At 68.2% G+C, this 57,245-nt stretch carries 51 protein-coding genes (2 of these 51 running past the window's edge); 29 read left to right on the top strand and 22 right to left on the bottom strand.

Translation table 11 applies throughout. The features are described from left to right. On the top strand, positions 1–241 hold the 3' end of the coding sequence (locus ACFWFP_RS13490; protein ID WP_379295026.1) for a xanthine dehydrogenase family protein molybdopterin-binding subunit. 1,826 nt of this gene lie to the left of the window's left edge; 241 of the gene's 2,067 nt are visible here — the last part of the coding sequence; its start codon lies off the left edge, out of view; the stop codon is at positions 239–241. Between the two features lie 57 nt (positions 242–298). Here ACFWFP_RS13490 and ACFWFP_RS13485 read toward each other — a convergent pair whose 3' ends face one another. After that, positions 299–577: a hypothetical protein gene (locus ACFWFP_RS13485; RefSeq protein WP_379295025.1), complete on the bottom strand. Its 279-nt coding sequence runs from the start codon at positions 575–577 to the stop codon at positions 299–301. Between the two features lie 154 nt (positions 578–731). Here ACFWFP_RS13485 and ACFWFP_RS13480 point away from each other — a divergent pair, with 154 nt between their 5' ends. After that, positions 732–1,643 carry a hypothetical protein gene (locus tag ACFWFP_RS13480; protein ID WP_379295024.1) on the top strand — a complete coding sequence of 304 codons (912 nt, stop codon included), beginning with the start codon at positions 732–734 and terminating at the stop codon, positions 1,641–1,643. 7 nt (positions 1,644–1,650) lie between these two features. Here the strand turns inward: ACFWFP_RS13480 and ACFWFP_RS13475 are convergent, their stop codons facing one another. The 3 genes from ACFWFP_RS13475 to ACFWFP_RS13465 form a co-directional block, all read right to left on the bottom strand. After that, positions 1,651–3,321 carry a DUF885 domain-containing protein gene (locus ACFWFP_RS13475; RefSeq protein WP_379295023.1) on the bottom strand — a complete coding sequence of 557 codons (1,671 nt, stop codon included), beginning with the start codon at positions 3,319–3,321 and terminating at the stop codon, positions 1,651–1,653. 209 nt (positions 3,322–3,530) lie between these two features. After that, entirely contained in the window at positions 3,531–4,172 is a 642-nt protein-coding gene (locus tag ACFWFP_RS13470) for a class I SAM-dependent methyltransferase (protein WP_379295022.1), read from the bottom strand. A gap of 249 nt (positions 4,173–4,421) precedes the next feature. Further along, on the bottom strand, positions 4,422–4,955 hold the full coding sequence (locus ACFWFP_RS13465) for a hypothetical protein (RefSeq protein WP_379295021.1): 534 nt from the start codon (positions 4,953–4,955) through the stop codon (positions 4,422–4,424). 373 nt (positions 4,956–5,328) lie between these two features. Here ACFWFP_RS13465 and ACFWFP_RS13460 point away from each other — a divergent pair, with 373 nt between their 5' ends. Together ACFWFP_RS13460 and ACFWFP_RS13455 are read left to right on the top strand one after the other, a co-directional pair. Next, positions 5,329–6,144, top strand: a complete 816-nt coding sequence (locus tag ACFWFP_RS13460; protein WP_379295020.1) for an NAD(P)H-binding protein — start codon at positions 5,329–5,331, stop codon at positions 6,142–6,144. Between the two features lie 823 nt (positions 6,145–6,967). Then, entirely contained in the window at positions 6,968–7,801 is an 834-nt protein-coding gene (locus tag ACFWFP_RS13455; RefSeq protein WP_379295019.1) for a DUF4129 domain-containing protein, read from the top strand. 7 nt (positions 7,802–7,808) lie between these two features. Here the strand turns inward: ACFWFP_RS13455 and ACFWFP_RS13450 are convergent, their stop codons facing one another. Beyond that, positions 7,809–8,456 carry a TetR/AcrR family transcriptional regulator gene (locus ACFWFP_RS13450; RefSeq protein ID WP_379295018.1) on the bottom strand — a complete coding sequence of 216 codons (648 nt, stop codon included), beginning with the start codon at positions 8,454–8,456 and terminating at the stop codon, positions 7,809–7,811. 229 nt (positions 8,457–8,685) lie between these two features. On the opposite strand from ACFWFP_RS13450, the gene ACFWFP_RS13445 reads away from it, so the two are divergent. Further along, positions 8,686–9,894, top strand: a complete 1,209-nt coding sequence (locus ACFWFP_RS13445; RefSeq protein WP_379295017.1) for an esterase/lipase family protein — start codon at positions 8,686–8,688, stop codon at positions 9,892–9,894. Between the two features lie 63 nt (positions 9,895–9,957). Here ACFWFP_RS13445 and ACFWFP_RS13440 read toward each other — a convergent pair whose 3' ends face one another. The 3 genes from ACFWFP_RS13440 to ACFWFP_RS13430 are packed head-to-tail and all read right to left on the bottom strand — an operon-like array spanning position 9,958 to position 14,844. Then, complete coding sequence (locus ACFWFP_RS13440) at positions 9,958–11,037, bottom strand: alpha/beta hydrolase (protein ID WP_379295016.1); 1,080 nt, start codon at positions 11,035–11,037, stop codon at positions 9,958–9,960. A 10-nt stretch (positions 11,038–11,047) separates the two neighbouring features. Beyond that, positions 11,048–12,616 (bottom strand): ArnT family glycosyltransferase, encoded by a 1,569-nt coding sequence (locus ACFWFP_RS13435; protein WP_379295015.1) that lies wholly within the window; start codon positions 12,614–12,616, stop codon positions 11,048–11,050. A 17-nt stretch (positions 12,617–12,633) separates the two neighbouring features. Next, positions 12,634–14,844 carry an MMPL family transporter gene (locus ACFWFP_RS13430; protein WP_379295014.1) on the bottom strand — a complete coding sequence of 737 codons (2,211 nt, stop codon included), beginning with the start codon at positions 14,842–14,844 and terminating at the stop codon, positions 12,634–12,636. 272 nt (positions 14,845–15,116) lie between these two features. Here ACFWFP_RS13430 and ACFWFP_RS13425 point away from each other — a divergent pair, with 272 nt between their 5' ends. The 7 genes from ACFWFP_RS13425 to ligA all read left to right on the top strand — a co-directional run bounded on the left by ACFWFP_RS13425 (position 15,117) and on the right by ligA (position 29,593). Next, positions 15,117–21,542, top strand: coding sequence for a type I polyketide synthase (locus ACFWFP_RS13425; RefSeq protein ID WP_379295013.1), 6,426 nt, complete (start codon positions 15,117–15,119; stop codon positions 21,540–21,542). Next, entirely contained in the window at positions 21,542–22,948 is a 1,407-nt protein-coding gene (locus ACFWFP_RS13420) for a condensation domain-containing protein (protein WP_379295012.1), read from the top strand. The genes ACFWFP_RS13425 and ACFWFP_RS13420 overlap by 1 nt, the downstream gene beginning before the upstream one ends. Beyond that, on the top strand, positions 22,945–23,661 hold the full coding sequence (locus ACFWFP_RS13415; RefSeq protein ID WP_379295011.1) for a hypothetical protein: 717 nt from the start codon (positions 22,945–22,947) through the stop codon (positions 23,659–23,661). Before ACFWFP_RS13420 ends, ACFWFP_RS13415 begins: the two co-directional genes overlap by 4 nt. Then, positions 23,658–25,160 (top strand): MFS transporter, encoded by a 1,503-nt coding sequence (locus tag ACFWFP_RS13410; RefSeq protein WP_379295010.1) that lies wholly within the window; start codon positions 23,658–23,660, stop codon positions 25,158–25,160. Before ACFWFP_RS13415 ends, ACFWFP_RS13410 begins: the two co-directional genes overlap by 4 nt. After that, complete coding sequence (locus tag ACFWFP_RS13405; protein ID WP_379295009.1) at positions 25,157–26,821, top strand: bifunctional 3'-5' exonuclease/DNA polymerase; 1,665 nt, start codon at positions 25,157–25,159, stop codon at positions 26,819–26,821. Before ACFWFP_RS13410 ends, ACFWFP_RS13405 begins: the two co-directional genes overlap by 4 nt. Positions 26,822–26,870: 49 nt before the next feature. Further along, on the top strand, positions 26,871–27,515 hold the full coding sequence (locus ACFWFP_RS13400; RefSeq protein ID WP_379295008.1) for a LysE family translocator: 645 nt from the start codon (positions 26,871–26,873) through the stop codon (positions 27,513–27,515). A gap of 86 nt (positions 27,516–27,601) precedes the next feature. Beyond that, the gene (ligA, locus tag ACFWFP_RS13395) at positions 27,602–29,593 is read left to right on the top strand and encodes an NAD-dependent DNA ligase LigA (protein ID WP_379295007.1); all 1,992 of its coding nucleotides are present in this window, start codon (positions 27,602–27,604) and stop codon (positions 29,591–29,593) included. Between the two features lie 15 nt (positions 29,594–29,608). Here the strand turns inward: ligA and ACFWFP_RS13390 are convergent, their stop codons facing one another. From ACFWFP_RS13390 to ACFWFP_RS13365, 6 genes are read right to left on the bottom strand one after another with little or no spacing between them, the layout of a single operon-like run. Then, positions 29,609–31,219: an acyl-CoA synthetase gene (locus ACFWFP_RS13390; protein WP_379295006.1), complete on the bottom strand. Its 1,611-nt coding sequence runs from the start codon at positions 31,217–31,219 to the stop codon at positions 29,609–29,611. Between the two features lie 24 nt (positions 31,220–31,243). Continuing rightward, positions 31,244–32,482 carry a hypothetical protein gene (locus ACFWFP_RS13385; RefSeq protein ID WP_379295005.1) on the bottom strand — a complete coding sequence of 413 codons (1,239 nt, stop codon included), beginning with the start codon at positions 32,480–32,482 and terminating at the stop codon, positions 31,244–31,246. Between the two features lie 5 nt (positions 32,483–32,487). Continuing rightward, positions 32,488–33,039, bottom strand: coding sequence for a nuclear transport factor 2 family protein (locus ACFWFP_RS13380; RefSeq protein WP_379295004.1), 552 nt, complete (start codon positions 33,037–33,039; stop codon positions 32,488–32,490). Further along, positions 33,039–33,266 carry a ferredoxin gene (locus ACFWFP_RS13375; RefSeq protein ID WP_379295003.1) on the bottom strand — a complete coding sequence of 76 codons (228 nt, stop codon included), beginning with the start codon at positions 33,264–33,266 and terminating at the stop codon, positions 33,039–33,041. The genes ACFWFP_RS13380 and ACFWFP_RS13375 overlap by 1 nt, the downstream gene beginning before the upstream one ends. Then, positions 33,263–34,060 carry an SDR family oxidoreductase gene (locus ACFWFP_RS13370; protein ID WP_379295002.1) on the bottom strand — a complete coding sequence of 266 codons (798 nt, stop codon included), beginning with the start codon at positions 34,058–34,060 and terminating at the stop codon, positions 33,263–33,265. Before ACFWFP_RS13370 ends, ACFWFP_RS13375 begins: the two co-directional genes overlap by 4 nt. Then, positions 34,060–35,265, bottom strand: coding sequence for a cytochrome P450 (locus ACFWFP_RS13365; RefSeq protein ID WP_379295001.1), 1,206 nt, complete (start codon positions 35,263–35,265; stop codon positions 34,060–34,062). Before ACFWFP_RS13365 ends, ACFWFP_RS13370 begins: the two co-directional genes overlap by 1 nt. Before the next feature lie 233 nt (positions 35,266–35,498). Here ACFWFP_RS13365 and ACFWFP_RS13360 point away from each other — a divergent pair, with 233 nt between their 5' ends. The 9 genes from ACFWFP_RS13360 to ACFWFP_RS13320 are packed head-to-tail and all read left to right on the top strand — an operon-like array spanning position 35,499 to position 43,992. Further along, a complete protein-coding gene (locus ACFWFP_RS13360) occupies positions 35,499–36,398 on the top strand; it encodes an MlaE family ABC transporter permease (protein WP_379295000.1) in 900 nt (299 codons plus the stop codon). Further along, positions 36,398–37,264: an ABC transporter permease gene (locus ACFWFP_RS13355; protein WP_379294999.1), complete on the top strand. Its 867-nt coding sequence runs from the start codon at positions 36,398–36,400 to the stop codon at positions 37,262–37,264. The genes ACFWFP_RS13360 and ACFWFP_RS13355 overlap by 1 nt, the downstream gene beginning before the upstream one ends. Before the next feature lie 4 nt (positions 37,265–37,268). After that, a complete protein-coding gene (locus tag ACFWFP_RS13350; protein ID WP_379294998.1) occupies positions 37,269–38,312 on the top strand; it encodes a hypothetical protein in 1,044 nt (347 codons plus the stop codon). Next, a complete protein-coding gene (locus tag ACFWFP_RS13345; protein ID WP_379294997.1) occupies positions 38,312–39,310 on the top strand; it encodes an MlaD family protein in 999 nt (332 codons plus the stop codon). Before ACFWFP_RS13350 ends, ACFWFP_RS13345 begins: the two co-directional genes overlap by 1 nt. A gap of 59 nt (positions 39,311–39,369) precedes the next feature. After that, positions 39,370–40,305, top strand: coding sequence for an MlaD family protein (locus tag ACFWFP_RS13340; RefSeq protein ID WP_379294996.1), 936 nt, complete (start codon positions 39,370–39,372; stop codon positions 40,303–40,305). 32 nt (positions 40,306–40,337) lie between these two features. Then, a complete protein-coding gene (locus ACFWFP_RS13335) occupies positions 40,338–41,408 on the top strand; it encodes an MlaD family protein (protein WP_379294995.1) in 1,071 nt (356 codons plus the stop codon). Then, positions 41,405–42,439 (top strand): MlaD family protein, encoded by a 1,035-nt coding sequence (locus ACFWFP_RS13330; protein ID WP_379294994.1) that lies wholly within the window; start codon positions 41,405–41,407, stop codon positions 42,437–42,439. Before ACFWFP_RS13335 ends, ACFWFP_RS13330 begins: the two co-directional genes overlap by 4 nt. After that, entirely contained in the window at positions 42,436–43,392 is a 957-nt protein-coding gene (locus ACFWFP_RS13325; RefSeq protein WP_379294993.1) for an MlaD family protein, read from the top strand. Before ACFWFP_RS13330 ends, ACFWFP_RS13325 begins: the two co-directional genes overlap by 4 nt. Before the next feature lie 18 nt (positions 43,393–43,410). Further along, positions 43,411–43,992 (top strand): hypothetical protein, encoded by a 582-nt coding sequence (locus ACFWFP_RS13320; protein ID WP_379294992.1) that lies wholly within the window; start codon positions 43,411–43,413, stop codon positions 43,990–43,992. On the opposite strand, the gene ACFWFP_RS13315 is transcribed toward ACFWFP_RS13320, so the two are convergent. Continuing rightward, complete coding sequence (locus ACFWFP_RS13315; protein ID WP_378630312.1) at positions 43,993–44,139, bottom strand: DUF1059 domain-containing protein; 147 nt, start codon at positions 44,137–44,139, stop codon at positions 43,993–43,995. Between the two features lie 88 nt (positions 44,140–44,227). On the opposite strand from ACFWFP_RS13315, the gene ACFWFP_RS13310 reads away from it, so the two are divergent. Next, positions 44,228–44,884, top strand: coding sequence for a class I SAM-dependent methyltransferase (locus ACFWFP_RS13310; RefSeq protein ID WP_379294991.1), 657 nt, complete (start codon positions 44,228–44,230; stop codon positions 44,882–44,884). A 6-nt stretch (positions 44,885–44,890) separates the two neighbouring features. Here ACFWFP_RS13310 and ACFWFP_RS13305 read toward each other — a convergent pair whose 3' ends face one another. The 6 genes from ACFWFP_RS13305 to ACFWFP_RS13280 form a co-directional block, all read right to left on the bottom strand. Continuing rightward, on the bottom strand, positions 44,891–45,913 hold the full coding sequence (locus ACFWFP_RS13305; protein ID WP_379294990.1) for a prenyltransferase: 1,023 nt from the start codon (positions 45,911–45,913) through the stop codon (positions 44,891–44,893). Further along, entirely contained in the window at positions 45,903–46,634 is a 732-nt protein-coding gene (locus tag ACFWFP_RS13300; protein WP_379294989.1) for a class I SAM-dependent methyltransferase, read from the bottom strand. Before ACFWFP_RS13300 ends, ACFWFP_RS13305 begins: the two co-directional genes overlap by 11 nt. 37 nt (positions 46,635–46,671) lie before the next feature. Next, positions 46,672–47,916, bottom strand: coding sequence for a glycosyltransferase family 4 protein (locus ACFWFP_RS13295; RefSeq protein ID WP_379294988.1), 1,245 nt, complete (start codon positions 47,914–47,916; stop codon positions 46,672–46,674). Continuing rightward, positions 47,916–49,175, bottom strand: a complete 1,260-nt coding sequence (locus ACFWFP_RS13290) for a cytochrome P450 (RefSeq protein ID WP_379294987.1) — start codon at positions 49,173–49,175, stop codon at positions 47,916–47,918. The genes ACFWFP_RS13295 and ACFWFP_RS13290 overlap by 1 nt, the downstream gene beginning before the upstream one ends. Positions 49,176–49,193: 18 nt before the next feature. Further along, the gene (locus ACFWFP_RS13285) at positions 49,194–50,546 is read right to left on the bottom strand and encodes a cytochrome P450 (RefSeq protein WP_379294986.1); all 1,353 of its coding nucleotides are present in this window, start codon (positions 50,544–50,546) and stop codon (positions 49,194–49,196) included. Positions 50,547–50,657: 111 nt separating this feature from the next. Beyond that, positions 50,658–51,251 (bottom strand): TetR/AcrR family transcriptional regulator, encoded by a 594-nt coding sequence (locus ACFWFP_RS13280; RefSeq protein ID WP_379294985.1) that lies wholly within the window; start codon positions 51,249–51,251, stop codon positions 50,658–50,660. Positions 51,252–51,370: 119 nt separating this feature from the next. Between ACFWFP_RS13280 and ACFWFP_RS13275 the strand changes: the two genes are divergently transcribed. The 5 genes from ACFWFP_RS13275 to ACFWFP_RS13255 are packed head-to-tail and all read left to right on the top strand — an operon-like array spanning position 51,371 to position 55,416. Next, positions 51,371–52,840: an aldehyde dehydrogenase gene (locus ACFWFP_RS13275; protein ID WP_379294984.1), complete on the top strand. Its 1,470-nt coding sequence runs from the start codon at positions 51,371–51,373 to the stop codon at positions 52,838–52,840. Positions 52,841–52,877: 37 nt separating this feature from the next. Next, entirely contained in the window at positions 52,878–53,627 is a 750-nt protein-coding gene (locus ACFWFP_RS13270; RefSeq protein ID WP_379294983.1) for an SDR family oxidoreductase, read from the top strand. Then, entirely contained in the window at positions 53,624–54,511 is an 888-nt protein-coding gene (locus ACFWFP_RS13265; protein ID WP_379294982.1) for an NAD(P)-dependent oxidoreductase, read from the top strand. The genes ACFWFP_RS13270 and ACFWFP_RS13265 overlap by 4 nt, the downstream gene beginning before the upstream one ends. Beyond that, the gene (locus tag ACFWFP_RS13260; RefSeq protein ID WP_379294981.1) at positions 54,508–54,888 is read left to right on the top strand and encodes a carboxymuconolactone decarboxylase family protein; all 381 of its coding nucleotides are present in this window, start codon (positions 54,508–54,510) and stop codon (positions 54,886–54,888) included. The genes ACFWFP_RS13265 and ACFWFP_RS13260 overlap by 4 nt, the downstream gene beginning before the upstream one ends. A gap of 51 nt (positions 54,889–54,939) precedes the next feature. Continuing rightward, positions 54,940–55,416 carry a nitroreductase family deazaflavin-dependent oxidoreductase gene (locus ACFWFP_RS13255; RefSeq protein WP_379295137.1) on the top strand — a complete coding sequence of 159 codons (477 nt, stop codon included), beginning with the start codon at positions 54,940–54,942 and terminating at the stop codon, positions 55,414–55,416. A gap of 4 nt (positions 55,417–55,420) precedes the next feature. Here the strand turns inward: ACFWFP_RS13255 and ACFWFP_RS13250 are convergent, their stop codons facing one another. Continuing rightward, on the bottom strand, positions 55,421–56,257 hold the full coding sequence (locus ACFWFP_RS13250; protein WP_379294980.1) for an SDR family oxidoreductase: 837 nt from the start codon (positions 56,255–56,257) through the stop codon (positions 55,421–55,423). 105 nt (positions 56,258–56,362) lie between these two features. Here ACFWFP_RS13250 and ACFWFP_RS13245 point away from each other — a divergent pair, with 105 nt between their 5' ends. Then, positions 56,363–56,947 (top strand): TetR/AcrR family transcriptional regulator, encoded by a 585-nt coding sequence (locus ACFWFP_RS13245; RefSeq protein WP_379294979.1) that lies wholly within the window; start codon positions 56,363–56,365, stop codon positions 56,945–56,947. Between the two features lie 210 nt (positions 56,948–57,157). After that, a protein-coding gene (locus ACFWFP_RS13240) for a helix-turn-helix domain-containing protein (protein ID WP_379294978.1) crosses the window boundary here: on the top strand, positions 57,158–57,245 show its 5' end (the start). It continues 320 nt past the right edge of the window; only the first 88 of its 408 coding nucleotides appear in the window; the start codon lies at positions 57,158–57,160; the stop codon falls past the right edge of the window.

Genomic DNA, 57,245 nt, shown 5'->3' with positions numbered 1-57,245 from the left:
CGCCGTGATCAACCACGACCTCGCCGGATACCACATCCCGGTCAACGCCGATATCGGCGACATCGACGTCAGCTGGATCGATGAACACGATCCGCATCTGAACCCGATGGGCAGCAAGGGAATCGGCGAGATCGGCATCGTCGGCTCGGCGGCCGCGGTGGGCAACGCGATCTACCACGCCACCGGCGTCCGCGTCCGCCACGTGCCCATCCACCTCGAAGACCTGCTCGGCGCCCTCTGATCAGCAGCGGGTCGGCGCGGGTTCGCCGCGGTGGCCCGGTCGAGGGTCCGATAAAGCTCACACGCCGGGTAGCTGTTTCGCGTCGGCCGGTACGTTCATGAATGCCGAAATGACGTGATCGCTGAGGTAGAGCCTTAATTCTGAACGCCACTCGGCGGGGATACCCGCCGGGACCATGTCGAGTGCGTCTTCGACCTCCTCCCATATTCGGGGAAAGGGGATTCCGTTGCGCGAGCAGGATTCGACGGCGACCATCAGCTGTTGGGTCAGGCAATCCATGTGTACCGTCGGTGTCACAGTGAATCCCGTTTCGAGTAGCAGCTCGAGATCGTCCATTGTTTTCCCCTTACCGGTGTCGCACCCCTGCTGTGCGCTCAACGTAGGTGACCGATTCACGGTGTGGGAAATCGTGCGGGGGTTACTGGTGGTTCAGATATCTTTCGGCTGCCGGCTTGTGATCCGCACCGACCGGCCGGTGTAGGTTCGACCGATGACCTCCACGGCCCTGTACTGCGGCACTCGCTGGGACGAGCAGGGTCGATGGTTCTACGAGCTGCTCGGTGACGACGGGACCACCGAGCTGCTGCCCGGCATCGGCACACGGCTGGCGTTCCGGATCACCGATTCGAGTCGATTCTGCTTGGGCTACAACGGGTTCGGTGGCGGTCGTCGCGGACGGCTCGTCTGTCCCCGGCGCGCACGGGTCGACGCCGGGCGCCAGTGCGAGCAGTGCCGGATCACCGAGGGATGGTCGGTGGTGCACAGCCACCGGGGTCCGCTCACGGCCTTGCCCGAACAGGTCCGCGACTACATGTCGCAGCCACACCATCTCTACATCGCCTATTTCGGGGACGGGATGACCAAGGTCGGTACGGCCTCGGCGTCGCGGCGCAATCGCCGTCTCTTCGAGCAGGGTGCGCTGGTCGCCCGGTTCATCACCGATTCCCCGGACGGACTGCACGTGCGAGATCTGGAACGGACGGTGACCGAGCGAGCCGGGATCGGGCAGGCGGTCGCCGGTATCACCAAGACCCGCATCCTCACGAAACCGCTGCGCCCCTGGGCGGTGCTGGAATCGGCGGTCGCCGACGCGGCCGAGCACGCCGCGGGCGCATTGCCCGGCGACATCACGCGCACCGATATCGCCTGGTCGGGCGGGCGGGACTTCTACGCCACGATCCAGGCTCACGGCCGATTCCCGGTTGCCACCGAAATCGCCGGGGAGCCGGGCGAATACGTCCTCGACGCGGTGACCGCGCACGGCCACACCATCGCCTGCCGGGACACCGCGGGTGCGAGCGAACTCGTATTGGTCAACGACACCCGCCTCGTCGGTCGCCGCATCGAACTCGACTCCACGATCACGGCGACGCCGGAACCCGCGCAGACCAGCCTGTTCTGAAGGCCCCTCACTCCATGGCGGCGAGTTGCGCCCGCATCGTATCCAGTCCCATGCCGCCCAATCGTAAAGCGCGGGTGTGGAATCGCCGCATATCGAACGACGCTCCCGCGCGCGCACGGGCTTCCTCGCGAGCCGTCAGCCACAGGCGTTCACCGATCTTGTAGGCGGGTGCCTGCCCGGGCCAGCCCAGGTAGCGGTCGATCTCGTCGCGCGCGGTGGCTTCGTCCTCGAGGGTCCGCGTCAGCAGGAACTCCAGACCGAGATCGGGAGTCCACCGCTCGCCCTCGTGGAAGTCGGCGCCGGCCGGAATCTCCCATTCGAGGTGCATCCCGATATCCACGATCACTCGGGCGGCGCGGAACAGTTGCTGCGAGAGCATGCCGAACAGGTCGCCGTCGTCGTCGAGGTAGCCGAGTTCCTGCATGAGGCGTTCGGCGTAGAGCGCCCACCCCTCACCGTGCCCGGAGGTGAACGACATCAACCGCTGGTAGGTGTTCAGCGCATCCGCCTCGTACACCGCGGTCGCGATCTGGAGGTGATGGCCCGGCACGCCCTCGTGATAGACCGTGCTCACCTCGCGCCAGGTCGTGAAATCCTCTTTGTCCGGCTCCACTGACCAGGTCATGCGACCGGGACGACTGAAATCGGCGGTCGGGCCGATGTAGTACGCGCCGACCACCCCACCCGGCGGGGCGATGGTGCACTCCAGTCGCATGAGCTCGTCGGGGATCTCGAAGTGCTCGCCGCGCAACGATCCCAGCGCTCGGTCGGACACCTTCTGCAGCCAGGCCCGGAGTCCGTCCCGCCCGCGCACCCGGTATTTCGGGTCGGCGTCGAGCACTGCCGCGGTCTCGGTGAGGGAAGCGCCCGGTGCGATGCGGGCGGCGACGGCGAACATCTCGGCCTCGAGCCGAGCGAATTCCGCCCAGCCCCAGTCGTAGGCTTCCCGCAGGTCGAGGTCGGCCCCGGTGAAATAGCGCGACCAGAGCCGGTAGGTCTGCTCGCCCACCGCGTCCTTGGCCGGCGCGTTCGGCACGAGCTCGGCGCGCAGGAACTCGGCGAGAGCCGCATAGGCGTGTTCGGCCGCCTGCGCGCCCTGCCGCAATCGCGTCAGCGGCGCGCCGTCGACACCTTCCGCGGCGGCGACGAAAGTGGTGAAGAACCCGGTGTTCGCGCCGGAACCCGCCCAGATGTCCGCCTGCTCGGCGACCTTGATGATCTGGCGCAGCGCACTGACCTGCCCGCGCTCCGCCGCGACCAGCAGCGAAGCCCGCAGGCCTGCCAGCGCTTCCGGTACTCCCGCGAGCCGCTCGGCGATCACCGTCCAGTCCGCGGCCGTCTCGGCGGGCATCACGTCGAACACCATCCGGATGTGCTGTACCGGACTTTCGATCACATTGAGGGCGGCGAGGGGCAGTTTGGCGTCATGGATCTCCACGTCGAGCCCGACGCGCTCGGTGAACACGGCTTTCGCCACCCGTTCGCCGTCGTCGACAGGTTGTGCGGCAAGCATGGCGTGCACCGCGTTTCGCGCGATCCGCGCCCGAATCTCGTGTCCGGCAGGCGAATAGTCGGTCAGGCGATCGTCGTGTCCCGCGATGCCGAACATGGTCGCCGTCACCGGATCAGCGGCCGCGTAGTCCTCGACGAATCGATCACAGATCTCATCCACACCCATGCGGACACGCTAACGGCCATCGGCCGCCGACGGGCGACCAACGATCGCGAGCACGGACGCTACGGTGCGAGCGCGCGCAGCTCGGTGAGGTCGACGCCGCGCCCATCGCCGCGCGCATCGTCGGGTCATCGCAAGTGGTCGGCTCGGCCATCGCCTCGTCCACCGTTGTTTCGGGCACCTGCGCCCGGCCTACTGCTCGTTGGAGACCATCATGCGTCGGGCCGGGTCGAGGTGCTGGGGCCGGGTGCGCGGGAGAACACCGCGACCAGGAAGTCGGAGTCGTCGGTGAAGGGCCGAAGATCCCAGGTCGACAGCAGCAGGTCGACGGTGAGCCCGGCGGATCCGGCGTCGGTCAGGAACTCGGCGAACTCGTAGCCGCGGTCCGCGCCGAACCCGATGATCGCCCGCCCGCCCGGCGCGAGGTGCCCGGCGAACCCCGCCAGCACCGCCGACCGGGTGGACGGAGCCAGGAAGGTCATCACATTGCCCGCGCACACGATGGCGTCGAAGTCGGCGACCGGCAGGTCCAGTTCGGCGAGATCGCCGACCAGCCACGTCGGACCGGGGTGGTCCGCGCGCGCCGCGTCGATCAGCACCGGGTCGACGTCGACCCCCACCACCGTGTGCCCCACCTCGTGCAGGTATCCGCCGGTCCGCCCCGGCCCGCACCCCGCGTCGAGCACTCGGCTGCCACGCCCGAGCATCGCGTCGATCATCCGCGCCTCACCCACGATGTCGGTCCCCTGCGCGGCGAGCGCTCGGAACCGCTCCACATACCGACTCGAATGCGCCGGATCCGCGGCGGTGATGTCCTCCCAGCCACTGGGGGTGCGCTCGTTCGACGCGTTCATGATCGCTGCCTCTCCTCGGTTCGTTCGCGTTGACGACCCTAGAGGCTCGGCCCGGACACGGTCCGCAGGCCTGGCGCGGTCGAACTCGTCGCCGACGGCTCCATCGGACCCGGGGACGGCCGAGGATGCAGGCCGGAGGAGCGCAAGCTGCGCATCAGGGGGAAGCCGGCTCGGTAGCAGGAGGCGCATCACCTGAGCTGACGCCGCGCGTGGTGGCCGACCGCGCGGGCCGGCCACCACGCTGTGCCGCTACGGCGTGGAGTAGCCGATGAGGGCGCCGATGCCCGCACCGATCGGGATGGTCACCAGTGCGCCGACTCCGCCGAGGAAGAAGCCGAGCACCGCGCCGATGCCGGCGCCGATGAGCGCGCCGATGCCCGCGTTGTGCTGCTTGCGGGCCTCGGTGTCGCCGGCCGCGTCGACGAATTCGGCCATGTTGGCGGTGACGACGGCCGGTGCGGCGGCGGGGGTCAGCGTCGCTGACCTGCCGTCGGCGGAGATGCCCGCGACCAGGTCGAAATCGCCTGCTCCGGTGACGATGCGGGTCGGCACGGCCGCGACCACGTTGCCCTCCCGGTTCGTGAGGGTGACCGCACCGCCGACGACACGGAAGGTGCCGTCCGGAGCGGACACGGTGAGCCCGGAGCCATCGGCCAGCGGACTCGCGGTGAACGCCACGCCCCTGTCGACACCCTGCACGATCGGAGCCGCGGCCGATGGTGCGGCCTGCGCGGTGGTGGTGGCCGCGAGGCCGACAGCTCCTGCCGCGAGAACGGCGATCACGCCGAATCGTTGTGCGCCCGAACTTGTTCGAGACGAGAAATGCATCCTGCCCCTCCAGTCTGCCCGCCAGATCCGGCGGAACATCCTCTGCCGGACCGGATCTCGGTCCGAGGACATTTTCGCATCGACGGCGATTCGGTGGAACCCACCAGCGGTGATACCGGAAAAACATCATCACTTCGACATAAACAGCGAATTACATTGCCACACCGTAGATATCGGTACGGTTACCGGAAATTTTCCGGTGCCATGGGCCGCTCCGCGCTGCGGGGCTTCGAACCCGCCTGCGATCTCGCCCGAAATTGCTATGGGCGCCGCTCGGATTTCGTTGGCAGGATCGAGTTGTTCACCGAACCGAGACGGAGGGAAACCGATGACAATCCTGGTTACCGGGGCGACGGCCAATATCGGGCGCATGGTCGTGGACCAGCTGATCGCGCGCGGGGCGACCGACATTCGCGCGCTGACCATCAACCCGGCCGAGGCGGCGCTGCCCGCCGGTGTTCAGGTGGCGCGGGGGCATCTGGGACGGCCTGCCGGTGTGGCCGCGGCGCTCGAGGGCGTCGACCGGATGTATCTCGCACCTTCACCGGACAACGTCACCGCGGTGCTCGAGCTGGCGCGGGCGGCTGGGGTGCGGCACGTCGTCGATCTGTCGGGTGAGCCCGAAAGCTGGTGGGGCAGTGTGTGTAACGCGGTTGAGGACAGCGGCTTGGACTGGACTCATCTGTGGCCCGCCGACTTCATGGAGAACACCCTGACGTGGTCTCGGCAGATTCGTGAAACCGGTGCTGTCCATGAGCCGCACCCCGGCACCGCCAGTGCGCCCATCGCCATGAACGACATCGCCGCCGTAGCCGCGATCGCCCTGCTGGAGGACGGTCACCTCGGCCGCGCCCACTCCCTCGTGGGCCCGGAGATCCTCACTCGCGCAGCCCTGGTCGCACACCTCGCCGACGCTCTCGGCCGCGACATCGCCTTCCGTATCTCCACCCGCGAGGAAACCATCACCGCGCTACAACCCACCATGGGCGACAACACCGCCTGGTATGTCGACAACGTCCTGCTCGACTTCGCCCCGCCGCCGGAATCCCTGCCCACCACCAGCGTCGAAGACATCACCGGACACCCCGCCACCACGTTCGATCGCTGGGCGCACGCGAACGCCGCGCGCTTTCTCGCCGACTGACCCACCGGGCCGCGGCGGCGACAGGGGAAGACCGGTCACGGAAACGATGCGAAGGTACCGGGCGGCGTGCACACTGGTCGGGTATCCGATTGCAGCGCTTGGTTTTCCGGGAGGGGGTCCGGTGAGCACTGTCCTTCTCGCCGTACACGACGCTGTGGGCCCCGTGCTCGCACAGGCTCCGACGCCCGAGCCGCCGCCGGGGTCCGCGAGATTTCTGCAACTCGGCCGCTACCTGTCGTGGCTGGCGCTCCTGCTGTTCCCGGTGCTCGTGATCATCGTGATCATCGTGATCGTGCGGGTAACGCGGTCGCGCCGTACCGAGCCGCGCCCGGCACCGCCTCCGGTCGCGGCGCCTCCGATCTCCGCGACACCTCCGCCACCGCGCCCGCTTCGAGGTGGATGGCATCACGTTGCCGATCCGTCGAGCCCGGACCGATCGAGTGCCGTGCCCGACCTCCCACTCCCGGGGGCAGACGGGTGGCCCCCACCGGATCCCTCGGTGTGGGGACGCCCCGAGCGGGGATGACCGCACCGAGATATTCGTTGCCTCGCGGTAGGAAATGTTGCCGGAGACAAGGAATCAGCGGGTGCTGAGGGAGTTCGACCAAATCTTGTGCGGTCGGTTCCTGACGGCCGGGGGAAATGCCACTATGTGGGCATTTCGGGTGGCTTCCAGGGGTTCGGCGGTAGGGCTGTGGGAAAAATATCGGCGCCAATAGGTCGTTTGGTCGCGGCGGTCGTTTTGATTGTCGCGGCGATTATCGCGCTGCACGGGCATTTACCTGGGACCGTTGTTCCCAGTGAAACCGGCGGGACGTCGCCGGTGGCTGTCGCGTTGATGCCGGTATTGCTGCTGGTGTCGGTGGTGATCTTGCTCGCGGGCGTCATCGTCAGTCAGCACCGGCTGCCCTTGGCGATGCCCGCCGTCGAGCACGGGCTGCGCGTTCGTCTGTCGTTCAAGCGTTTCGCGGTGCTGGCCCCGATCGCGCTCAGTACCGTCGCGCTGACGTTCGCGGTCGGTATCACCATGCTGTTCGTTCTGCCCGGCGCACGGCGTCAGCCGGCACCGGTCGCCTCGGTGACACCGGCGCAAGCGGGACAGCCCGGTGTGCCCGCCGCCGCCGATGTGCAGGTGGTCGATTCGGCGGTCGATTCGGTGCGGCTGAGTGGGATGGCGTTGCTGGGAGCCGCGGGCCTGGCGATCGTGCTGATCGGCATCGCGGCGGCCGGACTCGTCGGCGTCACCGTCGCCGGGCGGACGCCGCTGGTCGACAGCGTGGAACTGAGCGAGGAGGAGGTCTCGAACACGGTCGACTCGCTGACCAGGGCCGCCGAGATGGGATTGGCCGCGATGAACGCGCCCGGTCAGGACGCGCGGACCGCGGTGATCGCCTGCTATGTGGCCATGGAGGCCGGGTTGGCCGCGGATCGTGCCGCGGCGCCGTTGATCTCGGATACGCCGAGGGAAGTGCTGGAGCGGGCTTTCGACAGTGGCGTCCTGCACGACGACGGCGCCCATGAACTGGTCGCGCTCTTCGAGGAGGCCAGGTTCAGTCCGCACGCGATGCTGGGCTGGCAGCGTATCCGCGCCGAACAACTGCTGCGGCTGGTACTCGCCGACCTCCAGTCCCGCGACGAGGTAGCGGTAACCGTGTAGCCCGGCGCTATTCGCGGTCCCGCATCTCGCCGTACAGCCAGGTGCCGATCATCCGCGCGGTCATGGCGATGGCGGCGGCGCGGTCGCCGTCGGCCACGCCGTCAGCCGAGGCGCGCACGACCGCGGCGAATCCGGTATTGACCAGAACCCAGGACATCATGTCGTTGTCACGGTCGTCACCGGGTCCGAGGAACTGGATCACGATGAGCTTCACCAGCATTCGCAATCGCGGTTCGAATTCGGGTAGCCCGCTGCTGTAGAACTGCACGCTGCCGACGAGCGCGCGAACCAGATCCGACTTCGCGATCAGCACTTCGGCGAAGACGTCGAGTATCTCCGATGCGATGGCGACATAGTCGTCACTGCTCTTCGGCGACGTCGCTACGGGCAAGCTGAAGACACGTTGGGTGAACTCCTGCTCGACATCGGCGATGAGCCGATCGAGGAGTTCGTCGACGAGAAAGGACCGCTCCGGAAAGTATCGGTACAGCGTTCCGATACTGACGTTCGCCCGCGCCGCGATGACGTTGGTGGAGGTGCTGTCGATTCCCCGCTGCCCGAACAGCTCTGCGGCGGTGTCGAGAATGTGTTCCCGGGTCGCCTTCGCCCGCTCTTGCTTCGGCCGGATTCGCCGGTCGACGGCTTTCGGTGGCATCGATGTTCCTTTCAGCGATCTGCTGCACTGATTCTCGTGGAAAACATTCCGAAAGCCGGCCCGCATCGCGCGGAATAATATTTCCTGTGCGCGGCCATGGGGTCCGCAACAGTGAATGGTGAGGTGCACACACCTGGCCCGAAGCTGTTTTCGTGCGGGTTGTTCCGGCCTACGTTCGGGGCGGCTTACGAGCCGATTCCTTTTTCGCATTCGGAAAGGCAGACCTTGCATGACCATTACTCGTGGCCGCACACGCTCGGTGCGTGCGGCAATACTGATGGGCGTCAGCGTTGTTGCTGTCGCCCTCTCCGGGGCGGGGGCGGCGGCTGACCCGGTGTCCGAACCCACCGAACAGCAGCTGGCCGAAATCATCTACCAGGGCCGCGATGTGGCCTGGGGGACCGATGGCGGGCTCGGCGGCACGGGTTCGGCCTGTACCTCCGGCAGCGGTGCGGGCTCGGGTAACGGCTCCGGCGACTGCCTCGGTGGTTCCGGCTCCAGCTCGGGTTCCTCGGGCGGCTATTCCTCCGACCCGGGCGCTATCGGCCCCGCGTCGACGGCGTTCCTGCCCGCGTTCGGGTACGGCCTGCTCAACCCCGACGCGGGTGCCCCGGGCACCAACGACTGGAACTGCAAGCCGACCGCGCAGCATCCTCGCCCTGTCGTGCTGCTGCACGGCACCTGGATGAACGCCTACAACGGTTACGCCTACATGGGTCAGCCGATCAAGGACGCCGGCTACTGCACGTTCACGTTCAACTACGGCCGGTCCAATATCGTCGAAGGCGGCGGGCTCGGTTCGTTCCTGCCCGGCGTGATGGGCACCGGCTACATTCAGGATTCGGCGAAGCAGACCGCGGCGTTCGTCGATCGGGTGCTGGCCGCGACCGGCTCCGACGAGGTCGACATCATCGCGCACTCCCAGGGTGGGTCGATGGCGAACTGGTACACCAAGTTCGAGGGTGGCGCGGCCAAGGTCAACAAGCTGATCACCTTCGGCGCCACCCACCACGGCACCAGCCTCGACGGCATCGGCGCCCTGGGGCGCATGGTCAACAACCTGGGTATCGATGTGCTGGGTCCGATCGAGATCTTCGTCGGGCACGCCGGTATCCAGCAGACCGTCGGCTCGGATTTCGTCAAGACGCTCAACGCCAACGGTGACACCGTTCCCGGTGTCGACTACACCGTGGTCGGCACGCGCTACGACGAGGTGACGAACCCGTACGAGCTGACGTTCCTCGACCAGGGCCCCGGCTCGACGGTCAACAACGTTGTGCTGCAAGAAGGCTGCGAGCAGGACATCTCCGATCACTTGACGATGATGTACTCGCCGCGTGCTCTGTCGATCGCGTTGCGCGCGCTCGATCCGGTGCAGAACCCGCAGTTGACCTGCACGTTCAACCCGTGGCTGATCGGGGGTGGCGGTTCCCTGTAGACGAGGACACGATTCGGGTGCATCGCGGCACGGCTTGGCCGCGATGCACCCGATTTCGTGTGTCTAGGGGACGAGCAGCGCGGCAGCGCGTTCCCAATAGGTGTGCAGGTCCTGCTCCCAGTAGCCCCACGAATGCGTGCCCGCCGGACGGAAATCGAAGGTCGCCGGGATATCCAGTGCGGCAAGGCGATCGCGCAGCAAAGCGGTGCACACCACGGTGATTCCGTCGAGCACGCCGCCGATGAGCAGCTGATCGAGCAGTTTCACCGGATTGCGCTGGATACCAGGGCCGTTCAATGTATCCAGCGGGCCGGGCAGGCCGTTGCCCGTACTCACGTACACCTGAACCCCGCGCAGCTTCTCGGCGTTGAGAGCCGCGTCATTGGCCGTCCAGGCCGGATCGGTGGGTGGTCCCCACATGTTGAGCGGGTTGCCGCGGCGCGCGGTGACGATCGAGGCCACCATCGCCTGTCCGGCCGGGTTGCTGGTCTGGATGCAGCCGCTGAACGAGCCGACCATCCGAAACCGAAGCGGTGCTTGCTGTGCCATCCGGAAGACCGCCGAGCTGGCCATCGACAATCCGGCGACGGCGTCGCGGCCGGTGCCGTGGAAGGCCGAATCGATGATCGGCGGCAGTTCGGTGGTGAGGAAGGTCAGCCAGCGATTGCGGCCGGTGCCGGGATCGTCGGCCTGCCAGTCGGTGTAGAAAGTGCCCGCGCCGCCGATCGGCATCACGATGTTGGCCTGCTTCGCGGTGAAGAAGTCGAGGGCATCGGTTTTGGTGAACCAGTTGCTGCCCGCACGCCAGTCGGGGGTGTCGGTGCCCCCGTCCACGCCGTTGATCAGATACAGCGAGCCGGCGGGAGCCTCGGGATCGGCGGCGGGAATGACCGCGACGGTGACCGGTCGATTCATCGCCGCGGAGTGCACCGTCACATCGATCACCCTGCCCGGCCCGTTCGCCGCGGCCGCGACGGCGTAGGACCCGTTCGGCGCGGGCAGAGCCGCCGCCATGGCACGGGCCGCGACCAGATCCGGGCCCGCCTGCGCCGTCGCGACGACGGGCAAGCCGGCGGCGGCGACCGCCACCGTGAGCGCCAGCCGTCGCACCATCGAATTGCGCACTGTCTTGTCTCCGTTCACTCCTGCGTCGCTAGCGCCCATGCCGACTCGTCCCGTCGACCAGGCGTAGTTCCTTGGCGTCGGGCCACAGGGCCGACCACGGTTCGCTCGGTCCCTCGCACAGCCACACCGCGACACCGCGGTTCACGCCGGGAAAGCCGAGGGGTTCGTCGACGCGGGTCAGCAGCGTCGTCTGCGTGAAGCGGGTGCGCAGCGCGGTGTCGGGACCGTCGACCCCGACGTAGAGCACCGTGGTCGCGGTGTCGGGTGGGGTGCCGAAGTAGCCGTAGCCGCGGTTCGGGCTGAACACCGTGGGCAGACCGGCGGCGGGCCCGAATTCGTCGAGTGTCGCTGCCTGCCAATAGTTCTGGGTCACGATCACCAGGCCCTCGCGCTGCTTCGGCGGTATCCGGCCGTAGGTCTGGGCGACCGCGGTGACCAGGTCGTCCCAACCGCTCGGTCCGAAAAGCACACTGCGCGAGTGGATCTGCGCATAGTCGTTCGTCGATTGCCGCAACGACGACTCCGGTAGGGGCAGCACCACCACGATCGCGACGCAGATCGCGGTCGCGAGCGCACCGAAGCCACCACCGATGATCTTGGCGCGTCGCGTGAAACCGCGGTCTGCCAGATACACCGCGCCCGCGGCGAACAGGCCGGGAAAGGCACCGGCCACGAAGTAGGGGCGCAGACCCGCGAGCACGACCGCGCTCAGCCCGATCGCGATCATCGGGATCAGGAAGTAGTACGGACGAAACCGCGGCGCCCGCAGCCCGGCCCACATCCCGGCGAGCAACAGCAGACCGGCCGCCCCGGTGACCTGAATCATCGTCCACGGCGCCGCGAGTACCCCGGCGGTGGCGAGTTGCTCATCGCGCACGATCGCGCCCATCGCCAGTTGCGGCCAGCCATTGCTGTGCTGCCACCACAGAATCGGGGCCGCCGACCCCGCGAGCAGACCCGAGCCGAGCCACCAAGCGGGCCGACGCAGCATCGCCCGCGGCCCGAACACGGCCACGCCGAGCGCGAGCACCGCCCAGATGATCGGGATCAGCCACTTGACCTGGAAGTCGACGGCGGCGACGAACCCCGCCGCCACCAACAGGTAGTCCTCGCGGGTGCGCACCCAGCGGATCAGCAGCCACGCGAGCACCGCCGTCAAGGTGATGTCGAGGGCGAAGGTGCTCAGCATCGCCGATTGCATCACCGCCATCGGGGTGGTCGCGTAGGCGAGCGCGGCGACGGTCTGGGGGAGGCGCCCGCCACCGAACTCCTTGGCCAGCACCGCGCTGAGCACGATGGCCAGCACCGTGAACAGCAGCGCGGGCAAGCGCAGCGCGACGGTGGATCCCGGTGCGAGGTGATCCGACAGAGCCGCCAGCAGCGGAACCAACGGGCCCTGGTCGGCATAGCTCACCGACGGATGTCGTCCGGCCGCGAGGAAATACAGTTCGTCACCGCCGATCCGATAGCGGTCGATCCTGGCGAGGAACAGGGTCGCGGCCACGGCGGCGACGATCGACACCTCGCGCCACGCGAAGGCGGGCAGCGTGCGGGTGGGGGCGGCGGGCACCTCGACGGTGCCGCTCCGGACGTTCATGGTGGTACTCCGCAGGTTCAGTCCCGGTCGCCGCGGGCTGGCGTCGGAGCAGCTCCGGAAGGTGCCGGGTGGGCGAGGGTTCGGTGTTCCGGCGCGGGCCGCAGGCGTTCGAGCCACGCCGGCGCCCACCAGCAGACGTCCCCGAGCAGCCGCATGGACGCGGGGACCAGCAGCATCCGCAGGATGGTGGCGTCGATGAACAGCGCGGTCACCATGCCGAAGGCGATGTACTGCATCATCAGCAGATCCGACAGCGCGAACGCGCCGGTCACCACCAGCAGGATCAATGCCGCGGCGGTGATGATGCGGCCCGTCCGGGCGATACCCGCCTGCACGGCTTCGGTGGTGGAGGCACCCGCGGCCCTGGCTTCGACGATGCGCGACAGCAGGAACACCTCGTAGTCGGTCGACAGCCCGTACACCACCGACACGATCACGACCAGGACCAGCGCCATGATCGGTTGCGGGGTGAAGCCGAACACCCCCGCGCCGTGCCCCTCGACGAAGACCCAGGTGAGCACACCCAGGGTGGCGCCGAGCCCGAGCAGATTCAGCACGGCCGCTTTGAGCGGCAGCACCAGCGAACCGAAGGTCAGCGCCAGCAGGAGCGTGCTGGCCAGGAACACGAACGCGATCATCAGCGGCATCCGCTCGACCAGCGCGTCGATGCTGTCCTTCTCCACCGCGGGTTGCCCACCGACCATCAGCGTCGTGCCGGACGGCAACGGCATCGACCGCAGATAGTCGATGGTCGCCTCGGCGTCGCCGGATCCGGCGAGCACGGTCTGGGTAGTGAGGATCTGGGGCTGGAACGGTGACTGCATCGGTTCGGCGAACGGCGCGGCCAGCCCGGGGGCGTGGTTGGCGTCGGCGCGGACGGTATCGGCGGTCGCGGGGTCGAAGGTGACGATGACCAGGTCGATCGGGTCGATCCGGCGCAGCGGGAACAGCTCGTCGAAGTGCTGCTGGGCCAGGCGCGTCGGATGTGCCGGCGGGAGAAAGCGCTCGTTGATGGAGCCGAAGGCCAGATTCTGGATCGGGACGATGAGCAACAGGAGTCCCAGACAGATCGGAACAGCCACCACCAGTGGACGTTTCATGACCCCTGCGGCGAAGCGGCCCCAGCCGTTGCCGGCTATGCGATCGCTGGCGACCGGTGTGCGGAACCAGTCGACGCCGAGCCGGTCGACGCGCCTGCCGAGCACGGCCAGCATCGCGGGAAGCAGGGTGATCGAGGTCAGTGCGGCCAGGGAGATGGTGATGATCGCGCCGTAGGCGAACGACCGCAGGAAGCCCTGCGGGAACACCAGGATCCCGGCTGCCGCGACCACCACGATCAAGGCCGAGAACACCACGGTGCGTCCCGCCGTGGTCACCGAGCGCCGGACCGCGTCGTCGACGGTGCGTCCGTCGGCGAGTTCCTCGCGGAAGCGACTGAGCACGAACAGTCCGTAGTCGATCGCCAGGCCGAGCCCGATCATCGAAACGACCGGGGAGACAAAGGAGTTCACCTCGGTGACGGCGGTGAGGCAGCGCAGCAGTCCCCACGCGCCGAGCATGGTGAGTCCGCCGATGATCAGCGGCAGCGCCGCGGCGACGACGCCACCGAACAGGAAGAACAGCAGGATCGCGACCGCGGGGACGGCGAACAATTCGACGCGGCGCTGATCCTCGACCATGGTGTCGTTCAACGCGAGTGCGACCGGTTGCCCGCCGGCGAGCTCGACCTCGACCCCGGGGATCACGAACTCCCCGGCGATCTTGCGGTAGTTGCGGCCCTGTTCGGTGGGGTCGAGGCCGCTGACCGCGACCGAGGCGAACGCGTAGTCACGGTCGGGCGAACCGAAGACATCGGGAAGCGCTACGCCGGTGTCGGTCGGCCAATACGCGCCGTTGACGCGGTCGATCTCGTGCGGGAACCGCTGCGCCAGACTGTTCAGGCCCGCCACGACCGTCGCGGCGAAGGCCGGATCGTCGATGGTGGCGCCGTCGGGCGCCCGAACCAGCAGGATCACGTCGCTGCTGTGATCGCGGCCGAACGCGTTGTCGCGCACGTGCGCCGCGCGCACCGATTCCGAGGACGGGTCGTCGAACCCCGTGGAACTCAGATCCGCGCCGAGTCCGAGTCCGTACGTTCCCAGTGCCAGCAATCCGGTCACCATTATCAAGATCACCGAATATCGCCGCCGCACGACGGTGTCTGCCCACTGTGTCAACTCGGCGAACACATTCGCCTCCCAACTGCTCGCGATGTGGTCGAACTTGTCAGGAGTCGATGGTCTTTTCGGTCGCTACCGTGCAATGTTGCGGCCGGTCACAACAATTCCCGAAATTCTGTTGTGAGCCATGACTTCGCGCCCTGGGGCTGATCACAGGAGACCGCGCGATTACCCGTCCGAAATTCCAGAGGTCGGTAATCGCCCCGATCGCCGCGGTGGCGGGCTTCTACGTTGACACCAACGGTCACATGCCACAGGCCGGTCGAGCCGGAGGAAATTGCGTGTCGGATATTGCCATTGTCGGAATCGGATGTCGGTTCGCGGGCGGAATCGATTCCCCGGAATCTTTCTGGGACTTTATCGTCGACAAGCGCGACGGCGTCGTGGAGATGCCTGCCGATCGCTGGGATTGGCGCCGCTACTACGACCCCGAACCACGGACGCCCGGGCGCAGCTACACCAAACACGGCGCCTTCATGACCAACGATCCCTGGGAGTTCGATCCCGACTTCTTCGGGATCTCGCCGCGCGAGGCCACGGTGCTCGACCCGCAGCAGCGACTGATGCTCGAGGTGACCTGGGAGGCCCTCGACGACGCCGGGATCGCGGGGCGTGCGGCCGGTGCGCAGATCGGGGTCTATGTGGGCGGCTTCGTCGTCGATCAGTCGGTGATCGGCGTGGTCGGCCCGGCGCTGTTCCACACCGACATGCACACTCCGGCCAGCGCCTCCTACACGATGCTGTCCAATCGCATCGCCTACGCACTGAACCTGGTCGGTCCGGCGATCACCGTCGACACCGCGTGCTCGTCGTCGCTGGTCGCACTCCACCTGGCCTGCCAGGCGCTGGAGAACGACGACTGCGAGGTCGCGCTGGCCGGCGGGGTCAATGTGATGCTGCAGCCGGAAACCTTCGTGCTCATGTGCAAGGGCGGCTTCCTGGCCACCGATGGTCGCTGCAAGTCCTTCGACGCGTCCGCCGACGGCTACGGGCGTGGTGAAGGCGCGGGAATGGTGGCGCTGAAGAAGCTCGAAGACGCTGTGCGGGACGGCGATCGCGTCTACGCGGTGATCAAGGCGACCGGGTCGAATCAGGACGGGCGAACCACCGCGATCACGGTGCCGAACGCCGACTCGCAGGAGGCACTGGCCCGCACCGTGTGTGAACGCTCGGGTCTGGCGCCCGGCGAGATCACCTACCTGGAGGCGCACGGCACCGGCACACTGGTCGGCGATCCTGTCGAATTGCGCGCTCTCGGTAGAGTTTTCGGTGCGCCGTCCGGGCGTTCCGGCACCATCGGCGTCGGCTCGGTGAAGGCGACGATCGGTCACACCGAGGCCGCCGCGGGCGTGGCCAGCGTGATCAAAGCCGCACTGGCGCTGCGCCATCGCACCGTGCCGCCGCAGGGCTGGCTGAACGATCCGAACCCCGACATCCCGTTCGCCGAGCTGGGCCTGCACATACAGACCGAGGCGGAACTGCTGCCCGTCGACGCCGCGCCGATGGCGGTGGCGGTCAACGGTTTCGGCTACGGCGGCACCAACGCCCACGCGATCCTGCAGGAGTTCCGCGCACCCGCATCGCCCACCGCACCGGCCCGCCACCTCGGCATTCTGCCCATCTCGGCCCGCAGTACGGGTGCCGCGCGCGCGTTGGCCGGCCGGTTCGCCGACCTGATCAGCGCGGGGGCCGACCCGGATCAGCTGGCCGAAGCGGCGTGGACGCGGATGGCGCACCACCCGTTCCGCACCGGAGTGCTCCTCGACGGTCACACCGGCGACCTGGTCCGTGAACTGCGCGAGTACGCCTCGGGCACCGGCCGCGACGCCGGTCGCACGGTGTCCTCCAGCGCCGCCGAGCCGGTGTTCGTGTTCTCGGGTATGGGACCGCAGCACTGGAAGATGGCCCGCGATCTGCTCGCGGCCGACGGCGTGTTCGCCCGAACGGCCGAGGAGATCGACGCGGAATTCCGCGCGATCGCGGGCTGGTCGATCATCGAGGAACTGAGCAGGCCGGAGGCCGAGTCCCGGGTGACCAGCACCGAGGTCGCCCAGCCCGCGAACTTCCTCGTCCAAGTAGGGCTGGTGCGCGAGCTCGCCGACTACGGCATCGTCCCCGCGGCCGTCGTCGGACACAGTGTGGGCGAGGTGTCGGCGGCGTATGTGAGCGGCATGCTGACACTGCGCGAGGCGGTGCGCGTGGCCTACCACCGGGCGCGGTTGCAGGCCACGACCGCCGGAACCGGCGGAATGCTCGCCGTCGGCCTGACCGGGGAACAGGCCGGCGCGTTCGTCGCCGGCGATCCGCGCGTCGACATCGCCGCGATCAACAGCCCCACCTCCCTGACCTTGTCCGGCGACGTCGATCGCCTCGACGAGATCGCCGAAAGGCTCACCGAGGACGGCATATTCGCGCGTCGGCTGCGGGTGGAGGTGCCGTATCACAGCCGCCTGATGGATCCGATCCACGACGAACTGCGCACGGCACTGGCCGGTCTGGCGCCGCAGGCGCCCACGGTGGCGCTGTACTCCTCGGTGACCGGCGAGCTCGTCACCGAAGGCGACTGGAACGCCGAGTACTGGTGGTCGAACGTGCGTCAGCCGGTGCGGTTCTTCGCCGCGATCGGGAGTCTGATCGCCGCGGGCAACCGGGTCTTCCTCGAGGTCGGCCCCCACCCGGTGCTGTCGGGCAATATCCGCGAAGCCCTGGTCGACGCGGACGTGAACGGCACCACGGTGCCCACCCTCGACCGCGAGCAGTCCGATTCGCACAGCATCCGGCGCACCCTCATCGGTCTGCATGCCGCCGGGGTACTCGACCGTGACCTGCTGTTCCCCGCCGAGCGTGGCGTCACCGCGCATGTGGCGCTGCCGCGCTATCCCTGGCAGCGCACCCGCCTGCACGCGGCACTGCCGCTGTTCGAGCAGGCCCGCCTCGGCACACCCGGCGGCCACGCGATGCTCGGCGATCCCGATGTGGAGGGGCGCCCCGAGTGGCTGCTGCAGGTGGGCACCGAACTGCTGCCGTGGCTGGCCGACCATGTCGTCAACGGCGTCAAGATCATGCCCGGAGCGGCCTACCTGGACGCGGCGCTGAGCGCCACCGCCGCGCGGATCGGCAGCAAACAGGTTGCGCTGGAAGGTGTTCGGTTCGTCGCGCCGCTGATCATGGGCGCCCCCGACGTGCCGTTGGTCGCGATGAGCGTCGAGGAGGCCAGCGGCCGCTTCCTGATCAGATCGCGCAGCGCGACCGGGACGGCGTGGACGGTGCACTCGACCGGGCGCACGCTGACCGGCGGCCACGAACAGACCGCAGTCGCGTTGCCCACCATCGAGATCGGCGTCGATGTCGACCCGGCGATGTTCTACGCGGGCCTCGCTTCGGCCGGGCTGCACTACGGCCCGACCTTCCAACGGGTGACCTCCGTGCGGGTAGGGCGCGACGTGGTGCTGGCCACCGTCGACGGCAGCATCGCCGAAGGTTCACGGCATCTGGCGCACCCGGCCGTCGTCGACGCCGCGATGCAGTGCGCGGCCATGCTTTTCACCGACGAACGGATCAACGAAGGCGTCATGGTGCCCGTCGGGGTGAACGCGGTGCGGCTGCTCGCCGAACTTCCCGCGCAGATCACCGTCATCGCCCGCCGAGACCCCGGCGCCCGCCTGCGCGCCGATGTCGACCTGCTCGACGGCGACCGAAACCTGGTCGCGCGGTTGACCGGCCTGCAGATCGGGGCGCTCAAGCCCGGTGACAGCCCGCTGCACCGGATGGCCGACTTCTACTACACCGAGGTGCTCGAAGAGCGCGACCCGATCGACCCCGCGACGCAGGCCGAAGCCGGGTCGGTGTCCACCGTGATCGTCGCGCTCGGTGACACCCCGCGCACCGCGGAACTGGCCGCCGCGATCCCGGGTTCACGGGTGCTGCTCGTCGACCCGGACAGCGACGAACTGGAATCGGACCTCGTCGCGAATCTGGAGGCGGCGAAAGCCGACGAAACCCAGCGCACGCACGTCTGTGTTGTGGTCGGTGAAGGCACCGACGACGTCGCCGACCTGTGGACGCTCAAGCGCGTCGCGGTCGCGGTATCGGAGTACGTCACCCCGACCGTGGAAGGCGCCCCGCCGCAGATCAGCTTCGGCGACGGCACCGTCCACGCCACCCTGGTGACCGAATCCGCGTTCACGGCTCCCGGCAGCGATATCGCACCGGACCCGCGCCAGGCCGCGCTCGCCGGTGGTCGCCGCGTGCTGCTCAACGAACAGACCCCGCTGCGCTGGCGGACCGTCGACACCGAGCCCGCCACCACCGTCGCCGCACTCGTCGCCGAACTCGGTGTGCCCGGCGCCTTCACTCTCGACAACAGCGACGAGGTGCTCTTGCGCGACGGCAAGCGCTGGGCGCCGAGGGTGACCAAGCCGCTGCCCGCGCGCATCGAAGAGCTGGAGACCTCGCACCCGCTGACCGATCCGGCGGCGAACTTCGAGCTGGACATGCCACGGACCCGGGTGCTCTCGCAGGTGGCGTGGCGCGAGTGCCCACGCCCGGAGCCCGCCGCGGGCCAGATCGAGGTCGCGATGGCGGTGATCGGCTTGAACTACAAGGATCCGCTCAAGGTCATCGGTCTGCTCGGCGAACGTGAACTCGCGCCGACGTATTTCGGCACCGTGCCCGGGATGGAAGGCATCGGCACCGTGGTTCGGGTCGGTGCCGAGGTCACCGATGTCGCGGTCGGCGACAAGGTCGCGGTGGCGTCCAAGGGCATGATGCGCAGATTCGCCGTCGTCGATCGGGCGCTGGCCGTGATCGTGCCCGCCGACACCGATCCCGGCTACTGCACCAGCACCATCGCCTTCGGCACGGCCGAATACGCCCTGCACGACCTGGCCCGCCTGGAACCGGGCGAGACCGTGCTGATCCACGGCGCGGCAGGCGGTGTCGGCACCGCGGCCATCCAGGTGGCCAAGTCGATCGGTGCCCGCATCATCGGCACGGCGAGCTCGCCCGAGCGGCGCGAGCACGTCCTGGCCATGGGTGCGGACTTCGCGGTGAATTCGCGTTCGCTCAACTTCGTCGATGATGTCCTCGCGCTGACCGGCGGCGCCGGTGCCGACGTGATCGTCAGCAGCGCACCCGGTGAGATCCTGCGCCAGAACTTCAACGCCGCCGCCGAATTCGGTCGCATCGTCGAGGTCGGCAAGGCCGACATCTACACCGGTGGTCTGCTGGAACTGGCCAACTTCGACAAGAACCTCGCCTACTACTCGATGGATCTGGACCGCCTGGTCGCAGTGCGCCCGCAACGACTGTCGCGACTGCTGGAGCGGGTGTTCGAGAAGGTCACCGACGGCGTCTACACCCCGTTGCCGTACCAGATGTTCGAGACGCACGAAGTGAGCCAGGCGTTCGAGGAGACACTGCGGTCCTCGCGTGTCGGCCGGGTCGCCCTGCGGATGGACGACCCGCGCCCGCCCGTGCGCCCCTCACTGCCGCCGCTCGACATCGACGGCGCCGGAAGCTATCTCATCACCGGTGGGTTCGGCGGATTCGGCATGGCGATCGGTCGCTGGCTGGCGCTGCGCGGTGCGCGCAGGCTGGTGCTGGTCGGGCGCAGCGGAGCCGCCACCGAGACGGCTCGCCGTCAGCTCGAGGTGTGGCGCGCGGTGGGCATCGAGGTGATCGAAGAACACGCCGACGTCACCGATGCCGCCGCCGTCGCCGCGATCGTCGCCCGCGCGCACAGCGAACAACACCCGTTGCGCGCGGTGTTCCATGCCGCGGGCGCGGTGGCCGACAATCGGCTCGCCAGTATGGCGCGCGACGAGCTCGACCGGGTCTATCGCCCCAAAGTCCATGGCGCGCAAGTGATCCACCAGGCGGTTGCCGACGCGGGCATCACCCTCGACATGTTCGTGCTGTGCTCCTCGGGCGGCTCGATGTACGGGATCTACGGTCAATACAACTACTGCGCCGCCAACGTCGCCGTCGAAACACTGGCACGGCGCTGGGCCGCCGCGGGCGAGCGCGCACTGTGCGTCGGCTGGGGCCACCTGTCCGGCGCCTCGGGCGGCATGGCCTCGGACGAGACCGCCGAAAAGTATCTGGACCTGGTCGGTTTCGGTCCGATCGACATGGCCGACGCCACCGCCTACCTGGAACAGACCCTGCGCCTTGGCGTGACGAACGCGGCGATCATTCCCACCGACTGGGCGAAACTGACCGGAACCTTCCCGCAGCTGGTGCGCACCGGCCGCACCGCCGCCCTGGCCCAGTCCTCCGCCAAGGACACCTCCGAATTGGCCAAACTCCGAGCCGAACTCGCCGCGATGGACGAAGCCAAGCGCGGACCCGCCATCGCCCGCAAGATGGCCGGCGAACTCGCCGTGGTCATGGGGGTGCCGGTCGAGTCGATCGACATGACGGTGCCCGTGCCGGAGCTGGGGCTCGACTCGCTGATGGCAGTCGAACTGGGTGCGCGGGTCACCAAGACGCTCGGCATCGACCTGATGTCGATGCAGATGGGCCGCTCGTTCAGTTTGGAACAGGCGGGTCCGAAAGTCGCGGAGCTGATCCTCGCCTCCGAACCCGGTGTCACACCGTCACTTCCGGAGGTGGCGCCCGGTGAACCCGCCCCGCAGGTCGTCGAGGTGCCCGACCAGTGGACCGTCGACCGGCCGGCGGAGGTCTCGATGGCGGGATCGCACTGATGGTCGACTTCGGCTTGATCGACGAATGGCGCCCGGCGCCCGGTCGGCTCGTGACCTGGTTCGCCTCGGCCGACTCGGTCGCGCGCGCGGCCGGGGCGCCGGTCCATCCGGCGCCGCCCTCGCTCCAGCAGGAGCAGTATCTGCGCCTGGCCGACCGGCACGCCGGCGCGGACTTCCGGTTCTCGGGCCTGTGCCTGGTCACCGCCGAGATCCCCACCGGTGACCTCGACCGCGACGCGATCACCCGGGCGATCCACGCGTTCCTGCTGCGCCACGACACCTTTCGCACGTGGTTCTCGGTCGAAGCCGGTGGCACGGTGCGGCGTCATCTGGTGCCCGAAGCCGATGTCGAGTTCGTGCCGGTCGACTACGGCCACATCGACGACCCCGAGTCGATCTGCCGGCACGTGGAGAAGACGACACCGGGCCCGTTCCAGTGGGATTGCTTCACCTTCGGTGCCATCGAGCACGGCGATTCCACCACCGTGTACCTGGCCGTCGACCACCTGCACACCGACGGGCTCGGGCAGTACCTGTCCGCGGCCGACTTCGCCCAGCTCTACGCCGCGCAGCTGTGGGACCAGGCCGAACCGCTCGCTCCCGCGGCGAGCTATCTCGACTACTGCCGCAACGAGCGGTTGTTCAGCGATCAGCAGAGCCTGTCCTCGGCGGGGGTGCGGAAATGGCTCGCGCTGTTGGGCGGCAACGACAACCGGCTGCCGGTCTTCCCCCTCGACCTCGGCAAGAAGACCGACGGCTATCATCGCAGCGCCCACCGCAGCATCGTGCTGTTCGACGACGACCAGGCCGATCGATTCGAAGCGGTCTGCCGCGCCAACGGCGCCGAATTCGCCGGCGGTGTGTTCGCCGCGGCCGCGCTGGCCGAACGCGAGCTGGTCGGTTCGGACTACTACTTCGGGATGACCCCGGTGAGTACCAGAACCTCGGCAGCCGAGAACAATTCGGTGGGCTGGTACGTGACGCTCGTTCCGGTCGCGTTCCCGCTCGGCGAACGCACCACGGTCGCGCGCGCGCTCACCCTCGCGCAACGGGCCTACGACAGCGGACTCCTGCTGGCGCCCACCTCTTTTCACCGTGTTCTCGAGCTGCTGCCCGCCGATTCCGAGATCAAGGCCGAGCCGGGGTGGGTCACCCCGATGATCTCGTTCATCGACGCCAGGGACTTTCTGGGCAACGAGCTGTTCGACAGCATGAACGCCGGGGTCTTCGCCAACCGCGCTGCCTCCGAGGAAGCCCTCATCTGGATCAACCGGCTACCGGGCCGGACCTCGTTGAGCGTCATCTTCCCCGATACCGCGATCGCCCAGGAATCGGTGCGCCGCTACCTGGCCACCATGAAGTCCGTTTTCGGAGCCATCATCGACAGCGCCGCGGAGCACCCATGATCCGAGCAGAATTCGTCCCGACCATCTTTCGCGACCCCGGCATTCCCGACGGCGAGAAGTCGAGATATCGCGTCGGCATCGCCGGCGAACCCGGCGGCTTCGAGATCTCGCATGTCGTCGTGCACGACCGGGGCGGCTACCACACGACACTCGAGGCGAGCCCGGAAGACAAGAGTGGACGCGACCGCGAACTGGTCATGACCGTCGAGCAGCGCATCGGGCGCATCGACGGGCGACTGCACGCGGAAAGCTACCGCGCGCGGACCCGCTCGGGATCGACGGTGGTGTCGCGCGAGGAAGTCGATTTCGTCGACACCGTGCACCTGCAATTCGGTGGCCTGCCCGGTCCGTTCCCGCCGAATGTGATGCCGATCGCCGGCGGGCTGACGATGTTGCGCGGATTGGACTTCGCCGACGGGCTGGTCGAAACGGTCGACGTGTGGCTCGCGGCTTCCGTGCACTGGCCACTGCTCGTCCGGGTGGAGAAACAGGTCGTCTTCGCGGGACCGGCCGGGGTCTTTCCGTGTTGGCAGGTGCGGTTGCGCCCCGGCTTCGATCAGGTGAACGGGATGCTGGACAAGATGGTCGGCTCGGTCGTGCCGCCGTTCATCGCGCTGTTCGAGGTGGCGGCGCCGCACCGGATGGTGCAGCTGAGTTTCCCGACCCAGCTGTCGATGTCGGCCCCGCGCGCCACGATGGAATTGGTGTCATGAGCGACGCCACCGGGGTCGCGAAGGCGCAGGTGCCCGAGCTCGGCGCGTGGCTGGCGTTCGGCGCCTGTCTGATCGCGGTGTTCATGCAGATGATCGACGTGACGATCGTGAACACCGCGCTGCCGAGTCTGACCGCCGACCTCGGTGCATCCAGATCGGCACAGCTGCTGGTGATCTCCGGGTACGCGCTGGCGTTCGCCTGCACCCTGCTCACCGCCGCGCGGATCGGTGCGATGGTCGGTCGGCGCACGATGTTCCTGGTGTCGGTGGTCGCCTTCACCGCGGCTTCGGTGTGGTGTGGATCGGCCGGTGGCCCCACCGAACTCGTGCTCGCGCGGGTGGTCCAGGGCGCGGCGGGGGCGGGGATGGCCGCCCAGACGATCGCCATCCTCACGGCCGGTTTTCCGCGCGAACGCCATCCCCTGGTGTTCGCGCTCTATGGGGGAGTGGCCGGGTTCGCCGGGATGCTCGGGCCCATCGTGGGTGGTGTGCTGCTCACCCTCGATCTCGGCGGTTGGGGGTGGCGGTCGGTCTTTCTGATCAACCTCCCGATCGGGCTGGTCGCGTTCGCGCTGGCCTGGAAATTCCTGGACCGGAGCAGCCCGGTCGGTCGTCACCCCCTCGATCTGGTCGGAGCCGCGCTGTCCGGGCTCGGCTTGTTCGCCCTGATCGCGGGCATGGCTCAGATCCAGGAGCACGGGTGGCGGCTCGACCTGCTCGCCGTGACCGGTGCCGGGCTCGTGCTCACCGCGGTGTTCCTCGCCCAGCAGCGCGCCCGGACCGCGCGCGGTGCCGACCCGCTCGTGCGCCTGGACCTGTTCGGCAACCACGGCTTCCGGATCGGCTCGGTACTGGTCGGCGCGTTCTTCGGGCTGTTCACCGCGTTCGTGTTCGCCGCCTCGATCACCATGCAGGACGTACTCGGCTACTCGCCGCTGCGCACCGGCATGGTGATGACCCTGTTCGCCCTCGGTGCGGGCGCAGGCGCCCTCGGTTCGCTGATGCTGGTTCCGCGCTGGGATATCTGGGCGCTGGCCGCCGGGATCGCGCTGTTCGGCGGATGCGTCGGCGCGGGCGGGGTGTATCTGTACCTGGTCGACGGTGTGGCGAACGCGCTGCTCTGCGCCGGTCCGGTGTTCGCGGCCGGATTCGGTGTCGGCCTGTTCGGCGTGCAGTTGCAGCCGATGATGCTGTCCGGGTTGGACGCCGATCGGATGGCCGAATCCTCCGGTGTGCTGCCGACCATCGAACAGGTCGGCAATGCTGTCGGACTCGCGGTGCTGACCACGGTGTTCTTCAGCTCGCACAGCCTGGGCGGCAGCATCATGATGATGGGCGCCATCGCCGCCGTGGCGCTGGTGCTGGCGGCCCTCACCTTGACGATGCCGTCGCGGGAGCGCCGGGAACAGGCCGCGGTCGGCGTTTCGTATGTTCATGCTGGTCGTTGGCGTGCGGGTGCCGCTGGTTGTCGGACCCCGCTGTCAGACTCTGGCGGGTGAGATGGGCGATAGCGGAGACGGGCGACGGCGGCGCTCGGTTGTGTCCGCTCGATCAGGACGGTCACCCGGCGGGACCGGTGCTCGACGAGCCCTCGCTCGTCGAGGCGGTGCGCACCCGCCCGCAGGTGCAGCGGTGGGTCTGGCGGTCCACGGCCGAGATCTACCGTGCGCTGCTGGCAGCGGGCGTGTGGGTCGAACGCTGCTACGACGTACAGGCGGCCGAGTCGCTGCTGATCGGCCACGAGGAAGGACAGTCGGGGCAGGCACGCTCGCTGGCGGCGGGCTGGGCGCGGCTGCACAACCTGGCCGTCCCGCCGGATGCGCCGGTGCGGGCCGCCGAAACGCAGCCGTCGCTGTTCGAGTCGGGCCCGGTGCCGCTGCCGCCGGGCGTCGACGAGTTCACCGCCTTGCTGGCGGTGTACGCGGGACAGGTCGCGCGCACCGCGGTGGCCGAGCATCCCGAGCGCATGCGACTGCTGCTCGCCGCCGAATCGGCGGGCATGCTCGTCGCCGTCGAGATGGGACAGCTCGGCATTCCGTGGCGCGCCGACGTCCACCGCGAACTGCTGGATTCGATGCTGGGAGAGCGTTTTCCGGGGGGATCGGAACCGCGGCGGATGGCGGAACTGGCCGAGGAGGTGTCGCGGGCGTTCGGGACAGGGGTACGAGTCCGGCCCGATCTGCCCGCCGACATCATCAGGGCGTTCGGCCGCGCCGGAATCCTGCTGTCCTCCACCAGGAAATGGGAGCTCCAGCAGATCGACCACCCGGCGGTCGCCCCGCTGCTGGCCTACAAATCGCTGTATCGCCTCTACACGGCGCACGGTTGGTCCTGGCTCGAACAGTGGGTGCACGGCGGCCGCTTCCGCCCCGAATACCTACCGGGCGGCACCGTGTCCGGGCGCTGGACCACCAATGGTGGCGGCGCACTACAGATTCCGAAGATCATCCGGCAGGCGATCCGGGCCGACCCAGGATGGTCGCTGGTGGTCGCCGACGCCGACCAGATGGAGCCGAGGATCCTCGCGGCGATCTCGCGTGATCCAGGGCTGATGGAAGTGGCCGGTCGTGGCGAGGACCTCTACGCGGATCTGGCCGCGCGCGGATTCGGCGGCGATCGCGATCAGGCCAAGATCGCGCTGCTCGGCGCCATCTACGGCCAGACCTCCGGCGACGCCCTGACCCACCTCGCGGGTCTGCGCCGGCGCTATCCGGCCGCCGTGGCCTACGTCGACGACGCGGCGCGCGCCGGCGAGGAAGGCCGCCTGGTCCGCACCTGGTTGGGGCGCACGTGCACGCCGTTGTCGGTCGCGCTCGACGACACGGACGAGCCACGGGGCGCCCGCACCGAATACGGCGCCGACTCCGCCGCCCGCGCCCGCGGCCGCTTCACCCGGAACTTCGTGGTGCAGGGCAGCGCCGCCGACTGGGCCCTGCTGGTCCTGGCCGGCATCCGGCACGCGATCCGCGAGCTCCGGGCGGAACTCGTGTTCTTCCAGCACGACGAAGTGATCGTGCACTGCCCGACCGAGGAAGCCGCTGTGGTGGCCGCGGCGATCGCCACCGCCGCCGACACCGCGGGCCGGATCGCCTTCGGGCAGACGCCGGTGCGATTCCCGTTCACCACCGCCGTAGTGCAGTGCTACGGCGATGCCAAATAGGAACGCCGCCAGGCCGGTTTTTCCCACACTCTGGGTCTAGCGTGGTCCCATGCTCAGTCTCGAACAGCTGGTCACATTCGGCGTGGCATCCCTGATCATCATCGTGATTCCCGGCCCCAGCGTGGTCTTCGCCATCGGCAGGGCCCTCGCCCACGGCCGGTCCGTCGCCTTGGCCAGCGTGGCCGGTAACACCCTGGGTCTGCTCACGGTGCTGGCGCTGGTCTCGGTGGGACTCGGCGCGATCGTCGCCGAGTCGGCCACGGTGTTCTGGATCGTGAAACTCGCCGGCGCGGCGTATCTGGTCTACCTCGGGGTCAACGCGATCCGGCACCGCGCGGCGTTCGGAGCGGGAGACCTGGACCCGCAACGCTGCGCGTTGCCCTGGCGGACCTCGGTGCGCCAGGGCTTCGTCGTCGGCGCGTCGAACCCGAAGTCGTTCATCCTGGCCGCCGCCGTCGTACCGCAGTTCGTGGATCGAGGCGCCGGGCAGGTCCAGCTTCAGATCCTGCTGCTCGGGCTGATCGCGGTCGTGATCGCCTTGGTGTCGGACAGCCTCTGGGCGGTCCTGGCCGCACAGCTGCGCGACTGGTTCAGCCGGTCTCCGCGACGGGAGACGACGCTCGGGACCGTCGGGGGCTTCTCCATGATCGGGCTCGGCGTCTCGGTGGCGTTCACCGGCAACCAGGCGAAGTAGCACTCGGGTCGAGCGTCACCGCCCGATCCCGACAACGTGCGGATGTCGGTCCGTAGATGTCGGTGGGTATCGGTAGCGTCTTGTCCGTGGAAACAGGGGAACGTATCCGAGAACTCGCCGACCGGATGGTGGCGCTGCGCGACGCCTACTACCAGGGGGCGCCGCTGGTCGCCGACGCGGAATTCGACGCGATCGAAGACGAGTTGCGCGCACTGATCGAGGCGCATCCCGACCTCGCGCCGGACCCGAATCCGCTCGAACAGGTCGGTGCGCCCGCGGTGCTGCACGCCCCGGTACGGCACTCGCGGCCGATGCTGTCGCTGGAGAAGGCGACCAAGCCGGAACAGGTCGAGGCGTTCTTCGGCCGTTTCCCCGGCCAGCCGGTGGTCGTGATGCCCAAGCTCGACGGCTTGTCACTGGCTCTGGTCTTCGAGAACGGGCGGCTGGCGCGTGCCGTCACCCGCGGTGACGGCACCACCGGTGACGACGTCACCCCACTGGTCCGCGCCCTCGTCGACGGGATCCCCGAGCGGATCGACCTGCCGGGCCGTGTCGAGGTGCGCGGTGAGGCCGTGATGCTGCGTTCGACCTTCCTCGCCTACAACACCGCACACCCGGACAAGCCGCTGATCAACCCGCGCAACGCCGCGGCGGGCACTCTGCGCGCGAAAGATCCGGCGACCGTGTCGGAACGGCGCTTGCGATTCTTCGGCTTCGACCTGGATACCGCCGCCGACGATGCCGCGCACGACCTGGGGGAGGGGCTGCGGGCGATCGGGGTCGCGGGTGCGCAGATGCGGCTGTGCGCCGACGCCGCGCAGGCGCAAGCGGCCATCACCGAGATCGAGCAGGGTCGCAACGACCTGGACTACGACATCGACGGCGCGGTACTGCGGCTGGCCGACCGTGATGCCTACGCGGCGGCCGGAACCCGGTCGAACTCCCCGCGCGGTGCGCTGGCGTTCAAGTTCGCCGCCGAGGAGAAGACCACGCTGCTGCGCGAGGTGATCTGGGATGTCGGCAAGACCGGCAAGATCGTCCCCGTCGCCTGGCTCGAGCCGGTGTTCGTCGGCGGCACCACGGTCACGAAGGCGACGCTGGCGAACCAAGAGGTGATCCGTGCCCGTGACATCAAGGTCGGTGACACGGTGCTGGTGCGCCGTGCCGGTGATGTCATCCCGTTCGTGGCCGGTGTGCTCGACGCCGCCAAGCGCACGGGTGCGGAGCTCGAGATCATCTCGCCCACCGAATGCCCCTCGTGCGCTCAGCCGGTCACCGAGCAGGGCAACAGCCGAGAACTGTTCTGTACCAACGTCGCCTGTCCCGCCCAGACCGTGCGCAGGCTGATCCACTGGGCCTCGCGCGCGGCGGCCGACATCGACGCCATCGGGGGCGTGTGGATCGAACGCCTCGCCGAGGCAGGCATTCTCGAAAGCCCGTCGGACTTCTACACGCTGACCAAGGAGCGACTGCTCGAATTCGACCGCATCGGCGAGGTCTCCGCCGCGCGCATGATCGATTCGATCGACGCCAGCCGCCAGGTCGGCCTGCGCCGCGCCCTGATCGGCCTCGCCATCCCGATGGCCTCCGACGGCACCGCCGCCCGACTGGCCCGGTCGGGCTTCGGCTCCCTCGAAGAGGTCGCCGACGCGGGCGAGGAACGACTCGTGGCGGTGGAAGACATCGGGCCGAAGGTCGCCGCCTCCCTGGTCGCGCATCTGACGCGGTTACGTCCGGAACTGGACCGCCTGCGCGAGCTCGGTGTCTGCCTGGACGTGCGCGAGGAGGACCTGCCGCCGGTGATCGCGGCAGGCGCACCCCTCGAAGGCAAAACAGTGGTGATCACCGGGGCGATCAGCGACCCACGCTCGGGCGAGAAGGTGGCCCGTCCGACGTTCCAGCGCCTGTGCGAGCAGGCGGGAGCGACGGCGGCCTCCTCGGTCTCGGCGAACACCGACATGCTCATCACCGGCGCGGGAGTCGGTGACAGCAAACTGGCGAAGGCGGAGAAGCTCGGCGTCGAGGTCGTCGACCAGGGTGAGATCTGGAAGCTGCTGATCGACGCCAAGATCATCTGACAAGCGCGCGATGCCTCAGTCGGACTGATGGTCAGGGGCTCGGTCGGTGACGAAGTCCTTCGCCCAGCGGTAGTCGGGTTTGCCACTGGGTGAGCGGGAGATCGTGTCCGCTACCCAGATGCGTTTGGGGATCTTGTACCCGGCGAGGTGGGGGCGCAGATGGGTGCGCACGGCATCGAAGTCCAGGGTGTGGTCGGGGGCGATCGAGATGATCGCCGCCACCTGCTGGCCCCACCGTTCGTGCGCGACGCCGATGACGACCGCGTCGTAGATCGCGTCGTGGGATTTCACGACGGCCTCGACCTCCTCGGGGAACACCTTCTCCCCGCCGGTGTTGATCACCATGTTGCCGCGCCCGATCAGGGTGATCGAGCCGTCGTCCTCGGCGCGGGCGCGGTCGTCGGTGACCACGATGCGGGCGCCGTCCACCGTCTTGAACAGCCGGGCGGTGCGCTCGGGGTCGTTGTAGTAGCCGAGCGGGACCGCGCCGGTCTTGGCCAGCCAACCCTCCTCGCCCGCGGCGACGGGCCGCCCGTCCTCGTCGACGACCACCGCGCCGCGCCCGGTCTGCACGCGGGGCCCACGCGCCGGATCATCGTCCTTCTGCGCGAAACCGATACCGCCGAAACCGGTTTCGGACGAGCCGATCGAGTCCGAGACCATCGACGTCGGAAACTGCTCCAGCAGTGCGTTCTTCACCGGTTGCGACAGCAGCGCGGCCCCGGAGGCGATGACGAGCAGCGAGGAGGCGTCCACCGGTTCATCGACATAGGTGTCGATGAGCGGGCGAGCCATCGCGTCGCCGGTGATGACCATGACGTGCGGTTTGTGCGTGGCGACGGACTCCCACACCCGCGCCGGGTCGAAGCGCGGCTCGAACAGCACGGTATTGCCCGACCAGAGTGCGGTGAACGTCGGCATCATCGCCGCGGCGTGGATCAGCGGCGGGAGCACGAACCAGATGGCGGGCACGCCCTGGGCGCCCGTCGCGGACTGCTGGAATTCGTCGCGCACCGGTTCACCGCTGTAGAAGTCGACGCCGCCGCCGAGTACCCGCCACATGTCTTCCTGGCGCCACATGACGCCTTTCGGCATGCCGGTGGTGCCGCCGGTGTACATCATGAACAGGTCGTCGGCGGTCCGGGTGACGTTCGGGCGGAACGGCTTTCCCGCTGCGACGAGCCGCTCGTACAGCACCGCGCCGGTCTCGGCGGTACCGACGTCGCGGTCGTCGTCGACACAGATCGACAGGCGCACCCCCGGAGCGAGCACGAGAGCCGCGCGGACGGTCTCGGCGTAACAGGCGTGGTACAGCAGCACGTCGAGGTCGGCGTTGTTGTAGACATAGGCCAGCTCGGTCGGGCCGTACCGGTAGTTGATATTGATCGGGACGGCGGCCAGCTTGAAGCAGGCGATCAACGTCTCCATGGTCTCGATGCTGTTGTGCATCTGGAATCCGACGTGGGTGCCGTGGCCGACGCCCGACTCGGCCAGCTGGTGTGCGAGCCGGTTGGCGCGAATATCCAGTTCCCGGAACGTCACTCGACGATCGCGCTGAATCAGCGCGATCCGATCGGGCATGGCGTCGACGGAGTGTTCGAACAGGTCGGCGAAGTTGTTGGCCATGTCAATCCATCTGTAGACGATCTCTCACACGACGGTGAGCGGCAGGGGTTTGCCCCGGTCGGTGAAGGCGAAGCCCGCACCGGTGCTGAAGCGGGTCACCGCGACCTCGGACGCTTCCCGGAACGGTTGTTCGGCCAGGTCGATCTCGACGGTCCAGCCGTGCTGGTCGGTAGCGGCGACCCGGGCGACGAACCGAGGGTCGACCCCGCGAACAAGGGCATCGAGGGGGCGAAGGTCCTCGGGCGTCAGCATCGAGGGCCACGCCCCGTCGGTTCGCGCCCCGCTGGTATGCGGAAACCGCAGACGCACCCCGGATTCCACTACCGAGATGTCGATTCCCGTGTAGCCCAGCGGGTTCAGTGCCGGATGCACGCGCAAGACCCTGGCCAGCGCGTCCGGATCGCGGCCGAGGTTCAGGCAGTTGCGGATGCGCTCGGAGGTCAGTCCGGCGATTCCGGCGAACTGCTTGCGCCCGATCCCGAGGGCGGTCGCCGCATCGGCGCGTTCGCCGATGGCGACCATGAACCCGAGGATCAGCAGGTGCTGTTGCAGGCAGATCTCGTCGGCCATCCGCCGCAACGCGGCATGGGAGAAATCGGCGAACCGCAGATCGCTCAGCAGCGGCCCCGTGTAGTCGGCCCTGCCCTCCTCACCGGCGTCGATGTCGGCCAGCTCGAGCTGTGCGGCAACGGAGTTCGCGAGCAGTGCGGCATTGCGGGGGACCTCGGGCGGGACGTGTGCGGCATCGATGACGACCGTCCACGCGCACACCGGGGTCCGGTCGGCGGGCTTGCGCGGTGGGCGGTGCACGGGCCGCACCTGGGCGTGCGGATTGGTGGCCAGCGCCGTGGCGTCGAAGGTGGGGTCCTCGATGTCGTGGCACATCGCCACCACGAACTCCTCGCCCATCGGTTCCACATCGGCCAGTGCCCCACAGTGATCGAGCCAGAACTCGCCGTGGTGGTGGTCGTCGACCCGGAAACGGAAGTCCATGAACTGCGGCGGCGCGCCGATGTCGAGTTGCAGCCCTTTGAAGATGGTCTCGACGCTGTCGCCGGTGAAGCGCAGCGCGCGCTGCATCCGGCGGGTGTAGATCGGACTGGCCAGCTGCCACTCCTCGATCGCGACCGCGGTCATTCCCTCCCGGCCGAAGGCGGCGATGGTGTGCGCCATCCCGGACCGGTCGATGAGGTGACCGCACAGCAGCAGTTCGGGGACCAGCGCGGCCAGCTGGTCCCGGGACAGCTCCGCGTACCTGCTCATCGACGTCACCACAGGGAAGCGGGCGATTCGCCGATGGGGTACCAGCCGGGCAGCGGGTCACGCGAGACGGAGCGCTCGATGCGCTGGTGCATACCCGGCGACAGCGCGTTGTCGGTGATCATGTCGAGGAACATCGCGGAGACATTGCCGAAGTCGAAGAAGTCACGCTGCCAGGACCATTGGAAGTCGCCGCCGTAGCGGAACCAGCTGCCACCGATGCCCTCGGGGGAGTAGTGGCGGCCGTCGGCACGCGTGCCCTCGTTGATCTGCTTCCAGAAGCCGATGACCGTGCCACTGCGCTCGTCGACGACGAACTCCTGGTACGGGTAGGTCCAGCCCTCCAGGCCGAGCATCTCCTGGCCGAGGGCGTAGTCGCGGATCTCGTCGCGGCCGACGGCCATGAACTCCTGCTTGGGGCCGTAGTTCCAGCCGTAGGTGGCGTCGGCCGTGTACATCTCGGCGAGGGGCTTCCAGTCGCCCTTCTCCTCACATCGCTGGTTCTCCACGACCCAGCGCCGAACCATCTCGTCGAGTTCGGCCCGCTCGAAATTTGCCATCAGTCTGTGCCTTTCGCAGGGGAGTCGGATTCGCCACCGTCGGCGATCGACAGAGCTCGGGTGGGGCAGTAGCGGATCGCGGCCTCGACGGCCTTGTGCTCCGCGGCGTCGGGGGTGGCGTCGGTGATCTGGACCGGGCCGCGCTTGGGCACGGTGAAGACCGCGGGCGCCTCGTCCTGGCAGACGCCGTGTCCCTGGCACAGGTCGAGGTCGACCACGATTCTCATGACGCGCCTCCGTCCGGCGTCGGCCGCAGCGGCGCCTCGGGCTGGACCTCGACCAGCACCATGTGGGCACCTCGCGGCACCGAGACCACCGTCGCGACCGCGTCGGCGAGGTGGTGTGGTCGCAGCATGTAGGGGTGGCGGGCCAAGCCCCAGTCCTTCCAGTCCCGCAGTACCGGCCCCACGATCTCGGGAGTCGAATCCATGCCCATCCCGGTGAGGGTCGGACCGGGACGTACCAGCGAGGCGCGAATTCCGGTGCCCTCCAGTTCCATGCGCAACTGACCGACCATCGCCTCGAGCCCGTTCTTGGCGGCGCTGTAGGCGCCGGACCGCGGCCGCGGGTTGTCGGCGCAATCGGAGCTGATCACGACGAGATCGCCACGGCGCCGCGCGGTCATCCCGGGCAGTACCCGGTGGACGAGACGCTGCGCGCCGACGAGATGAACCTGCACCTGGAACAGGAAGCGTTCGGGGTCCATCTCCCCGACCAGGGAGAATTCGATATCGCCCGCGCCGGAGACGAGGATCTCGGTCGGGCCCAGCGTGCGCTCGGCGGCCGTCACGAACTCGTCCACGGAGCCGGCGTCGGTGACGTCGAGACGGTGGGCGTACGCCTCGCCGCCACCCGCGCGGATCTTGGCCGCGATCTCCTCGCACAGCTCGACCCGGCGCGCACCCAAGGTCACCGGATGGCCGAGCTCGGCGAGCGCGACGGCCGTCGCGGCACCGATACCGGAGGAGGCGCCGGCGATCAGCGCGGGTCTGCGGTCGGGATGGGGCTCGAATCGGGGCACTAGCTGACCTCTACTGTGATGGGGAGTTTGGCGAAGCCACGGACGTTGGTGGAGTGCACCCGTTCGATGCCGTCGGCGTCGACCTCGTATCCGGTGACACGCGAGGCGAATTCGCCGAGCACGATGGTGGCTTCGAGCCGGGCCAGGTGCGCGCCGAGGCAGAAGTGCACGCCCGCGCCGAAACTGGCGAGCGCGCTGCTGTCGTTGCGGTCGATCACGTAGCTGTCGCCGTCGTCGAAGGCGCTCGCATCACGATTGGCCGAGCCGATCAGCAGCAGCACCTTGGCGCCGGCCGGGATGGTGCCGCCGTGGTAGTCGAGGTCGACGGCCGCGGTGCGGGCCACGATCTGGCTGGAGGTGTCGTAGCGCAGCGTCTCCTCCACCCAGTCGCTGACCAGTTCCGGCTCGGCGACCACCTTGGCGTACTCCGCGGGACTGACCGCCGCCCAATAGAGGGCGTTGCCCAAAAGCTTTGTGGTGGTCTCGTTTCCGGCGACGACCATCAGGAACATGAAGCCGATGATCTCCTCGTCGGTGAGGGTGTCGTCGTCGATCTCGGCATCCAGCAGCGCCGAGGTGAGATCGTCGGCGGGCGCGGCGCGGCGCTGGGCGACCATGTCGGCGTAGTAGCCGAACAGTCGAATCGAGGCGTCGATCGCGTCGACGGGCACATCGAGGACACCCTCTTCGCGGTGCACCACGAGGTCGGCCAAGCGGCGGATTTCGGCGCGATCGGGTTCGGGCACACCCATCAGTTCGGAGATGACGTCCATCGGCACCTTGCCCGCGACCTCGTCGATCCAGTCGAAGCTGCCGCGCGCGAGGGCGGGCTCGAGATGCTCCAGGGTGATCTCGCGGATGCGGACTTCCATCTCGGCGACGCGTTTGGGCGTGAATCCCTTGAACACGAGCCTGCGCATCCGCATATGCCGTGGATCGTCCATCGCCAGGAACGACATCACCCGATGCGCGTGCGGACCCCAGGCCGCGGGATCGAGGGAGACGCCATTGGCGCTGGAGAGCCGGTTGCTGTCCCGGAAAGCCGCGATCACATCGGAATGCCGGGAAAGCGCCCAGAAATCGAGATCGGGATTGTGATAAAGCGGCGCCTCGGTGCGCAGGCGGTGGTAAGTCGGATACGGGTCATCGTGGAATCCGTAGTCGTACGGGTCGAAAGTCAGGGGTTCCACAGCGGCGCTCGTCATCGTGAATACCCCGGTTTCGATAGGTCGTCGCCGCCGGGTGCTGGGGTCGATCGCACCGAAGGAGACAGGTAGCTGGACATGTGTCTGGACGGTACCATCGACACAAGTTCAGCACAACGCTTTCCGGGCCGAAGGAGGGCTTCGACCGGCCGAAGTCGGCAGTTTTCAAGGCTGGTCAGAAATCTGGACCAGTGTCTGGAATGTGGTCCAAATCATATGGTACGGTCACCGCCATGGCAGGGGTAGACGGCGAAGTCGCACCGGCTCGGGCCGGGGCGACGGACACGGGCGACCCGGAGGTACCGGAGGCGGAACAGGCGAGTGCGGCCCGGATAATTCGGCGCAACTTCTCCGATACCGTCCTTTCGAGCGTGGCAACACTCGGCCGGGCATTGCGGATGGGCGCCGGTGCCATCTATCTCGGGGCGAACGACGCCATTCGCGGGCGATTCCAGATCCACGAAACTCTCGCGCAGGCCTGGTTTCTGATCAGAGTCACCGCGGTGCCGAGCATTTTGATGGCCATTCCGTTCGGTGTCATCGTTTCCGCCCAGGTCGGCAATATCGTGTCCGAACTCGGCGCCGATTCGATGATCGGTGCCGCGGGTGGTCTCGGCGTCATCAAACAGGGCGCGCCGATGGCCACCGCGATGCTGCTCGGCGGCGCCGGCGCCGCCGCGATCGCCGCCGACCTGGGGGCCCGAACCATCCGGGAAGAAGTCGACGCCCTCCGGGTGATGGGCATCGACCCGGTGCAACGCCTGGTGGTGCCGCGCATCGCGGCCATGATGCTGGTCGCGCCACTGCTCAATGTCTTGATCATCTTCGTCGGCGTCAGCTCGGGGTTCGTGGTCGCGGTATCGGCGTTGAACGTCACCCCGGGCAGCTACTGGCAGTCCTTCGGTTCCTTCACCACCTCCGTCGACGTGTGGGTCTCGCTGGTCAAGGCGTTGCTCTTCGGCTTCCTGGTCGTCGTGATCGCCTGTCAGCGCGGGTTGGAGGCCAAGGGCGGACCGCGCGGTGTCGCCGACGGGGTCAACGCGGCCGTGGTGATGTCGATCGCCGCGGCCGTTGTGCTGAACACCGTGATCACCCAGGTGGTCACCATGTTCTTCCCGGTGAGGATGGCCTGATGAGCGCCGCTCCGTACTACCCCGCCGGGCTGCGCTGGGTGGGCAGACTCCGGCGCCGCCGCATCCGTCCGCTCGCTCCGATCGAGTCGATCGGCTTCGTGATCGGCTTCGGCTGGCAGGTGCTCTCGTCGGTGCCCTACACGCTCGTGCACTACCGGCGCCAGACGGTCACGATGGTGACGGACATGACGTGGGGTCGCGGTTCGGTGATCATCGGCGGCGGCGTGGTGCCCCTGATGCTGTTGCTCGGCGCGGCCATGGGCGCGTCCATCGGCATCGAGGCGTTCAGCGCGCTGAACCTGTTGTCGCTGGGTCAGCTCAGCGGTCTGATCTCGGCCTTCGGCGTGACCCGTGAGCTCGCGCCGATCGCGGCCGGGATCGGCTTCGCGGCCCAGGCCGGGTGCCGGATGACCGCCGAGATCGGTTCGATGCGCATCTCCGAGGAGATCGACGCACTGGAATCACTCGGGATCCGGTCGGTGCCCTTCGTGGTCACCACCCGGGTCATCGCCGGGATCTTCGCCGTCGCACCGGCATTCGTGGTCGCGCTGATTCTGAGCTACGCCTCCTGCGCCTTCATCGTGACGACCATCCACGGCACACCGACCGGAACCTACAACCACTACTTCGATCAGTTCGTGGTCGGCTGGGACGTGTTCGCCGCGACCGTCAAGGTGATGGTGTTCGCCATCGCCGTCGTGCTGATCCACTGCTATCAGGGCTATTTCGCCACGGGCGGCCCCGAAGGCGTCGGCATCGGTTCCGGGCGCGCCATTCGGGCGAGCCTGGTGGCGATCATCGCGCTCGACATGGTCGCCACCATCGCACTGTGGGGATTCCAATCCCCCGTCACGTTCACCGGGTGATGCCATGCCTGCCTATGCCCTGCCCGGAACCGAAGTCGGGCCGCTGCGCGCCCGGATCCTCGGCACGCTCGCCATCGCGCTCGCGCTACTGGCCGCGCTGGTCTGGCAGGTTGTGCCCGACAGCGTGCCCGCCGACCAGATCCGGGTCGCCCTGCTGGTCGGCGAGGTCGGCGAGGGCGTGGGGGAGGGCACCGATGTCCGGCTCGACGGCGTTCGGGTCGGCTCGGTCGACACGATCGACTTCGCCGGCCGGAGCACGCAGCGAATCGAGTTGACGCTGAGTGGGTCTCAGCTGTTCGGCCTGACCGACGCGCTGGCGGTCGATTACGCGCCGGGAAACCTGTTCGGCATCAGCGCCATCGAGCTGCACTCGACGGTGGGCGGCGCCGAGCTGGTCGACGGTTCGACCGTCGACCTGACCGGTCGCGACGCTGCTCGGGTACACGACGCCACGCTCTCCGCCTTGCTGAAGTCGACGGGACAGCTCACCGACGAGGTGCTGACACCGCAACTCGTCGAACTGCTCGGTACCGTCTCCCGCGACCTGACGGCGTTCGCGCCGCTGCTGGAAGCCATCGGCACGACCGCCCGCTCCTATGCCGAGACCAGGCAGCTACCGCCCTCGGTGCTGTTCGAACAGTTCGGTTCGGCGCTGACCGGTCTGCCGCCAATGCTCACCGGCGGCCTGACGCTGCTGAACGCGGAGTACACGAACAAGTACCTGGCGGTCCCGGATCAGCTCCAACGGTTCGGCCGGATGTTCGAGGGCGTCCAGTACCAATTGCTGCCGACGGTCACCCGCCTGTTCAGCACCTCGCAGCAGTATTTCGGGGAGATCTTGCCCATGCTCAGTCTTGTCCTCGACCGCCTCGCCGCCTCGGTCAGCACCCCGGAGCGTTCGGCGCAGCAGCTGAGCGAGCTGCTCGCCCGGCTCGACACCGCCTTCCAGGACACCCCCGAGGGCACGGTTCTCCGGGCCGAGGTCGCGCTCGACGGTGTGCCCGCTCTGGCGGCGCCGCTGGCCGCGATGTTCGGGGGTGGGCGCTGATGACGACGCGTGCCCTGCTGATCCGGGTAGCCACTGCGGTCGCGCTGATGGCCCTGGTGCTGGTCGGCGTCCTGCGGGTGATCGAGCGACCCGTAGACGGCGAAACCGACACCTACACAGCGCTGTTCACCGACGCGAACGGGCTGCGCGACGGTGACGACGTGCGCCTCTACGGGGTGCAGGTCGGCAAGGTGCAGGCTGTCGAGCTCGACGGCGTGCTCGCGCGCGTGCGCTTCACCGTGGCGCGGGACCGGACGCTGTTCACCAACTCCAGAATCGCCATCCGCTACCAGAACCTCACGGGTTTCCGCTATTTGGGCGTCGAACAACCCGACCAGCCGACGGGCCGACGTGATCCGGCGTCGGTTTTCGGCATCGCGGAGACGGTGCCGGACTTCGACATCACCCGGCTGTTCAAGGGTTTGCAGCCGGTGCTGGCCGAACTCTCACCCGAGGATCTCAACCAGTTCGCAACCAGCATCCTCGCGGTGATCCAGGGCGACGGAACTGGTCTCGGGCAGGCGCTGGGCGCCATCGACAAGCTCAGCCGCTTCGCCTCCGACCGTCAGGTGGTCCTGTCGACTCTGGCGCGCAACCTCGCCGAGGTCGCCGATCATCTCGACGGAAAGTCGGGCAACGCCATCACGCTGCTGACCAATCTGACCAACCTGTTCATGGCCATCACCGCGAAACTGCCCGGGCTGGTGGACTTCTCGATCGGCATTCCCGGGGTGCTGAAGCCGCTGCGCAGCATGCTCACCGTCTTCGGGGTCACCGGGGAGCCCAACAGCGATCTCGACGCCGCGCTCACCAGAGCCTTCCCCGATCCGTACGAGGCGGTGGCCGCGTTCGAGAGCCTGCCCGGCCTCATCCAGTCGATGACGCGGGCGATTCCGCAGACCGGGCCCGACCTCACCTGCTCGCACGGTGACGCCACCGCACCGCAACCGCTACAAGTGCTCATCGCCGGACAGGGGATCGTGCTGTGTCACCGATAACGCGCCGACGCGCCACCAGCGATCCCCGGGCGGGTGAGTTGCGCTGGGGGATAGCGGGAATGTGCGCCGCAGTCCTGCTCCTGGTCGCGATCGGCCTCATCTCTGTGACCGGAACCGCGTCGCAGAGAACCTATTCCGCCGACCTGGCCGAGGCGGGTTCGGTCCGCGTCGGCGACGATGTACGGCTCGCCGGGATACCCGTCGGGAAGGTGACGTCGCTGGACCTGCTGCCCGACCGGGTCAGGATGAGGTTCACCGTGGCCACCGAGGCGTTCATCGGCGATCAGACCACCCTCGATATCCGGATGCTGACCTTTGTCGGCGGCTACTACGTGGCGGTGCTGCCCGCGGGTACGCGACCGCTGGGTGATGCGGTGGTACCCGCCCAGCGAGTGATCGTGCCCTACAACCTGACCCGGGCGTTCCAGGACGCGGTGGAGCCGGTGCGCCGCATCGACGGTGCGGTCTTTCGGCGCGATCTCGCCGCGCTGTCCACCGCGATCGACAAGAGCCCGGACGCGGTGCGGTCGGCCGTGCGCGCCGCCGGTGATGTGGTCGCGATCCTGGACGAGCAGAACGCGGACATCTCGCGCACCCTGTCCATCGCCGACGAGTACCTCAGCGCGCTGCGGGCCAACGCCGATGTGCTGGCGAACCTGATCATCACTCTGGGCACGCTCGAGCAGATCATCCAAACCAACAAGGTGGTGGTCGCGGATTCCCTGATCGATTTGGCGGTCGTGCTGAAACAGGTCACGCCGCTCGGGCGGGCGTGGGACGCCTCGATCGAGCAGCGGGTGGCCCCGCTCGCCGAGGCCGTCCCCGCGCTCGAAGAGCTCGGCACGCGCCTCGGCGTCCTGTTCGATTCCGTCCGCGCACTGGAGGAGCGGTTGCTCCCGCTGCTCCCACCGGGCGGCGGGGTGAGTGTCGACCAGTCCGGGGCGACGATCCAGCTGCCCGCCGTCTGCGTGCCACTGCCGGGGGGCGGCTGTTGATATCGAAACAGCTACTCGGATCGCGTGGACTGATGTCGGTCGCGGTGGTTCTGACTCTCGTCCTCGCCGGTGCACTGGGCCTGCGACTGAGTACACCGAATCCGCCGATGCGGGCCTACTGCGCCGCGATGCCCGACAGCATCGGACTCTACGAAGGCAGCGCCGTCACGGTGCTGGGGGTGCAGGTAGGGCGGGTCACCGGCATCAGCGTCGACGGAGCCTCGGCGCGCGTCGAATTCACCGTCCGTGCCGACCGTAAGCTGCCGCTCGAGGTCGGAGCGGTGACAGTCAGCGACACGTTGATCGCCGACCGCCGGCTCGCTCTCATCGGCAACGAACCCGTCGGGCCGGGGTGGAATTCGAGCGGGTGCATCACCAAAACCCTGACGCCCAAGAGCCTCACACAGACCTTCGACGCCCTCGCCGGTCTGGCCGACCAGCTCAACGGCGCGGGCGATCCGGCGCAGCGGACCGCCCTCGGCGCCGGGATCACGGCCCTCGAACGCGCCACCGCGGGGACGGGCGAGCAGATCAACGACGTCATCGTGGCGCTGAGCCGGGCACTGGCCGCACCCGATGCGGCGATCGGGCACCTCGGGCAGTTGCTCGACGCGCTCACCGAGCTCGCGCACCGCGCACGCGGCGGCTGGTCGCATGTGGAGACGACGGTGACCGGGTTGCCGCAGACCTTCAACGACATCGTCACCATCGCCTTTCCGCCGGTCATCGCGATCGTCGCCACTCTCGCCGATCTGCTGCCCCAGCTCAACGACGTGATCATGATGTTCGGCTCACCCGGACTGCGCGCACTGGACGCGGTGCCCGATCTGTCGCGGATGATCGCGGCGGGGGTCGGCTCGCTGGCCGACGTGATCGCGATGGCGCCTGCCGTCGCCGGTGGCTTCGCCGGTGCCGTCGACCCGGCCACCGGCACGCTGACCATCGGCTATGCGCCGCCGAAACTCGCACTTGCCCAGCAGGACTCGGACCGGATCTGCGCGGCCGTGCAGGTCGTCACCGGGCAGCCGTGCCTGCCTTCGGACAGCGGCGTGATGACGATTCCCGCGATGCCCGTCCTGCTGGGAGCGGTGAGCGCCCGATGAAACGTGTCGCCCTGTTCGCCCTCACGGTGCTGCTCGCCGCCACCGGTTGCGGATTCCAGCCTGCCGATCTGCCCGTGCCGGGAGCCGATGTCGGCGGACCCACCTATCCGCTGCGGATCGAGTTCGCCGACGTTCTCAATCTCCCGCAGGGCGCCAAGGTGATCGCGGCGGGTGTCCGCGTCGGCGGGCTCACCGGGGTCACCCTGGTCGACCCCGTCCCCGGCACGGCGGAGCGGGCCGCCGTGCCCGGGTACGCCGTCGTCGATGTCGAGATCCAGCGGTCGGTCCGGCTCCCGGTCGGCACCACCGCCGAACTGCGCCAGGAGACGCCGCTGGGCGACGTCCACATCGCCCTGAGCGAACCCGCCGACACGACCGCGGGCGAGCTGACGGCGGGCGCGACCATCCCGCTCGCCGACACCACCCAGTCGCCGCCGATCGAGGACATCCTGGCTGGCCTGTCCACCTTCATCGGCAGCGGCGCGGTGACCGATTTCCAGGACATCGTGCGCACGACGAACGGGATATTCCCCGCCGACCCGCGCGAAACAGCCCGGATCGCAGACATTCTCGGCGCCGACATCACCGACCTCGGCGACCACCTGAACTCGCTCGACGCCCTGCTCGACGGCATGGAAGCCACCGTCGAAGACGGGATGCGGCACAACCTGCCGATTCTCGACGAGTTGCTCACCCCCTACGGCGTCCAACACACCACCGATGCGGTGAACACCCAGATCAGCGTCATCTTCGTGCTGACCGCGCTCGGCCCGGTCGCGCCGAGCGTCCAGTGGCTCGGCCCGCTGCTGTCCTCCCTGGACGACACCACCCGCGCCGTGGTCCCCATGCTGCTCGGTAGTCACCCCCTCGACACCGACTCGCCCTCGAACATGAAGGCGCTCCTCGACCTGATCAACACCGACCTGGTCCCGTTCGCGCAACACGGACCCGAGGTCGACCTGACGATCACGCCCGGCGAACACACGGCCAGGATCGTCGACTCCCTGCGAATGATCGGTCTGGTGCGATGAATCTTCGTGCGACAGTGTCACTCTCGGCGATCATGGCGGTGCTGATCTTCGGAGTCGGGTACATGTCGCTGGGTGTGCTGCGGTTCGATCCGCGAATCAGCTACCGCACCGCGGATCTGCGGCTGGCGCACTCGGGCGGGCTGGCGCCGAACTCGCCGGTTCTGCTCTCCGGGGTCCAGGTCGGGCGCACCGAGTCGGTGCGCAAACAGGCCGACGGTGTGCTCGTCCGGTTGCGGATCGACAGTCGCTACCGCGTCCCGGTGTCCAGCGATGTCCGCATCGAGCAGTTGTCGGCGCTGGGCGAGCCCTACATCGCCTTCGCGCCGGAATCGGGGGCAGGCCCGTATCTCGAGGACGGCCAGGTCGTCGCGGCGGATCGAGTCCACCTGCCGACGACCATCACCGCGCTCTCGGCCCGGCTGGTCGAGCTGCTCGACCAGATCCGCCCCGAGACGATCGCGAACCTGGTTGACACCTTCGATCGCGCGCTCACCGGAACCGACGCCGCGATGGCGACCCTGCAGCGGTCCTCGACGCTGCTCGCGGCGACGCTGCTCAGCCGCACCGAAGCGATGCGGCAGCTGTTCGCCGATATCCAAGCCCTCGGCGGCGACATGGCGTGGCTCGGACCCTCCCTCGCCACGGCGGGCCCGCTGTTCGGCGAGTTCGGCGTCACGCTGAACGCGATCGTCGAGTCCGGTGCGGAGCTGGTGGAAAGCCGCCCGGTCGAGGACTACTTCACCGGCGACGGCCTTGTCCCCTTCCTCGACAACCTCACCGCCCTGATCAACGAGATCGGCCCGAGCATCGCCCCGCTGGGACAGCTTCTCGGCCCGGTGGTCACCGACGCGGTGCATCGGACGCCGACCATCGACATCAGCACCCTGATCGACCAAGCACTGCAGAACGTGGACGCCGACGGCACCGTGCATTTCCGCCTCGGCGTCAAATAGCCGGACAAAGGACTGACCATGAGTACAGCGACCGAAGCAGCAGCCACCGCGACCACCCCAGTCGGCGAACAGGCGCCGCGCACCGTCTCCGTCCGGCTCTCGACCGTCCTGGTCACCGGCACGATCGGGCTGCTCGTCGCCGCGGTCGTCACGTTCGCGACGCTGTATTTCTCGGCGCGGGCGACGCTCGCCGAGCGCGACGCGCGCGCGGCCGACACCGAGCGCGTCGAACAGATCGCGACCAGCTACGGGGTCGGCGCGTCCACGATCGACTACCGCGATGTGCCTGCCTGGTTCGCCCGGCTCGAGACCGGCACCACCGCGCAGCTGGCCGCCAAATTCGACGCCACCGCACCGCAATTGGAGCAGATCCTGCTCCCGCTGCAGTGGACGTCGAAGGCGACCCCGCTCTCGGCGGAGGTGATCTCGGAGGCCGGTGGCATATATAAAGTCAACGCCTACCTCGACGTGGTCTCCACCAGTGCCCAGACACCCGAGGGAACACGAACCACCGTCACCTATTCGCTCACCGTCGACCGGAACTCGGACTGGCAGATCACCGAGGTGGGTGGCCTGCAGAACGCCCTGCCGACGAAATGATCAGTAGGCGATGAAGAGGATTTCGTCCGGGGTGTAGTCGTGGCCGGGGTGGTTCGCGGCCAGGTGCTCCTGGGTCTGCTTGATCAGGTCGGCCTCGTCGGTGCCGCGAATGCTGACGCCGCAGGGGCAGTTGAGACGAGTCTTCATCGGTGTTCTCCTTGGGTTCCGGCTATCCGAGCAGGTTTCCGGACAGTAGTCCGGATTGTATTCCAGGTCATGTGCTAGCGTCACCCGCATGGGAGCTGTAGACGAGATCTCCGCCGGTACCAGCGACCTGTTCGCCCTCGCCGAACAGACGGTCGGATTCATGCCGCCGGAGGAGGGACAGGCGCTCTACACGGCCGCCCGCGCGTACGCGGGTGACGGAATCATCATGGAGATCGGCACCTACTGCGGCAAGTCGACCGTCTATCTCGGTGCCGCGGCCCGCGAAACCGGTGCCACTGTCTGCACCGTCGACCACCACCGTGGCTCCGAGGAACACCAGCCGGGCTGGGAGTACCACGACACCAGCATGATCGACCCGCAGACCGGCGTCTTCGACACCGTGACCCCGTTCCGGCGCACCATGATTCGCGCGGGTCTCACCGACACGGTGACCGCGATCATCGGCTCGTCGAGCGCCGCCGCCCGCATCTGGCGTGCCCCGCTGCGCATGCTGTTCATCGACGGCGGCCACACCGAGGAAGCCGCCCAGCGTGACTACGACAACTGGGTGCACTGGGTGGCCGGCGGCGGGCTGCTCGCCATTCACGACGTCTTCCCCGATCCCGCCGACGGTGGTCGCGCGCCGTTCAACATCTATCGACGCGCGATCGACAGCGGCAAGTTCCGCGAGCTCTCGGTCACCGGTTCGCTGCGCATCCTGCAGCGAACCGCCGCGTGTAACTGAGCCGGATCACCGCGGGAGTGCGTCGCGGAAGATGCCGTTGCCCGCGGTGGTGCGGCTGAGGGCGTCGGCGGCGAGCACGACCGCCGCCCCGGTCCAGGTGGTGCGCTCCTCGGGCCAGCGCTTGCCATCGGTAAAAACCAGTCCGGTCCAATAGGAGCCGTCCGATTCGCGCAGATGCTGCATTGCCGCGAACAGTGTGTTCGCGGCGGCGGTGTCGCCGATGGCATCGAGGGCGAGCACCAGTTCGCAGGTCTCGGCCCCGGTGACCCACGGTGCGTCGGACACGCAGCGGATGCCGAGTTCGGCGACCACGAATTCGTTCCAGTGCCGCGCTATCCGGTCCGCGGCCGCCGCACCGCGCACCGCGCCGCCGAGGATCGGGTAGTACCAGTCCATGGAGTAGCGGCTCTTGTCCAGGAACGCTTCCGGATGATGGCGCAGGGCGTTGCCGAGGCGGCGGCGAGCCACCGCCCAGTCCGGTCGCGGGTCGCCCACCCGCTCGGCGAGGGTCACCGCGCAGCCGAGACTGTGGAAGATGCTGGAGCAGCCGGTCAGCAGAGCTTCTCCCGACGACCCGGATTCGCCGGCCGACCAATGGATCTCGCCGTGTGTGCCCCGGGGCAGCCCGAGGACGAAGTCGATCCCGGCGCGGACCGTCGGCCACATCTCCGCGGCGAACCCGGTGTCACCGGTGAGCGTGAGGGCGTGCAGGACACCGGTGGCCAGATAGGCGCAGAAATTGGTGTCGGAGTCGTGGTTCTCGATCACGCCCGCGCGCACCTGCATGGGCCACGACCCATCGGAGCGCTGCGATTTCGCCGACCAGATGTAGGCCTCACGGGCCACGTCCCACAGCCCGCCCACGGTGAGCGCCATCGCGGACTCGATGTGATCCCACGGATCGGTGTGGCCGCCGCTGAACCAGGGGATCGCACCGTCGGGTTCCTGTGTGGCGGCGATGGATTCGGCGGTCCGGCGGATGTCCCGCGCGGAGACGACCCCGGCAACGGCGGGTAGCTCAACGGGCATCGCTGCGCACCGCCGGTTTCGTGAAATAGAGTGCGACCGACTTGCCGACCAGCGGATTCAGCACCCGTTCGGCCGTGCGCGTGACAGCGGGCGCCGACATCATGTCCCACACCAGCATGCGGTGATAGGCACTCACCAGCGGATGCTTGTCATTGCGCACGCCGACAGCGCATTTGAGCCACCAGAAGGGTGCGTGCAGAGCGTGCGCGAAGTCCTGGTGGTGGTAGCGCAGACCGCGCGCGGTGATCTTGTCGCGCAGCTCGTCGGCGCGATAGATGCGGACGTGACCGCCCTCGTTGGCGTGGTACTCGTCCGAGAGCGCCCAGCAGATGCGTTCGGGCAACCAGCGCGGCACCGTCACCGCCAGTGCGCCACCGGGTTTGACCACGCGCGCCAGTTCGGCGATCGCCCGCGTGTCCTGGGGGACGTGCTCGAGGATCTCCGAGGCGATGACCACGTCGAATTCGTCGTTGCCATAGGGCAGGTCGAGCGCGTCGCCGCGCACGGTCTCGGCTTTGGCGTATTCCGGCGCCTCGCCCGCCGCGGCCATGGTTTCGAACATGGTGTCGACATCGGCCAGGTCGGCGGCGTTCTGGTCGAATGCGACGACGTCGGCTCCGCGGCGGTAGGCCTCGAAGGAATGTCTGCCCGCGCCGCAACCGATGTCGATCACCCGTGATCCGGGGCCGACGCCCAAGCGGTCGAAATCGACGGTCAACATGAGGCCTCCAGGTGCTGCGCGGGGTCGGGCGGTGTCGTCATCGGGCGGTGCCCGGCGGGGTGGGGCGGTGGCGGGTGATCGCCTGGTCATAGATCGCGACCGTCTGTGCGGCGACGGCCGACCAGCTGAACAGCTCGAGCACGCGGACACGACCCGCCGCGCCGAGGCGCTCGCGGCGGTCGGGATCGTCGAGCAGTTCGCCGAGTACCCGGGTCAGCGCGTCCACGTCGCCTGGTTCGACCAGCTCGGCGCACTCGCCGACGACCTCGGGCAGCGCGCCCGCCCGGCTGGCGACCAGCGGTGTCGCGCTGGCCATCGCCTCGACGGCGGGCAGCGAAAACCCCTCGTACATCGACGGAATGCAGGCGATCTCGGCCGAGGCGAGCAACGCGGCCAGCTGTTCGTCGCTCATGCCGCTGACCGGGGTGACGATATCGGCGATACCGAGTTCGGCGATCAGCTTCTCGGTGGGGCCGTTCGGTTCCAGCTTCGCGACCAGCCGGAGCTCGACATCGCCGGTATGGCGCAACCGGGCCACGGCACGCAGCAGGTGCGCGATGCCCTTGAGCGGCTTGTCGGCGCTGGCGACCGCGACGATCCGCCCGCGCACACGCGGCGTCTCGCGGGGCCGGAACAGGTCGGTGTCCACGCCGAGGGGGACGGTGTGCAACTGTCCCGGCCGCACACCGAAGTCTTGCGCGATATCGGCGGCCGACGACGAGGACACCGTGATCAGGTCCGGAATCTGCTGTGCCACTCGCTGTTGCATCCCGAGGAAGCCGTACCATCGCCGCACGAACAGCTTGCGCCGCCACGGGGTCGCGGCCAGATCGACCGCGCGGTCGCGCGTGATCGGATGATGGACGGTCGCCACCAGCGGCAACGTCTCGGCGATGGCGAGCAGGCCGTAGCCGAGGCACTGATTGTCGTGCACCACATCGAATTCGGTGGCGCGGCCGGCCAGGAGCTTGGCCACGCGCAGGCTGAACGTGCGAGGTTCGGGGAACCCGGCCGTCCACATGGTGGCGAGCTCGAGCAGGTCGACACGGTCCCGGATCTCCCGGGGATGCGGTGTGCGGAACGGGTCCTCGTCGCGATACAGGTCCAGGCTCGGTACCTCGGTGAGGCGCACCCTCGGGTCGAGATCCTCGGGATAGGGCTGGCCGGAGAACACCTCGACCTGGTGACCGAGATCGACGAGCCCCTGACTCAGATACCGGACATAGACACCCTGCCCGCCGCAATGCGCCTTGCTCCGATATGACAGCAATGCGATCCGCATCAGTGCACCGTTCCCGACTCGTAGCTGACCTGCCAATGTTTGATGCCGTTGATCCAACCCGACCGCAGCCGCTGTGGCTCCGAAATCTGGGACAGATCGGGCATCACGTCGGCGATGGCGTTGAAGATCAGCTCGATCTCGAGCCGGGCCAGGTTCGCGCCGACACAGAAGTGCGCGCCGGTGCCACCGAACCCCAGATGCGGATTCGGGTCGCGCGAGATGTCGAAGCGGAACGGGCTCTCGAAGGCCTCCTCGTCGAAATTGGCTGAGCTGTAGAACAATCCGACGCGCTGACCGGCGCGGATGAGCTGCCCGCCGAGCTCGGTGTCAGCGGTCGCGGTGCGCTGGAAGACCGTCACCGGCGTCGCCCAGCGCACGATCTCGTCGGGTGCGGTCCGTGGCCGCTGCTGTTTGTACAGTTCCCACTGATCCGGATGGTCGATGAACGCCTTCATCCCGTGGGTGATGGCGTTGCGGGTGGTCTCGTTGCCCGCCACCGCGAGCAGGATCACGAAGAACCCGAACTCGTCGGAGCCGAGTGCCTCCCCGTCGAGATCGGCGTGCACGAGCCTGCTGACGATGTCGTCGGCGGGATCGACGCGGCGCTGCTCGGCCATGTTCCAGGCGTAGCCGAGGATCTCCATCGCCGCGGTGGACGAGGCGTCGGTGGTCGTGGCGTCGCCGTACTCCGGGTCGTCGTAGTTGAGCATCTGATTCGACCAGTCGAACAGCTTGCGGCGGTCCTGCTGGGGGACGCCGACGAGTTCGGCGATGGCTTGCAGCGGAAGCTCGCACGCCACCTGTTCGACGAAGTCACCGCCGCCGGCCGCGCGCGCCGCGGCCACGATCGCCCCCGCCCGTTCGGTCAATGCCGCGCGCAACCCCTCGACCGCGCGCGGTGTGAACCCTTTGGCGATGATGCGACGGATCTTGGTGTGCTTGGGCGGGTCCATGTTCAGCAGCAGCGCGCCGGTGAGTTCGATCTGCTCGGGTGTCACCTCGCCGGGCAGCCGGATGACCGAGCCTTTCCGCTCGGAGGAGAACAGCTCCGGATTGCGCGAAACCTCCTTGATGTCCTCGTGTTTGGTGATCACCCAGTAGCCGCCGTCGCGGAAGCCGCCCGACTGCGCGTCGGTCTGGGCGTTCCACCACACCGGTGCGGTCCGGCGGAGCTCGGCGAATTCCTGAACGGGGTTGCGGGATTCCCACAGGGCCGGATCGGTGAAATCGAATCCGGCGGGGATGGATGTCGCGGACACAGTGACCTCCGCTCGCGCTCAGCGCTGCCTGCGGCGGTAGCGGACGCGGCAGGGCTGCTGCAACTGCACCACCATCTTCGAATGGTCGTTGCGGTAGGTGTCCGACGGCTGCGCGAGCTCGAACTCCCAGTCCCGCAGCAGAATCGAGAAGATCGCCTTGAGCTGCATGAGCGCGAACGGCGCGCCGACACAGCGGTGCCTGCCCGCGCCGAACGGAATCCAGGTCCAGCGGTTGAGGATGTCGTCCTGGCGCGGGTCGAGATAGCGCGCGGGATCGAAGGCGTCCGGTTCCGGGAAGTCCTCCGGAATCCGGTTGGAGACCGCGGGGGTGGCAGCCACCATGTCGCCCGGCTCGATGCGGTGCCCGCACACCTCGAACTCACCGCGGGCAAGGCGCATGAGGATGATCAGCGGCGGATGCAGCCGCAGCGTCTCCTTGAGCGCGGCCTCCAGATTCGGAATCTGGCGCAGCGCATGGTGACTCACGTCGGCGCCGTCGGCGTAGAGCTCGTCGAGTTCGGTGACCACCCCGGCCAGCGTCTCGGGGTGGCGCAGCAGTTCGATGATCGTCCACGCCGCCGTGCCCGAGGTGGTGTGGTGGCCGGCGAACATCATCGAGATGAAGATGCCGGTGATCTCGCTGGCCGAGAAACGCAGCGCCCCGTTCTCGTCCTTCACCGAGATGAGAACGTCGAGCATGTCGCGATCGTCTTTGCTCGTGGGCGGATTCGCCTCCCGCTGGTCCATGATCGCCTGCACCAGCTCGACCAGCGCCGCGCGCGCCGCGTCGCGCCGGACGAAACTCTCGATCGGCGCGTACGGGTCCACGTAGGCCAGGGCGTCGGTGCCCTGCTCGAGCTCGTGATAGAGGTGCGCGAAACGTCCGTCGAGCTGGTTGCGGAACTTCACCCCGATCAGACAGGCCGAGGAGGTGTAAATGGTCAGCTCGGCGAAGAACTCGAGCAGATCGATCTCGCCCTCGTCATCCCACTGCGCGACCATCTGATCCACTTCACGGGCGATGGTGCCCGCGTGCCCGCGCATGTGATCGGCGCGCAGCGCCTGGTTGTGCAGCATCTCCTTGCGGCGCTCGGGGGGTGCGTCGAACACCACGCCCTCACCGAAGATCGGCTTCATGAACGGGTAGGCCGCGCCCTGATCGAGATCGTCGTCGCCGGCCCGGAAGAAGAATTCATTGGCCTCGGCGCCGGACAACAGGACCACATCGCGTCCCGCCAGCTCGAAGGATCCGACATCGCCGCACTCGGCGCGAACCCGCCGCATCAGGGCGATCGGATCGGTGCGGAACTCGGCCAGGTGACCGTGCTCGTCCTCACCTCCGGACACGCGCTGCGGTTTGACCAGCGTCATTGGAAAGTCCTTCCCAGAATACTGTCCAGACACTAAATGGACATGTGTCTGGACAGTACTACGGTTTCCGGATGCGCGACAGAGTTCGGACCGAATCCGATGGCCGCCGCGCTAGGTGCCGGTGGCGGGCGCGGCCAGTAATCGGCGCGCGCAGATCTCGAGCAGGTCGGCCACCTGCGCGTAGGACAGCAGCCCCATCCCGCCCTGGAGAAGTGCCCCGGAGTACAGCAATTCGAGCGCGGCCAGGCTTTCCGGATCTTTCGTGCCGAGGGCTTCGCCGAGTCGGTGGCGGATCTCGCGGCCGATGCGCACCCGCAGATGCCGCACGTCGGGATCGTCGCCGAGCATGGCGCTGCTGACCGCTCCGGCCAGGGCGGGTTCATCGGCCACCAGCATCGAGACCTGGCGCAGGACGGCGACCACGCGCGCGGTCTGGTCGGCCTCGCCGGTCGCCAGCGGCGGCATGGCGACCAGTCGCCGCCAGAACACCTCGGAGATCAGGTGCTCCTTCGAGGAGAAATACGTATAAGCGGTGGCGGTGCCGACGCCCGCCGACGCGGCGACGAGCCGGATCGTCGTCCCCGAATAGCCCTCGCGCGACAGCACATCGACGGCGGCGACGGTCAGGCGGTCCACCGTATCGGCCTGCTTTTCGGTCAAGCGTCGTCGAGTTGCTTCGATACCGGTAGGCGCGTTTTCGGACATGTGTCTGGATGGTACTACAGCCTGGTGTACGGACCAATGAGCGAGCCATGGTCTTGCGTCTGATCGATAAACCGAACTATATTCCGTACACCTGTCCAGACACGTATCGGAGCCTCGCTATGAACGGCCTCGTCCCCGCCGAAGGCACACCACTGTTGATCGGCGGCAAGTTGATCCCGGGTGGCTCCGGTGTCTTCGCGACCATCGATCCCGCCACCGAGGAGGTGCTCGGCTACGCCGCGGACGCCTCCGGCGCCGACATGGAGGCGGCCATCGCCGCGGCGCGCACCGCCTTCGACGAGACACAGTGGTCCCGTGACCCGCGGTTTCGCGCGCACTGCCTGCGGCAACTGCGCGACGTGCTGGGCGAGCACCTCGAGGAACTGCGGGCGATCACGATCGCCGAGGTCGGCACACCGGTCATGCTGACCAGCGGCCCGCAGCTGGAAGGGCCGATCGCGGACCTGTCCTACGCCGCCGACCTGGCCGAGAACTACACGTGGGAAACCGATCTCGGCACCAGGGACCTGATGGGTATCGCCAGTCGCCGGGTGATCCGGCGCGAGGCGGTCGGCGTCGTCGGTGCCATCACGCCGTGGAACTTCCCGCACCAGATCAACCTGGCCAAGATCGGGCCCGCGCTGGCCGCGGGCAACACCGTGGTGCTCAAGCCCGCCCCGGACACACCCTGGTGCGCGGCGGTGCTCGGCCCGCTCATCGCCGAGCACACCGATATCCCGGCCGGCGTGATCAACATCGTGACCTCCTCCGATCACGGCCTCGGCGCCCAGCTGGTCCTCGATCCACGGGTGGACATGATCACCTTCACCGGCTCGACTCAGACCGGCCGCTCGGTGATGGTCGGCGCGTCGGCCACGCTCAAGCGCACCTTCCTCGAACTGGGCGGCAAGTCCGCCGCCATCGTGCTCGACGACGCCGACATCGCGGCCGCCGCGAGCTACACCGCGTTCACCGTCGCGGTCCACGCCGGGCAGGGGTGCGCCCTCACCACCCGGCTGCTGGTGCCGCGTGAGTCCTACGACGCCGCGGTCACCGCCGCGGCAGGCGCGCTGCGCGGGCTCGCCGCCGGTGACCCGAACAATCCCGGAACCGTCTGCGGGCCGGTGATTTCCGAGCGGCAGCGGGCCCGGGTGGAGCGCTACCTCGAGATCGCGCGCGCCGAAGGCGGCCGGATCGAGGTCGGCGGCGGCAGGCCCGCGGACAAAGAACGCGGGTACTTCATCGAACCGACGCTGATCAGCGGACTCGACAACACGTCGACCGTCGCGCAGGAGGAGATCTTCGGGCCCGTGCTCGTGATCATCGCGCACGACGGCGACGACGACGCGATCCGGCTGGCCAACGAATCGCCCTACGGCCTGTCGGGATCGGTGTGGGGCACCGATCCCGAGCGGCTCGACCGGGTGGTCTCGGGGGTGCGCACCGGGACCTTGAGCGTCAACGGCGGCCTCTGGTACCACGCCGACGCGCCGTTCGGCGGCTACAAGCAGTCCGGCATCGGCCGGGAGATGGGCGTCGCCGGTTTCGAGGAATACCTCGAAACCAAGCTGATCGCCACCCCCGCCTGACCTCACCGACCCCATCCACACTCAGGAGCTGAACACCATGGCACGTTTCACCGGTCGCACCGCGATCGTCACCGGCGCCGCGCAGGGCATCGGCGCGGTCTACGCCGCCGCGCTGGCCGCCGAAGGCGCCAATGTCGTTGTCGCCGACCTCAATGCCGAGCGCGGCGAGGAGGTGGCCAAGCAGATCGTCGCCGACGGCGGGGTCGCGGCCTTCCGCCGCGTCGATGTCGCCGATCCCGAATCCGCGGTCGCACTGGCGGAGTTCACCGTCGCCGAGTTCGGTGCGATCAACCACCTGGTCAACAACGCGGCCATCTACGGCGAGATGAAACTCGACCTGCTGCTCACCGTGCCGTGGGACTACTACAAGAAGTTCATGGGCGTGAACTTCGACGGCGCGCTCAATGTGACGCGTGCGGTCTGGCAGCCGATGATCGCGGCCGGCGGCGGCTCGATAGTCAACCAATCGTCCACCGCCGCATGGCTGTACTCGGGGTTCTACGGGCTGGCCAAGGTCGGTATCAACGGCCTCACACAGCAGCTCGCCACCGAGCTGGGTGGTTCGCGGATCAGGGTGAACGCCATCGCGCCCGGCCCGATCGACACCGAAGCCACCCAGACCGTCACGCCGGGAAACATGGTCAAGGACATGGTCAAGCGCATCCCGATCAAGCGGATGGGCACCCCGCAGGACCTGGTCGGCGCCTGCCTGTACCTGCTGTCCGACGAGGCGAGCTGGGTGACCGGCCAGATCCTCAACGTCGACGGCGGGCAGATCATCCGATGACGACCGAATCCGCCAGTGCCCCGGTCGGATTCATCGGACTGGGCAACATGGGCGCGCCGATCGCGCGGCGGCTGCTGGACTGGCCGGGCGGGCTCACGGTCTGCGATGTCAGGCCCGAGGTCACCGAACCGTTCGTCGCCGCGGGTGCGCGTGCGGTCGCCGAGCCCGCGCAGGTCGCGACGCACGCGCGGATCATCTGTGTGACGGTCATCGACGATGCGCAGGTGACCGAGGTGCTCACCGGACCTACGGGCATTCTGCGCACCGCGGCACCCGGCACGGTGGTCGCCGTCCACTCCACCATCAGTGATCGGACGGCGCAGGAGCTGGCCGCACGGTGCGCCGAGCACCAGGTCGAATTCGTCGACGCGCCCGTCAGCGGCGGTGCGCCCGGCGCGACCCGGGGGAGCCTGGCCGTGATGGTCGGCGGTAGTGCCGCCGCGGTGGACCGGATCCGGCCGCCGTTCGGGTGCTTCTCCGATCTCATCGTGCACGCCGGCCCGGTCGGTGCCGGAACACGAATGAAGCTGGCGCGCAACCTCCTGCACTTCATCTCGTTCACTGCCGCCACCGAGGCGCAGCGCCTGGCCGAGGCCGCCGGGCTCAGTCTCACCGCCCTCGGCACAGTGGTCCGCCACTCCGACGCGGTGACCGGGGGGCCGGGCGCGATCATGCTGCGCGACACCACCGCGCCGATCGACCCCGACGACTTCTGGTTCCCCATCCTCGGCCATGTGCGCGATCTCGGCGAGAAGGACCTCTCGCTCGCGCTCGACCTCGGCGACCGGCTCGCGGTGGACCTGCCACTGGCGCAACTCGCCCTCGCCCGCCTGGCCGACGGACTCGGCGTCGCCGAACCCGCGCTCGACAAGGAGAACTCATGACCACCACCGGAGAAACCCCCGCCGACATCCGCAAGCGCGGCCTGGCCAAGATGTCGGAGGTCTACGGCTGGGAATTCGAGGACGGCCCCGGCGAGCACTTCGCCGTCACCGCCGACCACCTGTTCGCCGACATCTGGTCGCGGCCCGCCCTGACCGTGCGGGAGCGGCGGCTGCTGCTGCTCGGGGCGCTCACCGCGCAGGGCAATGTCGACGTCGCCGAGATCCAGATCGGCGCCGCCCTGCGCAACGGGGAGCTGTCCGAGGAACAGCTGCGCGAGATCGCGCTGTTCCTGTGCCACTACGTCGGCTGGCCCGCGGGAACAAAGCTCGACGGCACCGTCGGCAAGGTGATCGCGCAGGAGCGTCGCAAGAAATGACCGACACCGTTATCGCCGATTCGCGATCGCTGTAGCGTGCGGACGATGGTTATGCCGAAGAATCAGCCGAAAGGGCTGAACTCGCCGATGACGACCCGGATCATCCGATATGGGTCGCGCGCGCAGGCGTGGGTCTACCGCCGCACCAACGGCCGCGTCGGCGGTACCTGGCGCATCGGCGCCGGGTTCCGCAACCCGGTGCCGACGCTGCTGCTCGAACATCGAGGTCGCAAGTCCGGCAAGATCTTCGCCGCGCCGCTGCTCTATCTCGTCGACGGCGAGGATCTGGTCGTCGTCGGCTCCCAGGGCGGCCTGGCGAACCATCCGCAGTGGTACCGGAATCTGCTCGCGGATCCGAACGCGCATGTCCGGGTCCGTGGCGAGCACTACCCGGTGGTGGCCCGCGTGGCCGACGCCGACGAGCGTCAGCGTCTGTGGCCCGAACTGACCGGCCTCTACGCCGATTTCGACGCCTACCAGTCCTGGACCGAACGCGAGATTCCCGTCGTGATCCTGTCTCGCACCTGAGCCCTCAGTCGGCCGCGAGCCGGTCGTCGTAGGCACGACGGGCATCGCGGTCGACATCGATGAAGGTGCGGTGCACGCCCAGCCGCCGAGCCATGAACTCACCGAACGGGCGCGGGGTCAGCTTGTTGAAGGCGGCGAGAACGCCCGCCGTCCGGGTCACCGAGACACGTCGGCGTGGCCGGGCGATCAGAGCGGCGACCGCGGCGGCGACGTCGGCCGGTTCGGCGAGCAACGCACGCGGAGCACGCGTTCCGGTGATCATCTCGGTGCGGGTGAACGTCGGCAGGACCGCGGAGAACCGCACACCGGTGCCGCGGTGTTCCAGGCGCATGGTCTCGGTGAAGCTGAGCACGGCCTGCTTGCTCGCGCAGTAGGTGGCCATTCCCGGCGTCGGGTTCTCACCCGCCATCGAGGCCATGTTCACGATGTGGCCGCGACCGCGCGCGAGCATCGGCGGCAGCGCGAGTTTGGTGCCGAGCAGGACGCCGTAGACGTTGATGTCGAGAATCCGGCGGGTGATCTCGTCGGTCTCCTCGGCGAACCGGCCGACCGGCATGATGCCCGCGTTGTTGATCAGCACATCGACAGGGCCACAAGTCTTTTCGGCCTCGGCGAGAAAGCTCGCGAACGACGCGGGGTCGGTGACATCGAGGTGCCGCGCCATGGCCACGCCGATCTCGGTCCCGGTGCTCGCGACCGTGCTCGCGTCGATGTCGCCGAGGGCGACCACCGATCCGGCCCCGGCCAGTTCGCTCGCGACCGCGCGTCCGATGCCGCGCGCACCGCCGGTGACAACGACTACTGTGCCCGCGATGGACGACACGTTCAGTGTATCAGACATGTGTCCAGATTGTATTCTGGACACGGTTACGAATCAACCCCGGCTCCCGCGTCGACATGGTGTGGGTCACCGGCGCCGGGGGACTGGCGAGTAACATCCGGACGCATGTCTGAAAGCGATTCCATCAGTCTCGAAGCGACCCGGCGCCGATTGACCGGGAAGCAGGCCGACACTGTCGAACGGCTGACCAGGGCCGCGCTGGTAGTGCTGACACGTGATGGCTTCTCCGGCATGACGATCCGGCTGGTCGCCGCGGAGGCGGGCGTCGCCACCGCGACCGCGTACACCTACTTCTCCTCCAAGGAGCACCTGGTCGCCGAGATCTTCTGGCGTCGACTGCTGGCCTCGCGCTCGCCCGCGAGCGAGGACTCCGACCCGACGGTGCGAGTACTGGCCGAGCTGCGCAACATCGCACTGCTGGTGGCCGAGGAACACGAGCTGTCCGGCGCGGTCACCGGCGCGCTGCTCGGCACGGACCCGGATGTCGAACACCTGCGCACCCGCATCGGCCTCGAGATCCGCGGCAGGCTCGCGCGCGCACTCGGGCCCGACGCCGACAACGAGGTCATCGAATGGCTCGAGATCATCTACGCGGGCGCGCTGGTGCGGGCAGGCATGGGCTACGAGTCGTACTCCGAAATCGCCGACCGCATCGAGCGGGCCGCGCTGAGGATTCTGCGCACCGCCTGACATCTGGCACATCTTCACCCGGATGCGGCCATCGGTCTGGATCTCGACCGGGCCTTCCGCGCCGACCGGACCGAATCGGCGATCGTCATATCGAACAGTCGGCCGGTAGAGATTTTGTGACGGGCGCCGCAAGTTTGCCAGGACTATTGCCGGGAACACAGTTCACGGCTCATGATGGTCTTCTGACCAACTTGATGCCGAGGAACTGCTGTGACGCACTTCGCCGCCCGCCTCAACGAACTCTTCGACAACCCCACGGGTCCGGACGTGCGTCAGTGCACAAACCGACACGTGGCGC

Origin of the sequence: Nocardia sp. NPDC060249, from assembly GCF_042728755.1 — a bacterium.
In the GTDB taxonomy this organism is placed as follows: domain Bacteria; phylum Actinomycetota; class Actinomycetes; order Mycobacteriales; family Mycobacteriaceae; genus Nocardia.
Note: the sequence above shows the minus strand (reverse complement) of the source record. Positions and strands in the feature narration are given on the sequence as shown.

Excerpts from the sequence above, each read along its gene's own strand:
- ACFWFP_RS13445 (WP_379295017.1), top strand. The coding sequence starts at position 8,686 with ATGACCATTACTCGTGGCCGCACACGCTCGGTGCGTGCGGCAATACTG.
- ACFWFP_RS13315 (WP_378630312.1), bottom strand. The coding sequence starts at position 44,139 with ATGAAGACTCGTCTCAACTGCCCCTGCGGCGTCAGCATTCGCGGCACC.
- ACFWFP_RS13420 (WP_379295012.1), top strand. The coding sequence starts at position 21,542 with ATGGTCGACTTCGGCTTGATCGACGAATGGCGCCCGGCGCCCGGTCGG.
- ACFWFP_RS13450 (WP_379295018.1), bottom strand. The coding sequence starts at position 8,456 with ATGCCACCGAAAGCCGTCGACCGGCGAATCCGGCCGAAGCAAGAGCGG.
- ACFWFP_RS13435 (WP_379295015.1), bottom strand. The coding sequence starts at position 12,616 with ATGAACGTCCGGAGCGGCACCGTCGAGGTGCCCGCCGCCCCCACCCGC.
- ACFWFP_RS13255 (WP_379295137.1), top strand. The coding sequence starts at position 54,940 with ATGCCGAAGAATCAGCCGAAAGGGCTGAACTCGCCGATGACGACCCGG.
- ACFWFP_RS13380 (WP_379295004.1), bottom strand. The coding sequence starts at position 33,039 with ATGGCAAATTTCGAGCGGGCCGAACTCGACGAGATGGTTCGGCGCTGG.
- ACFWFP_RS13340 (WP_379294996.1), top strand. The coding sequence starts at position 39,370 with ATGTGCGCCGCAGTCCTGCTCCTGGTCGCGATCGGCCTCATCTCTGTG.
- ACFWFP_RS13350 (WP_379294998.1), top strand. The coding sequence starts at position 37,269 with ATGCCTGCCTATGCCCTGCCCGGAACCGAAGTCGGGCCGCTGCGCGCC.
- ACFWFP_RS13475 (WP_379295023.1), bottom strand. The coding sequence starts at position 3,321 with ATGGGTGTGGATGAGATCTGTGATCGATTCGTCGAGGACTACGCGGCC.
- ACFWFP_RS13270 (WP_379294983.1), top strand. The coding sequence starts at position 52,878 with ATGGCACGTTTCACCGGTCGCACCGCGATCGTCACCGGCGCCGCGCAG.
- ACFWFP_RS13400 (WP_379295008.1), top strand. The coding sequence starts at position 26,871 with ATGCTCAGTCTCGAACAGCTGGTCACATTCGGCGTGGCATCCCTGATC.
- ACFWFP_RS13355 (WP_379294999.1), top strand. The coding sequence starts at position 36,398 with ATGAGCGCCGCTCCGTACTACCCCGCCGGGCTGCGCTGGGTGGGCAGA.
- ACFWFP_RS13325 (WP_379294993.1), top strand. The coding sequence starts at position 42,436 with ATGAATCTTCGTGCGACAGTGTCACTCTCGGCGATCATGGCGGTGCTG.
- ACFWFP_RS13265 (WP_379294982.1), top strand. The coding sequence starts at position 53,624 with ATGACGACCGAATCCGCCAGTGCCCCGGTCGGATTCATCGGACTGGGC.
- ACFWFP_RS13305 (WP_379294990.1), bottom strand. The coding sequence starts at position 45,913 with ATGCCCGTTGAGCTACCCGCCGTTGCCGGGGTCGTCTCCGCGCGGGAC.
- ACFWFP_RS13335 (WP_379294995.1), top strand. The coding sequence starts at position 40,338 with ATGTCGGTCGCGGTGGTTCTGACTCTCGTCCTCGCCGGTGCACTGGGC.
- ACFWFP_RS13320 (WP_379294992.1), top strand. The coding sequence starts at position 43,411 with ATGAGTACAGCGACCGAAGCAGCAGCCACCGCGACCACCCCAGTCGGC.
- ACFWFP_RS13460 (WP_379295020.1), top strand. The coding sequence starts at position 5,329 with ATGACAATCCTGGTTACCGGGGCGACGGCCAATATCGGGCGCATGGTC.
- ACFWFP_RS13300 (WP_379294989.1), bottom strand. The coding sequence starts at position 46,634 with ATGTTGACCGTCGATTTCGACCGCTTGGGCGTCGGCCCCGGATCACGG.
- ACFWFP_RS13275 (WP_379294984.1), top strand. The coding sequence starts at position 51,371 with ATGAACGGCCTCGTCCCCGCCGAAGGCACACCACTGTTGATCGGCGGC.
- ACFWFP_RS13285 (WP_379294986.1), bottom strand. The coding sequence starts at position 50,546 with ATGACGCTGGTCAAACCGCAGCGCGTGTCCGGAGGTGAGGACGAGCAC.
- ACFWFP_RS13385 (WP_379295005.1), bottom strand. The coding sequence starts at position 32,482 with ATGAGCAGGTACGCGGAGCTGTCCCGGGACCAGCTGGCCGCGCTGGTC.
- ACFWFP_RS13480 (WP_379295024.1), top strand. The coding sequence starts at position 732 with ATGACCTCCACGGCCCTGTACTGCGGCACTCGCTGGGACGAGCAGGGT.
- ACFWFP_RS13375 (WP_379295003.1), bottom strand. The coding sequence starts at position 33,266 with ATGAGAATCGTGGTCGACCTCGACCTGTGCCAGGGACACGGCGTCTGC.
- ACFWFP_RS13345 (WP_379294997.1), top strand. The coding sequence starts at position 38,312 with ATGACGACGCGTGCCCTGCTGATCCGGGTAGCCACTGCGGTCGCGCTG.
- ACFWFP_RS13390 (WP_379295006.1), bottom strand. The coding sequence starts at position 31,219 with ATGGCCAACAACTTCGCCGACCTGTTCGAACACTCCGTCGACGCCATG.
- ACFWFP_RS13485 (WP_379295025.1), bottom strand. The coding sequence starts at position 577 with ATGGACGATCTCGAGCTGCTACTCGAAACGGGATTCACTGTGACACCG.
- ACFWFP_RS13330 (WP_379294994.1), top strand. The coding sequence starts at position 41,405 with ATGAAACGTGTCGCCCTGTTCGCCCTCACGGTGCTGCTCGCCGCCACC.
- ACFWFP_RS13365 (WP_379295001.1), bottom strand. The coding sequence starts at position 35,265 with ATGACGAGCGCCGCTGTGGAACCCCTGACTTTCGACCCGTACGACTAC.
- ACFWFP_RS13470 (WP_379295022.1), bottom strand. The coding sequence starts at position 4,172 with ATGAACGCGTCGAACGAGCGCACCCCCAGTGGCTGGGAGGACATCACC.
- ACFWFP_RS13280 (WP_379294985.1), bottom strand. The coding sequence starts at position 51,251 with ATGTCCGAAAACGCGCCTACCGGTATCGAAGCAACTCGACGACGCTTG.
- ACFWFP_RS13250 (WP_379294980.1), bottom strand. The coding sequence starts at position 56,257 with ATGTCTGATACACTGAACGTGTCGTCCATCGCGGGCACAGTAGTCGTT.
- ACFWFP_RS13415 (WP_379295011.1), top strand. The coding sequence starts at position 22,945 with ATGATCCGAGCAGAATTCGTCCCGACCATCTTTCGCGACCCCGGCATT.
- ACFWFP_RS13310 (WP_379294991.1), top strand. The coding sequence starts at position 44,228 with ATGGGAGCTGTAGACGAGATCTCCGCCGGTACCAGCGACCTGTTCGCC.
- ACFWFP_RS13260 (WP_379294981.1), top strand. The coding sequence starts at position 54,508 with ATGACCACCACCGGAGAAACCCCCGCCGACATCCGCAAGCGCGGCCTG.
- ACFWFP_RS13295 (WP_379294988.1), bottom strand. The coding sequence starts at position 47,916 with ATGCGGATCGCATTGCTGTCATATCGGAGCAAGGCGCATTGCGGCGGG.
- ACFWFP_RS13410 (WP_379295010.1), top strand. The coding sequence starts at position 23,658 with ATGAGCGACGCCACCGGGGTCGCGAAGGCGCAGGTGCCCGAGCTCGGC.
- ACFWFP_RS13245 (WP_379294979.1), top strand. The coding sequence starts at position 56,363 with ATGTCTGAAAGCGATTCCATCAGTCTCGAAGCGACCCGGCGCCGATTG.
- ACFWFP_RS13360 (WP_379295000.1), top strand. The coding sequence starts at position 35,499 with ATGGCAGGGGTAGACGGCGAAGTCGCACCGGCTCGGGCCGGGGCGACG.